Consider the following 55549-nt stretch of genomic DNA (forward strand, 5'->3'; position numbering starts at 1 on the left):
AAGGGCGCGGCTCGCGGCGTCTGGTGCCGTGCATCGCAAGGCGGAGGATCGCCCGCCTACTGGACGTAAGCGGGCGTTCCGACAACGCGGCGAGGTGCGGTGCCAGGCGCCGCGAGCCAGGCGGGACTTTTAAAACACGCCCTAGCGGCCGTGGCGGCCTGTCGCCGTACGCGCGGTGCGGCGGCGGGCGGCTGCGAACAGCGCGGCCGCGCCGACGGCCAGGGCGGCGGCCCCGGCGATCGCGATCGTCGGGGTGGCGCTGCTGCCGCCCGTCTCCGCGAGGTTCTCCTTGGCCGGGGCCGGCGAGGAGGGGCCGGCCGCGAGCGGGACGGCGGCGGCATCCGTCGCGCTGTTCGTCTTCGGGTCGTTGTCGCCGTGGCCGCTGTGCTCCACCGTGGACTTGCCGGCGCCGTCGGAGATCTGCTGGTCGGTCGGGGCCGAGGGCTTGTCCGCCGGCTTGTCGCCCGGCTTGTCGCCCGGCCTGTCGCTGGGCTTGCCGGTCGGCTTGGCGCCCGTCCCGGTGGTCGGAGCGGTACCGGTACCGGTACCGGAGCCGCCGCCGTTGCCGCCGCCCGCGCCCCCGTTGTCCTTGCCGAAGACCACGTCCGAGCAGGTGTAGAAGGCCTCCGGGCTGTCGGAGCGCTGCCAGATGCTGTAGATCAGGTGGCGGCCCGACTTGTTCGGGACGGTCCCGGAGAAGACGTAGTCGCCGTTCTGCATGCCCGGGTCGGTGACCTTCGCGAACGGCGCGGGCTCCAGGTCGGACCAGGCCAGGGGCTTGGTCGGGTCGTAGCCGTCCTTCGTCACGTACAGCTCGAAGGAACCCTTGTGCGGGGCCGTGCCCTTGTAGCGGAAGGTGTGCGCGCCGGCGGCCATCGGGCTGGCCGGCCAGTCGGCACGGGCCAGGTCCAGCCCCCGGTACTTGTCGTTGCCGGCCGAGCAGAGCCGGCCGTTCGGGATCAACGACCGGTGGTTGCCGGCCGCGTTGGCGATGTTCACCGCGTTCCAGTCGTAGAACGGCTGCGTCCCGGCGGCCGCCACCGCCGCCTTGCACGCCGCCGACTTCGGGGACTCCGGTCCCTCGGCGTAGCACGCGGCCACCCGGCTGACCGGGTCCGTCATCGATCCGTGGGCGACCGCGGGAGCCGCCGCGTACGCGGCCAGCGCGAGCGGGGCCAGCCCGGCGGCGGCGATACGGGTCAGTGTGACGGCGGTGCGGCGGCGTGCGGGCATGGGTGATCTCCTTCGGGCACAAGGCAGGGGCGTGCCGGCGGAATCGGGCCCCGCGGTGCGCCGCCCCCCGGCGGCGCCACGACGGGCCCTTCCTGTCCTGGCCCGGCCAAGCTAGCCGCCCCGACCACGGGTTTTGCCACGTCGGGCCCACCGGAGCGGATCCTTAGGGTCCCCTTAAGCCAGGGACAAGAGCCGCCTCAGGAAGTGGGCTCGGCAGGGCGTCACCGGCCGGTGTCGGTCGTCAGGAGGTTCCTCACCTGTGCGGCCGTCCAGTTGCCGGCGGCGCCGGGGCAGGCCGCCAGGTAGTCGGCGATGTCCTGCTCCTCCCAAGGGCCGGACTCCAGGAGGCCGCCGGCCAGGTAGCGCAGGTATGCGCCCGACGGGTTGAGCACCTCGACGTCCTGAAGGCTCCACGGCGCGGTGAAGGTCAGCATGGGGATGCCCTCGATCGTGCCCGGGCAGATCAGGGTCTCGTACCGACCCGGGCCCAGCTCGTCACGACCGTCCCGTAGGGCCGCCGTCAGGTCCAGGTCCGCGCCCGGCTCCTCGTACATCTCCTGTGCGGCGATGTCGGACATCTGGCCGACCGTCACCAGGTGCGCCCGTCCGCGCATGCGCCCGGGGGCCGTGGGGTCGTAGAAGGCCCGGCCCCCCGTCCACACCGGGGACTCCGTGGCGAAGTACAGGCGGCCTTCCAGCTCGACCGCGATCGAGCGCTCGGGCGCCCTGTGGTCCCGGCAGCCGGGGTACGTGCGCGCCGCACCCGGCGGGGTCCCGCCGGCGATGTACGTGGCGAGGCGGTCCATGTGCATGTTGGACCCGTAGGAGGCGTACCAGACCCTCTCGGGCATGGGGGCCGCCTCGGCGAGCGGGGTGGCGGTGTGGACGGGCATGCTCGGTTCCTCGGGGATCGGGGATGAGGGCTGCGCGGCTGGGTGGCTGGGGCGAGGGGGATTGCGCCGGCCCGCCGGGGATCCGGAATATCCCCTGTCATATGCCTATCGGGCCACTGAGGCCCGTGCGTATGGTGTGGCCCCGGACCATCCCGGGCCCGGCGCCCTCCCGGCTCCCCACGGGAGGGCCGCCGCGCGCCCCGCGCCCCGCGTCCCGCGTTCCCGGGCTACGAGAGGAGCGCGGAAAGGCCGGCCGCGGACCGGGCCTGGTCGTCCAGCGCGTCGAGGGCCCGTACGGCCTGGGCCGCGGCCTCCGGGTCGCTCGCCGCGAGCCCGCTCTCGGCGAACTCGTCCTCGTCCAGCCGCAGCACGGAGCTCCCGTCCGCCGAGACCCACAGGTCGAGGTCCAGGTCCTCCACGAGGATCTCCCCGCTCTGCACCAGCGCCGGCCGCGTGACGTCGCAGTACCAGCCCTTGAGGACACCGCCCGCGGTCCACACCTCCTTGACCGCGTACCAGCGGGTCCGCCAGAAGTGCTCGACGAACACGTCGCCCGGCTCGAAGCGCACGAAGCCGAAGTCCCGAACGCCCTCCGCCGCCCATGGGGCGCGCACGGAGATCCGGTCGCCGTCGTCGGCGACCTGTGCCGCCGGGTAGCGGATCTTGGTCCGTCCGGCCTTGGTCAGGACGACGGTCAGCTGTGCGGTCACGGGGTCTCCAGTTTCTTCGTGTAGCGCGTCTCGGTCGCGCAGATCTCGTAGCCGAACCACTCGTTGACGGCGAGCATCGGGCCGTTGCCCGCGTCGTTGCCGGTGAAGGCCTCGGTGTACCCGGCCGCGCGGGCCCGGTGCAGGGAGGCCGTCTTGGCGAGCTTGGCCAGCCCCCGGCCGCGGAAGGCGCGCAGGGTGCCGGTCATCGCCGAGGCGTAGCGGGTCCCGCCGTCGGTCTGCGCCGCGGTGAAGGAGGCCACGACGCCGTCGACCAGGGCGACGGTGGTCAGCTCCTTGTCGAGGGACGGGCTGTTCCAGATGTGCGCGAGCCAGTCCTCGTAGTCGTCGAGCTCCGCCGTGAGATCGCCCGGTTCGTCGGCGGTCGTCTCGGCGTCGGCCTCGAACAGCGGCCGCGGGTCGGCGGCGAAGGCTGAACCGGGGCGCAGCTCGACCCCGGCCGGAAGGTCCCGCGGGAGCTCGGGCAGCGTGGCCGCCGCCAGGTCCAGGCGCAGGAAGTGCGCCGACCGGCCGGGGCGGTATCCGTGCCGCTCGGCGAAGGCGCGAGGGGCGGGCTCGTCGAGCACCCAGGCGTACACGTCCACCGCGCCCCGCGCGGCGAGGTGCTGTTCGGCGGTGCGCAGCAGGAGGGCGCCGGCGCCGAGGCCGCGGTGGGCGGGATCGACGTAGGCGTTGACGTACGACTGGCCGGGCTCGGGGCTGTCGTGCACGATGCCGACCTGGGCGGTGCCGATGACCCGGCCGTCCGCGGTCTCGGCGACGAGGATCCGGTGGTGCTTCGCCGGGTGGGCGCAGGAGAGCTCGAAGGCCACCCCCTCCGCAGTGGTGATCATGAACGGCAGGGCGGCGCGGCGTACCCGTACGACGGACTCCGCGTCCGAGTGGTCGCCGGGGCGGAGGTCGCGGATCGATACGGTCATGTGGCAGACGCTACGTGCGCCTTCGCGGCGTGCGCCTCCCAATTAACCGCCGATGGTGGACAATCACCCGCGTGACCTCGACAAACCTGAAGATCACCATCGACGGCTCGGCCGGGTCGGCCGCCCCGTACGAACAGCTGCGCGCGCAGATCGCCGACCGGGCCCGGTCGGGGAAGCTCCCGGCGGGCTTCAAGCTGCCGACGGTACGGGGCCTCGCGGAGGAGCTGGGGCTGGCCGCCAACACGGTCGCGAAGGCCTACCGGGCGCTGGAGGCGGACGCGGTGATCGAGACGCGGGGCCGGAACGGGACCTTCATCGCGGCCGCCGGGGACGCGGTGTCCCGCGAGGCGGCGTCCGCCGCGCAGGCGTACGCGGACCGGGTCCGCCGCCTCGGCCTGACGCAGGCCGAAGCCCTCGCCGCGGCCACGGACGCCCTCCGGGCGCGGTACGCCGCCACGTAGCCTCCGCTGGTCAGGCCGTGTGACCCCAGGCCCCGCGCGGGCCGGTCCGGGCGTAACCCCGGCCTCGACGGCGTGTGAGGCACGGGCCCCGGAGCGCGGTACGCCGGCCCCCCCGGCCGGTCGCCGGGGCGCTGCCCCGGGCCCCCACGCCTCGAACGCCGGAGAGGCTGGAAAACGAGCCTTGCCGGCGATTGAGGCGCGGCCGGGCCGTTGAACCGCCCACCGAGCCGGAGGCTGGAGGTACAGCCCCGCTTCCGAGCTGTGCGGCCGGGCCGTTGAACCGCCCACCGCGCCGGAGGCTAGAGGTACAGCCCCGCCTCCGAGCTGTGCGGCTGTGGCGGCAGGATCGCCGCCGGGCCCGTGCCGCGGCGCAGGGCGAACAGCTCCGCCAGGCTGGCCCCCTCGCGGGAGACGCCCTCGTCCGTGCCCAGCCAGTCCACCGCCTCCCGGTGGGTCAGCCGGCCGACCTCGATGCGGGCCAGGCAGCGCCCCGGGCGGACCACCGCCGGGTGGAGCCGTTCCAGGTCCTCGTTGGTGGTGACCCCCACCAGGACGTTGCGGCCCTGCCCCAGCAGTCCGTCCGTCAGGTTCAGCAGGCGGGACAGCGCCTGCCCGGCGGTGTGGCGGGCCTCGCCCCGGATCAGCTCGTCGCAGTCCTCCAGCAGCAGCAGCCGCCAGCGGCCCTTCGCCGTGCCCTCGTCCTCGCCGATCGCGATGTCCATCAGGTAGCCCACGTCGTTGAACAGCCGTTCCGGGTCCAGGACGCAGTCCACCTGGCACCAGTCGCGCCAGGACCGGGCCAGCGTGCGCAGCGCCGAGGTCTTGCCCGTGCCGGGCGGCCCGTGCAGCAGGAGCAGCCGGCCCGCGATGTCGTCCGGCGTCACCTTCATCAGCCGGTCCATCGCCCCGGCCACCGGCGCGGTGTAGTTGGGCCGTACCTCCGCCCAGGTCCCGGCCGCGATCTGGCGGGTCGTCCGGTACGGGCCGCGGCGCGGGGAGACGTACCAGAAGCCCATCGTGACGTTCTCGGGCTGCGGTTCGGGCTCGTCCTGGACGCCTTCCGTGGCCTTGCCGAGCACACCGGCGGCGAGTTCGTCGCTGACCGCCGTCACGGTGACGTCCGCGCCCCGGCTCCAGCGTGAGACGAGCATGGTCCAGCCCTCGCCCTCGGCGAGGGTGGCGCTGCGGTCGCTGTCGCGCGCCGAGCGCAACACCGTGGCCTCCGGCGGCAGGAGAGTGGCCTCCGCCTTGACCCGCTCGATCGACACGCTGTGCGAGTACGGCTGCTCGCCGGACGCGAACCGGCCGAGGAAGAGCGCGTCGACGACGTCCGACGGTGAGTCGCTGTCGTCGACGTTGAGCCGGATCGGCAGCGCGTCATGCGGGTTGGCTGACATGGCGCCCATGATCCGGCACACGGTGCCCTCGTGCACCCGTGTTTCGCTGGATCGGGTGCCCAAGTTCCCTCTTCAAACGCATTCGGAGTGAAGGTTCGGGCTTCAACTCTGCCCTGAACATTCTTGGCATGGACACTTCCAGCGAACCTCGGCTGCTTGTACCACGGACTCAGGAGTAACCCCCACAAGGAGCCGCACACATGAGCATGAAACTGTCGCGCTTCGCTGCCCTGACCTCCTCCCTCTTACTCGCCGCAGGCGCCACCCTGTTCGGCGCGGGCCAGGCGGCCGCCACCGCCCGGGCCGACTTCGGCTACGTCGCCCTCGGCGACTCGTACTCCTCCGGCGTCGGCGCCGGCAACTACGACGGCGCGAGCGGCAACTGCAAGCGCACCACCCGCGCCTACCCGGCCCTGTGGGCCGCCGCCCATTCCCCCCAGACCTTCTCCTTCACCGCCTGCTCGGGCGCTCGCACGGGCGATGTCCTCGCGGGCCAGCTCGCCCCGCTCAACTCCGGCACCGACCTGGTCAGCATCACCATCGGCGGCAACGACGCCGGATTCTCCGACGTCATGACGACCTGCGTCCTGCAGTCCGAATCCACCTGCGTCAACCGCGTGAACCAGGCCAAGGCCTACGTGGACTCCACCCTCCCCGGCCAGCTCGACCAGGTCTACAACGCCATCGACAGCCGTTCGCCCGGCGCGCACGTCGTCGTCCTCGGCTACCCCCGCTTCTACAAGCTGAACGGCACCTGCACCACCGGCCTGACCGAGGGCGAGCGGGCCGCCATCAACGGGGCCGCCGACTACCTCAACGCCGCCATCGCCAAACGCGCCGCCAACCACGGCTTCACCTTCGCCTCGGTCGCCGGAGCCTTCACGGGTCACGAGATCTGCTCCGGCAACGCGTGGCTGCACAGCGTCAACTGGCTGAACATCGGCGAGTCGTACCACCCGACCGCGGCCGGACAGTCCGGCGGCTACCTGCCGGTCTTCACGAACGCCGCCTGATCGGCCCGGTACTCCTGGTCCGCGCGGTTCTCCCCGTCCGCGCGGCCCGGCTGATCCGCCCGCTCCGGCTGATCCATCCGGTCCGGCTGATCCATCCGGTCCGTCCGGTCCATCGGGTCCATCGGGTCCGTCCGGTCCGTCCTGACGGTCCGATCGGGCGCGCCGGTCCCGGGAGCCGCCGGAGCGCTTGCCGTCGGCGAGGCCGGTGACGGACTCGGCCCGGGGGAGGGGGCCCCGCTCGTCGGGGTCTCCTTCCGGCACGTCACCGAGGTGGCCACCCACTGGGTGGTCACCTCGGCCGGTCCCCGCACCTCCAGCCGGACTGCGTCCTCGAAGACCCCGTCCGGTTCGTGCGTGAGCTCCGTGTGCTCCAGCCGCCGGCTCCTCGGACCGCCCTCCTCGTACGTGACGGAGCGCCAGTCGGGGCCGGACGTCCGCCCGCTCCGCGTGGCCCAGCGGTACTCCAGCACGACCGGGGTGCGCTCCACCTCGACGGTGGCCGTGAAGGCGGGCGCGTCCGCGGCGGGCGGCGGGCAGCTGCCGGTGTAGGAGGAGCGCACCGTGTCCACGTACACCGAGACGTGCTGCCCCGGTGTGGCCGGAGCGGACGCCGACACCGACGCCGAGGCCGGCGGAGCCGTCGAAGGGGTCGTCGTGACGGTCCGGGCGGTGGTCGCCGAGCCGGTCGGTGCGCCGCCGTTCCCGCCGCCCTTCCCGCCCGTGTTCTCGCGGTCCTTGAGCAGCAGCCACCCCACCGCTACCAGGGCCAGCAGCATCAGCACGATCCCGGCCGTCAGCACCAGCCCGGCCCGGCTCTCGCGCGCCCCCGGCCCGGACAGGGCCGGTGGCGGCGGCGTCCCGTACGGCGCCGCATGCGCCGCGTACGGCGCCGGGTGCGGCTCGCCCGCCCCGTGCCCGTGGTGCGCTGCGTGCCCGTGGTGCGCCGCCGTGGTCGTCGGCGAGTCCGGCCCCGACACCGGCCCGCCGGGGGCCCGTACGGTCCCGCCCGCGCCCACCACGCGCAGCATCCGGGCCGCCTCCGCCGCGTCCAGCCGCTCGGCCGGGTCCTTGCGCAGCAGCCCCTCCAGTACGGGCTCCAGCGCCCCGGCCCGGCGCGGCGGCGGCAACTCCGCGTCCACCACGGCCCGCAGGGTGTCCAGCGCGGTGGCCTGCCGGAAGGGCGAGACCCCCTCGACGGCGGCATAGAGCATGACCCCGAGCGCCCACAGGTCCGATGCGGGTCCCGGATCGCGTCCCAACGCCCGCTCCGGCGCCAGGAATTCGGGGGAGCCGACCACCTCGCCCGTCATGGTGATCGCCGAGGAGCCCTCCAGGGTCGCGATCCCGAAGTCGCCGAGCACCACCCGGCCGTCGTTGGCGATCAGGACGTTGCCCGGCTTCACGTCCCGGTGCAGCACCCCCGAGTCGTGGGCGGAGCGCAGCGCGGCGAGCACCTGTTCCCCGATGTGCGCGGCCCGCTGAGGGGTCATCGGCCCCTCGGCCTCCAGTGCGTCCGCCAGCGAGAGCCCGCGCACCAGCTCCATCACGATCCAGGGGCGTCCGCCCTCGGAGGCCACGTCGTAGACGGTGACCACCCCGCGGTGCGAGACCCGGGCCGCGGCCCAGGCCTCCCGTTCCAGCCGCCGGTACAGCCGCTCCAGTTCGGCGGGTTCCAGTCCGGCCGGCGCCCGTACCTCCTTGACGGCGACCTCGCGGGCGAGTACCTCGTCGCGGGCCCGCCACACGATGCCCATCCCGCCGCGGCCGATCGGTTCGAGCAGCCGGTAGCGGCCCGAGATGACACGATCGGAGTTCGATTGGTCACTCACGCGCGCCCCCGAGTGTGCTCCCGTGCGCCCGGGTGTCATCGGGCGATCACTCCAAGTTAGCGCAGTGTGGGCCAAGTGGCCCCTGTCGTGACGGGACTGGCGCAGGGGCCTTTCGCAGCGTGACGTCTGTGCGGAGAGTAATCGGCGACTCCGCTGAGTAATCGTCAACTCCCCGTCGCCACAGGGGTAATTCACACCACCGGGATACCCGGGGGCGACGCGGGGGCGATAGGGTTAACCTGCCCGGGCCGGGTGCCCTCGTACGGGTGGGGAGAGAACATGGAACAGATAGCAATGCGCAGCAGGCCGCCTCGCGTGCCTGCCATCACCTGCGGCAGCAGTGCGACCAGCTCGCGCCTCGACCGCCACCTCTCTGTGCTGGGCGGTCCCGCCGTCCCGCACCGGGAGACCGCCGAGGCGACGCTGCTGATGCGCGAGCTCACCTCCCGCGACCACACGCACCGCCTGCGGAGCCGGAGCGCGCGCGTCTCGCTCTTCGCGCCGCTGCGCCGTCTGCGTCGCACGCTCTTCGGCAGCCGCCGCTCGTAACCTTCCCCGTACCGCAGCCGTCGGCCCTCGGCCTCCGGCTCCCCGGCCCTACCCGATCACACCGTCCCGGCGCAGTTCCGAGATCTGTGCGTCCGCCATCCCCAGGGCGCGCAGCAGGGACTCGGTGTGCTCGCCCAGCGCGGGCACCGCACCCATGTGCGGTGCCGCGCCGCCCGGCAGTCCGATCGGCGGCAGCAAGGCCCGCAGCGGACCGGCCGGTGAATCCACCTCCCGCCAGCGGTCCCGGGCCGCGAGTTGCGGATGCCCGGCCAGCTGGGCCACCGAATTCAGCCGCGCGCACGCGATGCCCGCCGCCTCCAGCCGCCCGATCGCCTCGTCCGCGCCGAGCCGGCCCAGCGCCTCCGCCACCACCGCGTCGGTCTTCTCCCGGTTCCCGGTGCGCGCCGCGTTCGTCGCGTACGCCGGATCCTCGGCCAACTCGGGCCGTTCCAGTACCTGTTGCGCCAGGCGCCGCCACTCGCGGTCGTTCTGCACCGACAGCAGCACCCGGTCCCCGTCCGCCGTCGCGTAGGCGTCGTAGGGCGCGATCACCGCGTGCGCGAGGCCGGTACGCGCGGGCTGTTCCCCGCCGTGCATCGTGTGGTGCAGTGGATGGCCCATCCACTCGGCGAGCGCGTCCAGCATGGACACCTCCACCCGGCCCCCGCGCCCGGTGACCCCGCGGCGCAGCAGAGCGGCCAGGACCCCCGAGAAGGCGTACATGGCCGCCGCGATGTCCGCCGCCGGAATGCCCGCCTTGACCGGCCGCTCCGGGGTGCCGGTCACCGAGACCAGGCCCGCCTCGCACTGCACGAGCATGTCGTAGGCGCGCTTGTGGGCGTACGGGCCCTCGGCGCCGTAGCCGGAGACGTCCACGGCGACCAGCCGGGGGTACCGCGCGCACAGGGCGGCCGAGTCGAGCCCCAGCCGGGCCGCCGCCCCCTGCGCGAGGTTTTGCACGAAGACGTCGGCCCCGGCCAGCAGTCCGTGCAGGACCTCCCGGCCGCGCGGGTCCTTCAGGTCGAGCGCGATCGACTTCTTGCCCCGGTTGGCCCACACGAAGTGCGAGGCGAGGCCGTGCGCGGCCGTGTCGTAGGCACGGGCGAAGTCGCCGCCGTCGGGACGTTCGACCTTGATCACCCTGGCGCCCAGGTCGGCGAGCTGGCGGGTGGCGAAGGGGGCCGAGACGGCCTGTTCGACGGCGACGACGGTGATGCCGTCCAGGGGGAGTGGTTCGGTAGCCATGGGCCCTGCCTACCGGGTCGGCGGGCCGCTGTCACCACGCCGGCGGCGATGCGCGCCATTGATCACATATGACGGCCACTACCGGGCGCCGTGGGCGAACCGGCGCGTGGCCAGTGGTACGAACAGCGCGAGCAGCAGCCCCGACCACAGCAGCGCCCCGGCCACGGGGTGCGCCGCGGGCCAGGCGGCGCCGGCCGCGGCCTCGCCCCCGGCGTTCCCGCACAGCTCGCGCACGGCAGTGGCGACGGCGCTGATCGGGTTCCACTCGGCGACCGCCCGCAGCCACCCGGGCAGCCCCGCGGTCGGCAGGTACGCGCTGGAGAGCATCGGCAGGACGAAGGTGGCGCTGCCGAGCTGGCCGGCCGCCTCCTCGCTGCTGCTCAGCAGGCCGAGGTACGTGCCCACCCACGCGGTGGCGAAGCGGAACAGCAGCAGCACGCCCAGCGCCCCCAGCGCGCCGGGCAGGCCGTTCTCGATGCGCCAGCCCATCAGCAGCCCCACCAGCATCAGCGGCACCATCGACGCGCCGGTGGTCAGCAGATCGGCGGCCGTCTGCCCGAGCGGTACGGCGGTGCGGCTCATCGGCAGGGTCCGGAAACGGTCCATCACCCCGCGGTGGGCGTCCTGCGCGGCCGTGAACATGCCGGTCATCAGGCCGTTCGCGGCGGTGGCGGCCAGCAGCCCGGGGACCAGGAACTCCCGGTACTCCGTGCCCGGCATGGCGAGCGCGCTGCCGAAGACGTAGCCGAAGAACAGCAGCATGGTGATCGGCATGGTCTGGGTGAGGACCAGCAGCGCCGGGGCGTGCCGGGCCTTCTGGAGCTGGCGGGTGAGGACGGCTCCGCCGTCTGACAGCAGGGTGCTCATGCGGCGTACTCCTGATCGTCGGCGCTGGTACCGGCGTCGGCGTCGGCATCGGCGTTGATGCCGGCATTGATGTCGGCGTTGGCGTTGGCGTCGGCGTTGACGGAACGGGCCTGGGTGAGGCGCAGGAACACCTCGTCGAGGGTGGGCGGGCGCAGGGTCGCGTCCGTGACCGGGACCCCGGCGGTGTCGAGTTCCCGGATGATCCGCGGCAGGGTGAGGGCGCCGTCGAGGACGGTGACGCCGACGGTCAGCCGCTCCTCGTCGAGCACGGGCCGACCGCCGGTGAGCTGGTCGAGTACCGCGGCGGCGCGGGCGAGCGCCCCGCGCTGCGCGACGGTGACCTCGGCGCGGGCGCCGATCCTGGCCTTCAGCCGGTCCGGAGTGCCGGTGGCGGCGACCCGGCCGCGGTCGACGACCACGATCTCGCCGGCCAGCCGGTCGGCCTCCTCCAGGTACTGGGTGGTGAGCAGCACCGTGGTGCCCTCCTCGGAGAGCCGGCGCACCGCCGTCCAGATCTGCTCGCGGGCCGCCGGGTCAAGGCCCGTGGTGGGCTCGTCGAGGAACAGCACCCGGGGGCGGGTGACCAGGCCGGCGGCCAGGTCCAGGCGCCGCTTCATACCGCCGGACCAGGTGCCGGTCACCCGGTCGGCGGCCTCGCCGAGCCCGAAGCGCTCCAGCAGCTCGTCCGCGCGGGCCCGGCCCGCGGAGCCGCGCAGTCCGGCCAGCCGGGCGAAGAGCCGGAGGTTCTCACGGCCGGTCAGATCCCCGTCGACGGAGGCGTACTGGCCGGTGACGCCGATGGCGCGGCGGACGGCCGCGGGATCTCGGGTGACGTCGTGACCGGCGACGAGGGCGCGGCCGCCGGTGGGTGCGGTGAGGGTGGTGAGGATCCGGACGGCGGTGGTCTTTCCCGCGCCGTTGGGGCCGAGGAGGCCGCAGACCGTGCCCTCGGGGACGGCGAGGTCGAGGCCGCGCAGGGCGTGGACCTCCCCGTAGCTCTTCTCCAGACCCTCACTAAGTACAGCGTACGTAGTCGTCATGCGTGCCACCGTACCTCACTACGTACGGCGTACGTAACTAAGATGGTGGGGAGACGACGAGGTGATCTGAGCCATGACAGCCGGCGGGCGACCCGCTGAACCCGAAGTGATCTGGTCCCGCCCCCAGCGGGCCGGCCGCGGCCCCAGGCCCGCGCACAGCCGCGAGTCCATCGCGTCCGAGGCGGTGCGCATCGCCGACGAGGAGGGGATCGAGGCCGTCTCCATGCGCCGCGTGGCGGCCGGGATCGGCGCGGGGACGATGTCCCTCTACAACTACGTGCCGCGCAAGGAGGACCTGTACGAGCTGATGGTCGACGCGGCCAGCGGGGAGTACGAGTTCCCCGCGCCGACCGGCGACTGGCGGGCCGACCTGCTCGCGCTGGCCCGCCGGACGCGCGCGCTGATGCACCGCCATCCCTGGCTGCCGCGCCTGTTGAGCCCCGTCTACGGCTTCGGTCCCAACGCCCTGCGCTACCTGGAGTACAGCCTGGACTGCCTGGCTCCGCTCGACGTGCCGGACGGCGAGAAGCTGGAGCTCGTCGCCGCCGTCAACGGGACCGTCGCGACCTACGTGGCCAGCGAGCTGGCGCTGGCCGAACGGGCCCGGTCGCTGCCCTGGGGCGAGGCGGAGGAGCAGCGCGTACGGACGGCCTGGCTCGGCTCCCGGCTGGCCACCGGGGAGTATCCGCGGCTGGCGGCGGCCCTCGGTGGCGGCGGCCCGGTCCCGGGCGCCGGGCTCGACATGGACCAGGTCTTCGACCGTACGGTGTCCCGGCTGCTGGGGGCCTGGGGAGCCTAGGGGGCGTCGTGTCGCCCCTCCCTGGATCCTCAGAGGAGGGCGAACTGCCCGCCCGGGCCCTCCTCCTGGTGGTCCAGCACCGAAGCCGGGCGCCGGGCCCAGGCCGGCGGCGGCAGCACCCCGGCCGCCCGCAACGCCTCCGCCGACAGCGCCGGCCCGGGCTCGAACGCGGCCCGCTCCGGGGCCAGTTCGGCCAGCAGCGCCAACGTGGTCACCAGCGCGAGCAGCTCCGAGGTCCAGCTCTGCGGCCACTCGGCAGGCCCCAGCGCGGCCAGGCCGTCGGCGTCCGGACCCCGGTGTGCGGTGCGGGCGGCGAACCAGGCCGGGAGCACCCGCACGCCCTGCGCCTCGTACGCCCAGGCCCCGGCCGGCACGGGGGAGACCGTCCCGCTCCCGAGGCTCAGCGTCTCGCTCTCCGCGTCGTACGCGAGCTCCCGCGGCCAGCCCGCGACCGCCGAGCGCACGTACGGGCGGCGCCCGCCGGGCAGCCGCGGCGGCTCACCGCCGCGCGCGCCGCGCAGCTGCACGCTCAGCAGCCGGTGCCCCAGCTCCAGCCCGGCCCGCCAGTGCTCGGAGCCGGCGGAGAGCGGGACCTCGTACCCGCGCGGGCCCGGGCGGCCCGCCGCGAGGATCCAGCACAGGACGTCCTCGGCGGTGACCCGGCCGCCGTGGCGCGCACCGAGCAGGGACAGCAGGCCGGGTGCGAGATTCGGCTCGGCGCCGCCCGGGCGCCGGTGCAGGGGGCGGATCCGGCCGAGGCGGCCGACCGGGAGGTGCGCGGTGACCAGCGGATCGGGGGTTTCGACGAGGAACAGCTGGTGCTCGTCCCGCACCCGCCAGAGCTCGGGGCGGGCCGCGTCGATGAGCCGCTGGTCGGGCAGCAGCCACTGCTCGTCGAAGGGGTCGCGGAGCACCCGTACGGGGTCGGGGCAGGGGCCCGGGGCGTCGGCGAAACGGGCCGTGGCCGCCGAGCGCTGCCCCGGCAGGGCGGCCGCCCCGGCGTCTGGCCTGCGGCTGCGGCTCGGGCGGAACAGCCGCTCCCGCTCGGCGCCTTCGGAGCCGGTCAGGGCGGCCCAGCGGGCGCGCAGGGCCGCCGGATCGGGTGCGGCCACCCAGTCCCGGCCCAGGCGCAGGCCGCCCACGGACCAGGGCATCAGGTCCTCGATCAGCGGTACGTCTTCGCTCACGCCGCCGATGGTAGCGACGGGATCCGATGGCCGGGCTACGTCCAGGCCGAAGAGCTAGGCTCCTTATGTACGCATACGTACGGTATCGACCGGGGAGGCGGTCATGAGCCAGTACGACGAATACACGACCCCGTCACAGGCCGAGGGCGAGCGCCTCGACGAGGACATGGACGAGGTCCAGCGCAAGCAACGGCACCCCCAGACGATGCGGACCACGCCGTCCCAGGCGGAGGGCGAACGCACCAGGGAGGACGACGAGAAGTAGTCGCGGCCAGTCGCAGGGGCGCCGAAGGGCGCCGAAGGGCGCTGGAGGACGTCAGCGGACGGCAGCGGCCGTCAGCGGTCGTCAGAGGGGGCGTCGCAGGAGCGGCGTCAGTGCGCGTCAACCGTCACGGTGAAGGAGAACCGGTCGCCCCGGTAGCGGATCCGGGCCACGTCCACCACCCGGCCGTCCTCGTCGTACGTGACGCCCGTGTAGTGCAGGATCGGGCTCAGCAACGGCACCTGGAGCAGCTCGGCCGTCTCCGGGTCGGCCAGCCGGGCCTCCACCGTGTCCGTGATCCGGCTGATGCGGACCCCCACGATGTCCCGCAGGACCTTCGTCATCGGCCAGCGTTCGAGATCGGCGAGATCCACCGCCTCGGCGAACTCCGGCAGGACGGCGTTCTCCGCCCAGTTCGTCGGCTCGCCGCTCTCCCGGTCGTGGCGCAGGCGGCGGTACGTGACCACCTCGGCCGTGTCCGGGAAGTGCTCCAGCAGCTCCCCGGACACGGCCGTGCGGCCGCGCCCGAGGATCGTCGTGCGGTCGCCCGACTGCTGCGCCACGATCGCGTCGACCGAGCCCAGCAGCCGGACCGGGGTGCTGCGCAGCGCGCCCGGCTCGATGAAGGTGCCGCGCCGCCGGTGCCGGCTGATCAGGCCCTCGCCCTCCAGCTCCTTGAGCGCCTGCCGCATGGTCAGCACGCTCACCCCGTAGTGTCCGGCCAGCTGCTCCTCGGTGGGCAGGCGCAGCGAGGCGTCCGGGGTGCGCCCCAGTATCGAGGCGCGCAGTGACTGCGACACCTGGTACCAGAGCGGCAGCTTCCGGTTCAGTACCAGCGAGTCGGGGGCGAAGGCGGTCACGGGTGGATCTCCGAAGGCTGGACAGGGGTGGCGTGCGGCGCATGCAGGGTGCGGGTACCGCGCATGCAGCGTATGCAGTGCAGGTCAGGCGCGGAAGTGGCGCTGCAGACCCTGCCACACGTCGTCGTAGCCGCGCTGGAGGTGATCGGCGCCGGCCGCCTGCGGGGTGGCGGTGATCGGCCAGCGGGTCTCGAACATGAAGGCCAGGCCGTCGTCGATCTTCTGCGGCTTCAGCTCGGCCGCACTCGCCCGCTCGAAGGTCTCGTGGTCGGGTCCGTGCGCGGACATCATGTTGTGGAGCGAGCCGCCGCCCGGGACGAAGCCCTCGGCCTTGGCGTCGTAGGCCCCCTCGATGAGGCCCATGTACTCGCTCATCACGTTGCGGTGGAAGTAGGGCGGACGGAAGGTGTCCTCGCCGACCAGCCAGCGCGGGGCGAAGACCACGAAGTCCACGCCCGCCAGCCCCGGGGTGTCGGAGGGCGAGGTCAGGACCGTGAAGATCGACGGGTCGGGGTGGTCGTAGCTGATCGAACCCAGGACGTTGAAGCGGCGCATGTCGTACACGTACGGGACGTGGCTGCCGTGCCAGGCGACCACGTCGAGCGGCGAGTGGTCGTAGGTGGCGGACCAGAGGTTGCCGCAGAACTTGTTGATCACCTCGGTCGGGCGCTCGCTGTCCTCGTACGCGGCGACGGGGGCCTGGAAGTCCCGCGCGGCGGCGAGGCCGTTGGCGCCGATCGGGCCCAGGTTCGGCAGCTCGAAGGGCTGGCCGTAGTTCTCGCAGATGTAACCGCGGGCGTCGGCGTCGAGCAGCTCGACGCGGAAGCGGACGCCGCGGGGGATGAGGGCCATGTCGCCCGGGCGGGCGGCGAGCAGGCCCAGCTCGGTGCGCAGGAGCAGTCCGCCGCGCTCGGGGACGATCAGCAGCTCGCCGTCGGAGTCGCTGAACACCCGGTCGGTCATGTCGGCGTTGGCGGCGTAGAGGTGGATGGCCATGCCGGCGCGCTGGGCGGCGTCGCCGTTGCCGCCGAGGGTCCACAGGCCGGAGAGGAAGTCGGTGCCGGGGACCGGGGCGGGCAGCGGGTTCCAGCGGAGCCGGTTCGGGTCCGCCACGGACTCGGTGAAGGGTGCGGAACGCAGGGCCCCGTTGTCGATCCGGGTGAAGGGCGGGTGCGCGGCCGAGGGGCGGATCCGGTAGAGCCAGGAGCGCCGGTTGTGGGTGCGGGGCTCGGTGAAGGCGCTGCCGCTGAGCTGCTCGGCGTAGAGGCCGAGGGGTGCGCGCTGGGGCGAGTTCCGGCCGATCGGCAGTGCGCCGGGGACGGCCTCCGAGCTGTGCTCGTTGCCGAAGCCGGTGAGGTACTCCAGTGCCTCTGCCGTCTTCCTGGCCTGCTCGCTCATGTGCTGCTCCCGCTCCGTCGAAGGAATCCTATGGTCGACAGTAGGATTCCGCGGCTCGCACGTCAACGGCGGATCCGCGCCCGGTCCGGAGATCGGCGGGAAAGGCCGGAAATGGGGGAGGGGGCGACGGGCGTGCGGACGGAGCTGCCGGAACACGGATTCGGTCGAGGGGGATCCCAAAAGATGAACATTGCTCTACTCTCACGCGCATGTCGTGGACCCGCAGGTTCCCTGCCGTGCCGGCGGCGCTCCTCGCCGCCCTTCTCGCCCTTCTGTCCCTCCTCGTCGCGGCGCCCGCCGCCAGCGCGCACGAGGAGCGCCCGATCACCCTCCCGGACGGCTCCGGATCGGTACCCGAGTACCGCACGGCCGAGCCCGACCTGATCGTCTGCAAAACCGACCGGCCCGCCTTCGAGCGCCGGATATCTGCCTTCCCCGACGACCTCAGGCAGCGCAACCTCGCCCTGTACGAGCGGTGCGAGAAGAGCGGCTACCGACACCTGCAGGAGGCCGTCGACGCCGTCGACCGGCCCGGGATGAACATCGCGATCCTCCCCGGCCTGTACGAGGAGGAGCCCTCGCTCCCCACGCCGACAGGGGAGTGCGCCGCGCTCAAGGCCCCCCAGTCCTCGCTCGGGTACCAGATCCTGTCCTACGAGCAGCAGGTGCAGTGCCGGCACAACCAGAACCTCGTCGCCATCCTCGGCAAGACGAACCTGCAGATCGAGGGCACGGGCGCGTCACGGCTCGACGTGGTCGTCGACGCCAAGTACCAGAAGCTGAACGCCATCCGCGCGGACAAGTCCAACGGCATCTACTTCCGCAACTTCACCGCCCAGCGCACCACCTTCAACTCGCTGTACGTGCTCGCGGGCGACGGCTTCGTCATCGACGACGTGCTGACCCGCTGGAACGACGAGTACGGCTTTCTGACCTTCGCCAGCGACCACGGGCTCTACAAGAACTGCGAGTCGTACGGGAACGGCGACTCCGGCATCTACCCGGGCAGCGCCTCGAACATCAACGACGGCCGCGGCTACGAGGTCCCCCGGTACTCCATAGAGATCACCGGCTGCCGCAGCCACCACAACATGGTCGGCTACTCCGGCACCGCGGGCGACTCGGTGTGGGTGCACGACAACGAGTTCGACCAGAACATGGGCGGCGCCTCGATGGACAGCGCCTTCCCCGGCCACCCCGGACTCCCGCAGAACCACGCCAAGTTCGAACGGAACCTGATCCACGACAACAACCAGGACTACTACGGGTTCGTCGCCGACGGCACCTGCGCCAAACCGCCGATCGAACGCGGCTACGAGCGGGGCGTGGTCTGCCCGCAGATCTCCATGCCGCCGGGCACCGGCATCATCACCGCGGGCGGCAACTGGAACCTCTACGAGAACAACTGGGTGTACGGGCACCGGCGCGCGGGCTTCTTCCTCAGCGCGGTCCCCGCCTTCATCCGAGGTGAGGAAGCGTGGTCGAAGCAGACCGACACCTCCCACCACAACCGGTACGCCGGGAACGTCATGGGCAAGGACAAGTCCGGCGCCGCCCGCCCCAACGGCACGGACGTGTGGTGGGACGGCCAGGGGCGCGCCAACTGCTGGCAGGACGGACCCGACGGCTCCACCCCCGGCGCGGTTCCGCAGTGCGGTGACCGCCGGGGCGAGGTCTCGGGGGCGTCCGCCCGCCTGGTCGGCGAACCGGTCAAGCTGGCCCAACTCCTCGTCTGCGCGGACTACAACGTCCAGGCGCGCAAACTCCCGTCCGGCTGCGACTGGTACGGCGCGCGCGGACTGGAGCGGGTGGAGACCCAGCTCGCGCTGGCCGTGGCCGCGGTGCTGCTGCTCGTCGGCGGCGTCCTGTGGTGGCGCCGCCTGCGCGGCTCCCGGCTGGGCACGGCCGCAACGCTGGCCGGGCTGGCGGGTCTGGTCCTGGACGTGGCGGGCTCCACCATGCCCCTGACCGCCACCTTCGTCCCGGCACTCGCCCTCCTCCTGCTCGGCCTGTGGTGGACGGGCGCCGGCCTGGTCCTGCGCCCCGCCCGCCCCTGGCTGGCCCGCCTGACCCTGCTGCTGGCCGGGCTCACCCTGCTGGACGCCTTCGACAAGGCCGTCCTGATGATCCCCTGGACCCCCCTGAGCCCCGCCTGGGTACGGGCCCTGGTCGCCGTGATCTGGGTCCTGTGGGCGGTGGTGGCCTCGGCCCGCCCGGGCACCGCGGCCCGCCCGTCCGGCCCGGGCGGCGACCCCGCGGGCGACCGCGCCCCGGTCCCCTCCGACCCCGCCCCGGCGCTGAGCGCGGCCGCCCCCGAGCCCCCGGCGACCCCGGACCCCGCGCCGTGACCCCCGCCCACGCCGCCCCGACCACAGGAGGCCAGCGGTGACCGACCGGCCCGACGACGACAACCGGTGCGACGCCTGCGGTACGCCGCCCCGCGCGGCCCGCAGGCTCCGCCGGACCGCCCGCGCCGCGGCCCTGCTCGCCCTCGCCCTGCTCCTCGCGGGCGGCGCGGCGACGGGCTGCGGCGGGCGGGCCACCACCCACCACAAGCCCGGCACCAGCCACGAGCAGGCCTCCGGAGGCGTGGGCACCCTGCTCACGGCCACCGACGGCACCGGCCACCGGCTCCGCGAGGTCCCGGCCCAGGGCGCGCCGGAGGTCCAGCTGACCGTCCGCCCGGACTCGGAGGACGGCTGGAACCTCCAACTGGCGGTGACGAACTACCGCTTCACCCCGGACAGCACCGGCGGCGCCGCCCTCCCGGGCGCGGGCCACGCCCACCTGGAGCTCGACGGACGCAAGCTGGCCCGGCTGTACGGCCCCTGGTTCCACCTGCCCGCGGCGCAGGTCCCCGAGGGCACGCACACCCTGACCGTCCGCCTCTACGCGGACGACCACACCGCCTGGGCGGTCTCGGGCAAACCGGTCGAGGGCACGGCCCAGCTCACCGCCACCGCCCCGGGCCAGCCGGGCGGACACAGCCACGGGGACACCCCGCCGCCGAGCCAGACCCCGGCGCCGGAGCAGGCCGACCGCACGGTCACCATCACCGTCCGGGACGGCAAGGTCAGCCCGGCCCCCGCCCGCACCGAGCTGCGGCGCGGAGAGCGCGTGGCCCTGCGCGTCACGAGCGACCGCGCGGACACCCTGCACGTCCACGGCTACGACAAGGAACTCGCCCTGCCGGCAGGCCAGGAGGCCACCCTGATCCTGACGGCCGACCGCACGGGCCTCTTCGAGGTCGAGACCCACGAGTCCAGCCTCGTCCTGACCCAACTCCTCGTCCGATGACCCCACCCCGCCCCGAACCCAGCCCTCTGGCCAGAGTCGAGCTCGGGCCGACGCCACGGCCCGCAGCCAAGCCGACACCGGGCCCCGCGCCCGTGCCGGGTCCTGTGCCCGTGCCGGGTCCTGTGCCCGTGCCGGGTCCTGTGCCCGCACCGAGCCCTGCGCCCGCACAGGGTCCTGCGGCTGGGCCTGGACCCGTACTGGGCCCTGGACCTGTACCAGGACCCGCGCACGGGCCCGCGACCCGGGCCGCCCGGCCCGGCGTCCCGCCCGCGTTCCCGAGCGGCGTCCGGTCCCGGCCGTCCGGACCCGGGCCGGAGTCCGGGCGGCCGGGCCGTGCCGCCGACGGGACGTCGCCCCGGGCGGAGAGACGGTGAGCCCGCTCGGGCCGGATCTCGCCCCGGGCGCCGGCGAGGGGGGCCACAGCCAGGGCGTGGTCCTTCACCCGGCCGATCCGCTCACCTCGCTCGCGCACGGGATCGGGTCCCAGCACGATCTGCCGATCTCTCCTTTCTATGCGTTCGCCGGTGCCTTCGCCGCGCTGTTCGTCTCCTTTCTCGCGCTCGGCCTGCTCTGGTCCACCTCCCGCTTCCGCGGAGCGCGCTCGGGCCTCGCCCTGCCCGCCGCCCTCCAGCGGGTGGCCGACGCGCACACCACCCGAACCGCCCTGCGCGCACTGGGGCTCGCCGCCACGGCGGCCGTTCTGCTCCACCTCCTCCTCGGTCCCGACGACCCCGCGCACAACCCCGCTCCCGGCGCCGTCTACGTCCTCCTCTGGGTCGGACTCGTGCCCGCCTCCCTCCTCCTCGGCCCCGTCTGGCGCCTGCTCAACCCGCTCCGCACCCTGCACCGCCTGCTCTCCCGGGCCCTGCCCGTCCGCGGCCCCGGCCGCCCCCTCCCCGCCCGGCTCGGTCAGTGGCCCGCCGCCGCCGGACTGTTCGGCTTCACCTGGCTCGAACTCGTCGCTCCTGATCCCGCATCCACCACCACCCTCCTGATCGCCATCACCGCCTACGCCACCGCTCAACTCCTGCTCGCCGCCCGCTTCGGCGAGCGCTGGTTCGACGACGGCGACGCCTTCGAGGCGTACTCCGCCCTCTTCGCCCGGCTCGCCCCCCTCGGCCGTCGCAGCGACGGCCGCCTCGTTCTCCGTAACCCCTTCCACGGACTCGACGCGACACCCGAGCGGCCCGGACTCGTCGCCACCGTCTGCGTCCTGCTCGGCTCCACCGCCTACGACGGCTTCTCCGACAACCCCTCGTGGATCAACGCCATACAGACCTCCCCCCTCGGCCGCATCCCCACGGCCACACTCGGACTGCTCGGTTCCATCGCCCTCGTCGCCGCCCTCTACTGCCTCTGCGCCGCCGCCACCCGCCTCGTCAGCGGCCCGCACCCCGGCCCGCTGACCGCCTTCGCGCACTCACTCGTACCGATCGCGCTCGGCTATCTCATCGCCCACTACTTCTCCCTCCTGGTAGTCGAAGGACCACGCACAGTAAGAATGGCACTCGGCACTGACAACGCCCCCGAACCCGTGCCCCCGCTGGGTCCCGGCGGCCTCGCGGCCCTTCAGGTCATCGCCGTCGTCACCGGTCACGTCCTCGGTGTCGTCGCTGCCCACGACCGGTCCGTGCGACTCTTCCCGCCCGCGAAGGCGGTGGCCGGGCAACTGCCGCTGCTGGTGCTGATGATCACTTACACCGTCGGAGGGCTCAGTCTTCTGCTGAACTGATCCCCCCACAGAACCGAGAAGCGAGGAGCGGCATGATGGACCCCGTGCCTCCCGCCCACTCCCTGCGCCGAACGCCGATCCAGCAGCGCAGCGCCGACCGGCTCGCCCGGATCCTCGACGCCTGCGCCGAGCTGCTGGACGAGACCGGGTACGAGAACCTCAGCACCCGCGCCGTGGCCCTGCGCGCCGGCGTGCCGATCGGTTCCGTCTACCGCTTCTTCGGCAACAAGCGGGCCATGGCCATCGCCCTCGCCCACCGCAACCTGGACCGCTATGTCGACGGCATCACGGACCGGCTCGCCGACCTCCCGGCCACCCACTGGCGCCCCGTCGTGGACGCGGTACTGGACGAGTACCTGGCCATGAAGCGCAGCGTTCCCGGCTTCGCGCTCGTCGACTTCGGTGTTCCCGCGCCTCCGGCCGAGGGGCCGGAGGCGGATCCCAACCATCAGGTCGCCGACCGGCTGACGGAACTGCTCTCCGCGCATCTCGCCCTGACCCCGGACGCCACCCTGGAGCGGGCCGTCCTCGTCGCCGTCGAGGCCACCGACGCGCTGATACAACTCGCCTTCCGTGCCGACCCGGCCGGGGATCCCGGCATCGTCGCCGAGACCCGAGCGATGATGCACGCGTACCTGGCCCGCGTGCTGGACTGACCCCTTCCGGCCCCGGCCCCGGCCCCGTCCGGCCCCGGCCCCGTCCGGCCCCGGCCCCTGCTCCGGCGCCGCCGCCGTTGCCCCCGTCCGGCCCGGGAGAGGTGTCGGCCGTCACCCGTATCCACCCGGTCCCGCACACCCCTCCCCTCCATGCGTACCGGTCGGTATGCTCGATGCACTCCGCGTGCCCGTGCCCGTGCCGCAGACCGCCGCCCTGGAGGGCCCATGTCCCGCACCGCCCTGCGTATCTGCCCCCTCTGCGAAGCCACCTGCGGCCTCACCCTGACCCTCGCGGACGGCGCGGTCACCGGAGCCCGCGGTGACCGCGAGGACGTCTTCAGCCGCGGCTTCATCTGCCCCAAGGGGGCTGCGTTCGGAGCGCTCGACTCCGACCCCGACCGCTTGCGAAGTCCCCTCGTCCGCCGCGACGGCCACTTGCGCGAGGCCACCTGGGAGGAGGCCTTCGAGGCCATCGCGGCCGCCGTCCCCGCCCTGGTCCAGGAGTACGGGGCCCAGTCGGTCGGGGTCGTACTCGGCAACCCGAACGTCCACACCATGGCCGGCGCCCTCTACCCGCCCCTGCTGCTCAAGAGCCTCGGCACCCGCAACCTCTTCACCGCCAGCACCCTCGACCAGATGCCCAAGCACGTGTCCAGCGGGCTGCTCTTCGGCGACCCCTTCGCCATCCCGGTCCCCGACCTCGACCGGACCGACTTCCTGCTGCTCCTGGGCGCGAACCCGGTCGAGTCCAACGGCTCCCTGTGCACCGCCCCCGACTTCCCGGGCCGGCTCAAGGCCCTGCGCGCCCGCGGCGGCACCCTGGTCGTCGTCGACCCGCGCCGTACGCGCACCGCCGCGCTCGCCGACCGCCACCTCGCGCCGCGCCCGGGCAGCGACGCGCTGCTGCTCGCCGCCCTCGCGCACACCCTGATCGAGGAGAAGCTCGCCGACCCCGGAACGCTGGAGGAATACTGCGACGGCATCGGGGAACTCGGCGCCGCGCTCGGGAGTTTCACTCCTGAGGCGGTCGCACCCGCATGCGACCTCACCGCTGCCGAGATCCGCTCGCTCGCCCGCGAGCTCGCGGCCGCACCCACCGCCGCCGTCTACGCCCGGATCGGCAGCTGCACCGTCGAGTTCGGCACGCTCGCGAGCTGGCTGGTCGACGTACTGAACATCCTCACCGGCAATCTCGACAGGCCGGGCGGAGCCCTCTTCCCGCTCTCCGCGACCGCCCCCGCAGGCCGCCCCGCGGGACCGGGCAAGGGATTCGCCCTCGGCCGCTGGTCGAGCCGGGTCGCGGGCCATCCCGAGGTCAAGGGCGAGCTGCCCATGGCCGCCCTCGCGGAGGAGATCGAGACCCCGGGTGACGGGCGGATCCGGGTCCTGCTGGCCATCGCCGCCAATCCGGTCCTGTCCGCACCCGACGGCGATCGGTTGGACCGGGCGCTGGCCGGGCTGGACTTCATGGTCTCGGTCGACCCCTACCTGAACGAGACCTCACGCCACGCCCACGTCGTCCTGCCACCGCCGCCGCCCTCACAGAGCGCGCATTTCGACTTCGCGTTCAACGGGTTCGCCGTGCGCAACCAGGCCCGCTATTCGCCCGCCGCCCTCCCGCCGGCGGACGGGCGCATGGACGAGTGCGAGATCCACGCGCGCCTGATCCTCGCGGTCTCCGGGCTGCACGGAGCGCCGCCGGGGGCCGTCGACGAGCGCGTCATCGCCGACAGCCTGGCCCGAGCCGTCACCGATCCCCACTCACCGCTCCACGGCGGCGACCCGCAGGAGCTGGCTCTCCGGCTGACCGGCCGCACCGGCCCCGAGCGGCGCCTCGACCTGATGCTGCGCACCGGCCCGTACGACCTGACGCTCGACGATCTGCGGCAGGCGCCGCACGGCATCGACCTCGGCCCGCTGCAGCCCCGGCTCCCGGGCGTGTTGAAGACCCGCAGCGGCAGGATCGAGCTGCTCTCGGACCCGGTCGCGGCCGAGCTCCCCAGGCTGCGCGCGGCGCTCGCCGACCGCCCCGCCGCCCTGGTGCTCGTGGGCCGCCGCCATCTGCGGTCCAACAACAGCTGGTTGCACAACGTCCCGGCCCTCACCGGAGGTTCCAACCGCTGCACACTTCAGGTCCATCCGCAGGACGCGGACCGGCTCGGCCTCGCCGACGGCGGGCAGGCCAGGATCACCGCCGACGGCGGGAGCCTGGAGGTTCCCGTCGAGGTCACCGACGCCATCCGTAGCGGCGTGGTGAGCCTTCCGCACGGCTGGGGCCACGACCGGCCCGGCTCGCGGCTGTCGGTGGCCGCCGCGACGCCGGGCGTGAACGTCAACCAGCTGCTCGACGGCACCCGCATCGACCGGCTGTCCGGCACGGCGGTGCTCAACGGCTTCCCCGTCGAGCTCACACCACTGCCCTGAGCTGGGGTTTTGCTCGTATTGCTCACGCGCAGACGTCTTGTTGGCGTACGGAGGGGGCACCTACCTTCCCCACATGCTGACCTTCCTCGGCTTCGCCATGATCGCGACATTCCTGGTCCTGATCATGATGAAGAAAATGTCGCCCATCGCGGCGCTCGTCCTCATCCCCGCACTCTTCTGCGTGTTCGCAGGGAAGGGCGCGCACCTCGGCGACTACGTCATCGAAGGCGTCGGCAAGCTCGCCCCGACCGCCGCCATGCTGATGTTCGCCATCGTCTACTTCGGCGTGATGATCGACGTCGGCCTCTTCGACCCGATCGTCCGCGGCATCCTGCGCTTCTGCAAGGCGGACCCGATGCGGGTGGTGGTCGGCACCGCCGTCCTCGCCGCGATCGTGTCGCTCGACGGCGACGGATCGACCACCTTCATGATCACGGTCTCGGCCATGTACCCCCTCTACAAGCGGCTCGGCCTGAGCCTGGTGGTGATGACGGGCGTCGCGGCCACGGCCAACGGCGTCATGAACACCCTGCCCTGGGGCGGTCCGACCGCGCGCGCCGCCACCGCCCTCAAGCTCGACGCCGCCGACATCTTCGTCCCGATGATTCCGGCGCTCGCGGTGGGCCTGCTGTTCGTGTTCGTCCTCGCGTACGTCCTCGGTGTGAAGGAGCGCCGCCGGGTCGGCACGCTGGTGCTGCCCGGCCAGGCGGCGCCGGAGGCCGCCGAGGCGGAGCTGGTCCCGGCCGCGCCCGGCATGGCCGCCGCGCCCGGCACGGCCGCCGCGGCCGTCGCCGAGACGACGTCCACGTTCGTCGAAGGGTCCGCCGGAGCCACCGCGTCCGCGGGTTCCGCGGCCTCCTCCACGGGTCCGGCCGCCGTCGCCCCGCACGGGAACGGTTCTGCCCCCGCTCCCGAGGACGGATTCCAGGGCCTGGACCCGGACCGCCCCACCCTGCGGCCCCGTCTCTACTGGTTCAACGCCGGCCTCACCGTGGCCCTTCTCACCGCCATGATCATGGAGCTGCTGCCCATCCCGGTGCTGTTCCTGCTCGGCGCCGCCCTCGCCCTCACCGTCAACTTCCCGCACATGCCCGACCAGAAGGCCCGGATCGCCGCCCACGCCGACAACGTCCTCAACGTCGCCGGCATGGTCTTCGCCGCCGCCGTCTTCACCGGAGTCCTCACCGGCACCGGCATGGTCAAGCACATGGCCGACTGGCTCGTCGGCGCCATCCCCGAGGGCATGGGCCCGCACATGGCACTGGTCACCGGCCTGCTCAGCCTGCCGCTCACCTACTTCATGTCCAACGACGGCTTCTACTTCGGTGTCCTGCCCGTCCTGGCCGAGGCCGGCGCCGCCCACGGGGTCTCCCCGCTGGAGATCGCCCGTGCCTCCCTCGTCGGTCAGGCCCTGCACATGTCGAGCCCACTGGTTCCGGCCGTCTACGTCCTCGTCGGCATGGCCAAGGTGGAGTTCGGCGACCACACCCGATTCACCGTGAAATGGGCGGCCCTGACCTCACTCGTGGTCCTCGCGGCAGGGATGCTTTTCGGCATCATCTGAAATTCGGTGCCCCCTGGCCGGTAAAAACTACCGACGCTAGTTTGTAGGGTGTTCGCGAGGTCGGATCTACGCGCTCGTGCGTGCTCGGGAGGAATGCCATGAAGGCCCACGACGGGATGTACATCGACGGCGCGTGGCGGCCCGCCGTCGGCAGCGATCTGATCGAGGTCGTGAACCCGGCCGACGGCCAGGTCATCGCCCAGGTCCCGGCCGGCACCGAAGAGGATGTGGACGCGGCCGTACGCGCGGCCCGCGCGGCCCTCCCCGGCTGGGCGGCCACGGCCCCGGCCGAGCGGGCCGCCCTGATCGGCGCGCTCCGCGACGCACTGCTGGCCCGCACGGGCGAGCTGGCCGAGACCATCACCGCCGAGCTCGGGTCCCCGCTCGGTTTCTCGAAGGCGGTCCACGTCGGAGCGCCGATCGCCGTGGCCACCTCTTATGCCGAACTCGCCTCCTCGTACGCCTTCGAGGAGCGGGTCGGGAACTCCATCGTGCTGCTGGAGCCGATCGGTGTGGTCGCGGCCATCACGCCCTGGAACTATCCGCTGCACCAGGTCGTTGCAAAGGTGGCGCCCGCTCTCGCCGCCGGCTGCACCCTCGTCCTCAAGCCGGCCGAGGACACCCCGCTGACCGCACAGCTCTTCGCCGAAGCCGTGCACGAGGTGGGCATCCCAGCCGGAGTCTTCAACCTGGTGACCGGTACCGGTCCGGTCGCCGGCCAGGCCCTCGCCGCGCACGAGGGAGTCGACCTCGTCTCCTTCACCGGCTCGACCGCGGTCGGCAAGCAGATCGGCGCCACGGCCGGGGCCGCCGTCAAGCGGGTCGCGCTCGAACTGGGCGGCAAATCGGCCAATGTCATCCTGCCCGGGGCCGACCTGGTCAAGGCTGTCGCGGCAGGCGTCGGGCACGTCATGAACAACAGCGGCCAGAGCTGCAACGCGCTCACCCGGATGCTCGTCCACCGGGACCACTACGAGGAGGCCGTCTCGCTCGCGGCCGCCGCCGTCGCCGACTACCCCACCGGCGACCCCCGCGAGGCCGGTGTCCGCGTCGGCCCGGTCGTCAACGCCAAGCAGCACGAGCGCGTCCGCGGCTTCATCACCAAGGGCCTGGAGGAAGGCGCGCGCCTCGTCGCCGGCGGGCCCGACGCGCCGCTGGAGCAGGGGTACTTCGTGGCGCCGACGGTGTTCGCCGACGTCACGCCCGACATGACCATCGCCCAGGAGGAGATCTTCGGCCCGGTGCTGTCGATCCTCCGCTACGAGGACGAGGAGGAGGCTCTCAATATCGCCAACGGCACCGTCTACGGCCTGGGCGGCGCCGTCTGGGCCGCCGACGACGCGACGGCCGTGGCCTTTGCGCGCCGGATGGACACCGGGCAGGTGGACATCAACGGCGGCCGCTTCAACGTGCTCGCGCCCTTCGGCGGCTACAAGCAGTCGGGTGTCGGCCGTGAGCTGGGCGCGCACGGCCTGGCGGAGTACCTCCAGACCAAGTCCCTGCAGTTCTGATCCCCCCGTCCGACCCGTCCGACCCGTCCGACCCGCCGTACCCGCCCGACCTGCCGCACCCGCCCCGCACCGGAAAGACGAGATGACGACCATGGTCCGCGCCGCTGTCCTGCCCGCCGCCGGAGCTCCGCTGGAGATACGGGACATCGTGCTGCCGGATCCCGGCCCCGGGCAGGTCCGGGTGCGGCTCGCCGCCGCCGGCGTGTGCCACTCCGACCTCTCCCTCAGCAACGGCACCATGCGGGTTCCCGTGCCCGCCGTCCTCGGCCACGAGGGCGCGGGCACGGTCCTCGCGGTGGGGGAGGGCGTCACCCACGTCGCCCCCGGTGACGGCGTGGTGCTCAACTGGGCCCCGTCCTGCGGAGAGTGCCACCACTGCACGATCGGTGAGGTCTGGCTCTGCGCCACGGCGCTCACCGGGGTCGGGGCCGTCTACGCGCATGACGCGCAGGGCACCCCACTGCACCCCGGGCTGAATGTGGCAGCCTTCGCCGAGGAGACCCTCGTCGCGGCCAACTGCGTGCTGCCCGCCCCCGCCGGGATCCCGCTCGCCGAGGCCGCCCTCCTCGGCTGCGCCGTCCTCACCGGCTACGGGGCCGTCCACCACAGCGCCCAGGTCCGCCCGGGCGAGTCGGTGGCCGTCTTCGGGGCCGGCGGGGTCGGCCTGGTGGCCCTTCAGGCCGCCCGGATCGCGCAGGCCGGCCCGGTCATCGCCGTCGACGTGTCCCCGGCCAAGGAGGAACTGGCCCGTGCGGCCGGAGCCACCGAGTTCGTGCTGGCCTCCGACACCACCGCCCAGCAGATCCGTGCGCTGACCGGCGGTCAGGGCGCCGATGTCGCCGTCGAGTGTGTCGGCCGGGCCGAGACCATCCGGGGCGCCTGGGAGTCGACCCGGCGCGGCGGCCGCACCACGGTCGTCGGCATCGGCGGCAAGGAGCAGCGGGTCACCTTCCACTCCATGGAGATCTTCCACTTCGCCCGCACCCTCACCGGCTGCGTCTACGGCAACAGCGACCCGGCCCGCGACCTCTCGGTGATCGCCGAGCACGTCCGCGCGGGCCGCCTCGACCTCGGCGCCCTGGTCACCGACCGCATCAGCCTCGATGGCATTCCGGCCGCCTTCGACGCCATGCTGGCGGGCAAGGGCGGCCGCTCCCTCATCGTCTTCTAGCGCTGTGACCGGAAAGGTTCACCGGGCCACGACGCCCGGTACGGCGCCTCATCCCCCAGACTCCGTCGGGGGGACCCCAGGTTGTCGGACCGCGCAAGTACGTCCACTACGAGCCGCGGCCCTCCGCCTTGCGATGTTTCCCCTAGGTCCTGCGGGCCTGGGGAGACCCCATGCACCGGACGACGCAACCCGGCAAGCCTTCCCGGCCACAGCACTAGTAGGCCGGTCCGACACCTCCTCGCCCCGCGGGTCGTCGAGCAGCACGAGGGCCCGGAGCGCCTCGATCTGGATCTCGACCGACGGATCGGCGCGGGCGAGGAGCTCGGCGAAGGAGTCCGTATCCCGTAGGCGGCCTTCGGAAGGCACGGGATCGCTGTGTGACCCGTGTGACCCGTGTGACCCATGTGGACCTGCGGCGCGTCGCCGTCCGGGACCCGGCTGAGCTCCGCCGGCGCCCGGTGCCCCGTCCGGTGGCGCAACTCGTTCTCGGCGCCGCTCTCGCGTCAGTGACGGGCCAGTTCCAGGGCGGTCCGCCCGCCGGGGCCGGTGGGCCACAGCGGCGCCGACGAGGACACCAGGAGCCCGGTGACCGCGCAGGCCCCGGCGTCGACCGCCCGCACCCGTGCGCGGCCGCGCACCGCGTCGTCGGCCCGCACCGCCGTGACCAGGTAGGTGTGCTCCTGCGTCACGCCGTTTCCCTCAACGCCTCGTACTGGAGGGCCAGTCCGTCCAGCAGCGCGGCCAGGCCCGTCTCGAAGGCGCCCTCGTCCACCTCGCGCCCGCGCTCCGCCAGCAGGTGGGCCTGGCCCAGGTGCGGGTAGTCCGCCGGGTCGTAGGCCGTGCGGTCGTCCACGAACCCCCCGGCGAAGGAGGCCACCGCCGAGCCCAGGATGAAGTACCGCATCAGCGCGCCGATCCGGGTCGCCTGCGCCGCCGGCCAGCCCGCCGCCGTCATCGCCCCGAACACCGCGTCCGCCAGCCGCAGCCCGGCCGGCCGGCGGCCCGGCCCGCGCGCCAGTACCGGCACGATGTTCGGGTGGTCCGCCAAGGCGTCCCGGTACGAGTGCGCCCACGCGTGCAGAGCCGCCCGCCAGTCCTGGCCGCCGTCGAACATCGACAGGTCCACCCGCGCGCTCACCGCGTCCGCCACCGCGTCCAGGATCTCGTCCTTGGTGCGGAAATGGTTGTAGAGCGAGGGCCCGCTGACCCCGAGCGCGGCCGCCAGCCGCCGCGTCGACACCGCCTCCAGCCCCTCCGCGTCCACCAGGGCGCCGGCCGCCTCGATGATGCGGTCCCGGCTGAGGAGGGGCTTGCGCGGTCTGGCCATGCGCCACATAGTAGGGCCTGCCCGCCATAAACTACCGGTGCTAGTTAAAGGCGCCGATCCCGCCCCGGAGGTGCCCGGTGAATCTGGAGCTGAGCGAGGAGCAGACCGCCGTCCGCAGGCTCGCCCGCGAGTTCACCGAGCGCGAGGTCGTCCCGTACGCCGCCGCGTGGGACCGCGCCGAGAGCGTGGACCGGGCCATCGTGAAGAAGCTGGGCGCGCTCGGTTTCCTCGGCCTGACCGTCCCCGAGGAGTATGGCGGCTCCGGCGGTGACCACCTCGCCTACGTGTTCGTCACCGAGGAACTCGGACGCGGCGACTCCGCCGTGCGCGGGATCGTCTCCGTCTCCCTCGGCCTGGTCGCCAAGACCATCGCTGCCTGGGGCACCGAGGAGCAGAAGCGCGCCTGGCTGCCCCGCCTGTGCTCCGGCGACGCGCTCGGCTGCTTCGGCCTGACCGAGCCCGGCACCGGCTCCGACGCAGGCAGCCTCACCGCCCGCGCCGTGCGCACGGGTGACGCGTACGTCCTCGACGGCAGCAAGATGTTCATCACCAACGGCACCTGGGCCGACGTGGTGCTGCTCTTCGCCCGCACCGGCGACGAGCCCGGCCACCGCGGGGTCTCCGCCTTCCTCGTCCCCACCGACACCCCGGGCCTGACCCGCCGCGAGATCCACGGCAAACTCGGCCTGCGCGGCCAGGCCACCGCCGAACTCGTCCTCGACGGCGTGCGCGTGCCCGCCGCCGCGATGCTCGGCCCCGAGGGCAAGGGCTTCTCGGTCGCCATGTCCGCCCTCGCCAAGGGCCGGATGTCGGTCGCCGCCGGCTGCGTCGGCATCGCGCAGGCGGCCCTGGACGCGGCCGTCTCGTACGCGGCCCAGCGCGAGCAGTTCGGCCGGCCCATAGCCCACCACCAGCTGGTGCAGGAGCTCATCGCCGACATCTCGGTCGACGTGGACGCCGCCCGCCTGCTGACCTGGCGGGTGGCCGACCTCATCGACCGAGGACAGCCCTTCGCCACCGAGTCCTCCACCGCCAAGCTCTTCGCCTCCGAGGCCGCCGTGCGCGCCGCGAGCAACGCCCTCCAGGTGCACGGCGGGTACGGCTACATCGACGAGTACCCGGCGGGCAAACTGCTGCGCGACGCCCGCGTGATGACCCTGTACGAGGGCACGAGCCAGATCCAGAAGCTGCTCATCGGCCGTGCCCGCACCGGGGTTTCCGCCTTCTGAGTACCCGTATGAGTACGCGTGCGGATGTGCTCTCCCGCCGTCCGCCCGATGCTCGACCCATGAACGAGACACCGGTCAAGCAGCAGAGCACGGGGGCGTACTACGGCCAGGCCGTCGCCTCCTTCGGCATCGCCATCGGCGCCGTGGCCGTGGGGATCTACAACCTGGAGGCGAACGGCTGGGTCCGGGCCTTCCTCGGCATCGCGGTCCTCTACCTCACCACCTCGGCCTTCACCCTCGCCAAGGTGATCCGCGACCGCCAGGAGGTCACGCAGATCGTCAGCCGGGTGGATCAGGCCAGGATGGAGAAGATCATGGCCGAGTACGACCCCTTCGCGCCGAAATAGCCGGCCCGCCGGGCCCGGCCGGCCCGACATCGCTAAGCGCTTGCTCACCCTCCGGTAGGGTGTTCACTTCCACACGGTGAAGGGTGAGTGAGCGATGGGCAGCGCGGAGGAAACGGTCGACGGCTACCGGCCGTGGTCCGAGGTCACCCCCGACGCCGCTCGGCGGCTGCTCGTCGCCGCCGTCGACGCCTTCGCCGAGCGCGGGTACCACGCCACCACCACACGTGACATCGCGGGCCGTGCCGGTATGAGCCCGGCCGCGCTCTACATCCACTACAAGACCAAGGAAGAGCTGCTCCAGAGGATCAGCCGGATCGGCCACGACAAGGCGCTGGAGATCCTGACCACCGCCGCCGACGGCCCCGGCAGCGCCGCCGACCGGCTCGATGCCGCCGTGCGGTCCTTCGTGCGCTGGCACGCGGCGCACCACACCACCGCGCGCGTGGTCCAGTACGAGCTCGACGCTCTCGCTCCGGAGCACCGCTCCGAGATCGTGGCGCTGCGCCGACAGAGCGACGCGGCCGTGCGCCGCATCATCGCCGACGGGGTGGCCGCGGGGGAGTTCGACGTCCCCGACGTGCCGGGCACCACCCTCGCCGTGCTGTCGCTGTGCATCGACGTGGCCCGCTGGTTCAACACGGCCGGGCAGCGTACGCCCGACGAGGTCGGCGGGCTCTACGCCGACCTCGTGCTCCGCATGGTCGCCGCGCGGCCGGGCCCTCAGAAGTAGTAGCGCGACACCGACTCCGCCACGCACACCGGCTTGTCGCCGCCCTCGCGCTCGACCGTGACGGTGGCCGTGACCTGTACGCCGCCGCCCGCCTCCGCGACCTCCGTGATCACGGCGACGGCGCGCAGCCGTGAGCCGACCGGCACGGGTGCCGGGAAACGGACCTTGTTCGTCCCGTAGTTGAGACCCATCCGCATGCCCTCGACCCGCATGATCTGCGGTACCAGGCTGGGCAGCAGCGACAGCGTCAGATAGCCGTGCGCGATGGTGGAACCGAAGGGTCCGCCCGCCGCGCGCTCCGGGTCCACGTGGATCCACTGGTGATCGCCGGTGGCGTCCGCGAAGAGGTCGATCCGCTTCTGGTCCACCTCCAGCCACTCGCTGGGGCCGAGCGGTTCGCCGATCCCGGCGTGCAGCTCCTCGGCGGACGTGAAGACCCTCGGCTCGGCCATGCCCTGTTCCTGTCTCTCGCGGACGACTGACGGACGAATAAGCGCTTGCTCAGCATGCTGGGGGGCGTATGCGTATGTCAACGGACCTCCGGCTACGCTCGACCGGGTGCCGCAGATTCCCGAGAAAATCCACGAGCTCACCGTCGGTCAGCTGTCCGCCCGTAGCGGCGCGGCCGTCTCGGCGCTCCACTTCTACGAGGCCAAGGGCCTGATCAGCAGCCGCCGCACCTCCGGCAACCAGCGCCGCTACACGCGTGACGCGCTGCGCCGGGTGGCCTTCGTACGCGCCGCCCAGCGCGTGGGCATCCCGCTGGCCAGCATCCGCGAGGCGCTCGCCCAGCTCCCTGAGGAGCGCACCCCCAACCGCGAGGACTGGGCCCGTCTCTCCGAGGCCTGGCGCGCCGAACTCGACGAACGCATCACCCGGCTCGGCCGCCTGCGCGACCACCTGACGGACTGCATCGGCTGCGGCTGCCTGTCGATGGAGACCTGCGCGCTGTCCAACCCGGACGACGCCTTCGGCGAGCGGCTCACCGGCTCGCGGCTGTAGCCGCCGCCCGGGCCACCACGTCCCGGGCCACCACGTCCCGCGCCACCACGTCCCGCGCCACCACTTCCCGGGCCGCCGTGACCAGTTCGGCATTCGACCGGGCCGGCCGCCCGTCGGGCAGATGTGTCACATCGCCTACGCCGGTCCGCACGCCGGTACCGCACCGCGCGGCCAGCCGCAGTACCGGCCAGGCGGCCGCGTCCCGCCCGTACAGCAGCACCGGTACCGGCGGCAGCGCGCGCAGCCCCGCGACCAGGGCCGGATCGGCCGCCGCCAGCTCGGCCGAGAGCCGGACCCGCCCGGGCTCACGCACCGGCCAGGCCAGGAACGCGGCCAGCGGCTCCGGCCCGGCCGCACCGCCCAGCGGCACCACCGCGTCCACCGCGACCCCCCGCGCCAGCAGGGCCTGCGCCAGCTCCGCGGCACCCGGCTGCCCGAAGCGCACCACTGCCCGGTCCGGCAGCACCGTCCACGAAGCCACCCGCTCCAGCCGCCCCACGGGCTCGGGCTCGGCCGCGATCGACACCGGCACCGACAGCGCTACGCCGACCCCCGTACGCCGCAGCACCTCCAGCACCGGTCCGATCACCCGCGGCGAGAGGCTCTCCCGCCCGCACGGCGTCCGCGGATGCACCAGCACCTCCCCGGCCCCGGCGCCGACGGCCGCGAGCGCCGATTCCGCCAGCGCCTGCGGCGACATCGGCACGGCCGGGCCGTCCGCGGCGCTCCGCGAGCCGTTCAACGACACCGGAACCGGCGTCGGCACCGGCGGTCTCACGCGGCTCCCACCGAGGGGGTGTCCACCAGGGCCGGTCTGGGCACCACGATCCCGCAGCCCGCGCACACCGGCCCGTCCCAGGCCAGCGCCCCCGCCCAGGGGCCGACCGGAGCCACCTCCGGCCAGTGCAGCTCGGTGTCCCCGCACACCGGACACGCGGTCCCCGGACCCGACTCCAGTGCCCGCACCAGCCTGCGCAGCACCTCGCCCAGCGCCCCCTCCGGCCGAACCCCGGGATCCGCGCACCGCACCACCGCGTCCCCGCTCCCGCCCCAGGCCCACTCCGGCCGGCGCAGCCCGTGGTGCTTCTCCCGCCGGCGTCGCTCCGCGAACTGCCGCTCGTACTCCAGCCAGACCGCCCGCGCGTCCTCCAGCTCCTCCAGGGCGGCGACCAGCCGCAGCGGATCGGCCCCCCGGTCCTCCGGGGCGATCCCGTGCCGGTCGCACAGGTGCCACCACGTGGCCCGGTGCCCGTACGGAGCGAACCGCTCCAGGCAGCGGCGCAGTGAATGGCGCCGCAAGGCCCGGTCATTGCGCGCGTCGCGCACCTGGTAGGCCAGACTCCGGAATCCCGCCATCACACCATCACCTCCGCCGATGTGCCCAACATGCCCGGCCGGAGGCAGGCGCATGCGGGGGCGGTCGAGGCGTGCGGGTGGCACATGGCCAGAACTCAGCGCCCCATGCGCCCCGCAGTCACCACCACCCGGGCCAGTTCCTCGTGGCAGATATCGCTGTGCGCCCCCGACGGGGCGCCACCGCGCCGCACCACGGAGCCCGCGTCCACGCTGACGCAACCGGCCGTGGGCACCCCCTCGCGCAGGGCGGTGTCGAGGCTCAGCCGGGGCGCGCCCGGGACCGCCTGGACCCCGTCGTGTCCGATGGCGCCCCACCGCTCGTCGAAACCCAGCAGTCCGGCCGAATCCCCTGCCATCCGGGAGGCCAGCGGGTAGAAGACCTTGAGGGCCGAGTCGTGCGCGGAATGGCAGGCGACCACCGGCCCGTCGACCCGGTGCTGGAGCCCGCGCAGGGCACCGCCGTTGCCCTTGTCGTGCGGCAGCCGGTCGGCGAACGCGTAGTGGGAGAAGGCTCCCTGGAGCAGGGTCACGGATTTCACGTACCGCGCGCGGTCCGGCACCGCGCGCAAGGAGAAGGAGACGACGCGCGCCCCGAAGCTGTGCCCGATCAGATGGAACCGCAGGGCGGGGCGGGCGGCCGCCAGCTGGGCCAGTACGGGGCCGAGGCCCCGTTCGCCGACCACGCCCGCCCGCTTCTTCATCTTGTAGTACGTCGCCTGCCGCAGCAGTTCCTTGGCGCCGCCCCACAGCCCGCGCAGCCCGCCGCCGACCGTGAGCCCCGGACCGTCGGGGCCCGCCGAGGCAGGTGCCCCCGGCGTGCCCGGCGCGCCCGCCCTGACCAGAGCGACGGAAAGGGCCCGGCACACCTCCAGCACATCGTCCGTGAAGATCGCGGGAACCGCCGGCGCGACCGCCGCGGGCACCGCGTCCACCCCCGCCAACTCGCGTACCAGGGCGCCGAACTCGATGAAGGCGGCCGCCGAATCCGGCTGCTCCTCCAGCAGTTCCGCCACCCGGTCCAGCTCCGCCCGCCGCTCCGGCCAGAACTCCCCGAGCGCCCGGCGGGTGAGCGGGTCCAGTGCGCTGCCGAGGCCCGGTTCCGCGAGGACGCCCGGCGCGTCGAAGTCCGGTATCGGCTCGTCGGAGAAGCGCATCGCGGGCCATACGACACCCACGTATCCCAGGCGCACCCCCGACCCCACCAGCGCCTCGAAGGGCGCGAAGAAACGGTCGTAGAGGCGCGTCGCCGTGGACCGGTCGCTGTTCCAGCCGTGCGCGAAGACCAGCAGGTCGGTCGCCTCCATCCGGGACACCGCCCCCTGCGTGCCCCGGTCCACGTCCCCCTCGGAGTCGAAGGTCAGCTCCGCGTACGGCCGCACCCCGACCCCGCTTCCGCTCCCGACCCCGATCCCGAATCCGCCACCGATGTCCGCCATGACGTCCCCCTCCACGCCGTGCCTCCGGGTGCAGTCAGCATCCTGCTGCGGAGCCCGCCCGGCCAGCCCTCCGGCGCGGTCGGATCACGGATACAGCAGGTACCCCTCGCGCACCGCCCCGAAGCGCGCCAGCCCCGCCGCCCAGTCACCCGCGACCTCGTCCACGTCCGCCCCGGCGTCCACCAGCGTCCGCACCCGGTCCGAGCCGGTCAGCCGGTCGATCCAGTGGTCCGCGCGCCAGCCGAAGCCGCTCCACACCCGCCGCGCCGTGATCAGCAGGCCGATCCCGGCCCGTACCGGGTCGAAGGCCTCCCGGTCGTGCACGATCAGCCGGACCCCGCCGCACACCTTCCCCACGTGCTTGGAGAAGGTCGGCGTGAAGTACGCCTCCCGGAACCACACCCCGGGCAGCCCCAGCGCGTTCGCCGCCTCCGCCCACCGCCGGTCGATCCCCTCCGCACCGACCACCTCGAAGGGCGTGGTCGTCCCGCGCCCCTCGGAGAGGTTCGTCCCCTCGAACAGGCACGTGCCGGCGTACGCGAGGGCCGTGTCCGGGGTCGGCATGTTCGGGCTCGGCGGCACCCAGGGCAGCCCGGTCTCCGCGAAGAACGACTCCCGCCGCCACCCGGACATCGCCACCGTCCGGAGCCTGACCGGGTGGTCCGTCAGGAACTCGCCGTTGAAGAGCCGGGCCAGTTCGGCCGCCGTCATCCCGTGCGCGAGGGCGATCGGCTCCCGGCCGACGAAGCTCGCGTACGGCCGCTCCAGCACGGGCCCCGCGGCCCGCCGGCCGCCCACCGGATTGGGCCGGTCCAGCACCACGACCGCCTTGCCGGCGAGCGCGGCCGCGCGCATGCAGTCGTAAAGGGTCCAGATGTAGGTGTAGAAGCGCGCCCCGACGTCCTGGATGTCGAAGACGACGGTGTCGATCCCCGCCGCCGTGAACACGTCCGCGAGCTTCTGCCCGCTCTTGTCGTACGTGTCGTACACCGGCAGCCCCGTCGCCGGATCCCGGGAGGCCCCCTCCGAGTCGCCCGCCTGCGCCGTTCCGCGGAAGCCGTGCTCGGGCCCGAACACCGCCACCAGGTCGACCCGTTCGTCCGCGTGCAGTACGTCGACCAGGTGCCGGGCGTCTGCGGTGATCCCGGTGGGATTGGTGACCACCCCGACCTTCTGCCCGGCCAGTGCGGCGTACCCGTCCGCGGCGAGCCGCTCGAAGCCGGTACGCACCCGGCCGGCTGCCACCGTGGCCCCGGCCGCCCCGGCCGCCCCGGCCGCCCCGGCCGCCCCGGCCGCCCCGCCCGCGCCGGACCCGGCGGCTCCGCCTGCCCCGGCGGGCCCGTCGGCCCCGGCGGACCGGAGCGGCCCCGCCGCTCCCAGGGCGCCCGCCGATCCGATGGCCCCCGCCAGCCCCAGCACCCCGCGTCGCGACAGCGTCATCCCGCCACGCTAGGGGCCGCGCCCCTTTCCTCCTGACATACCGACCGGTTAGTCTGCCCGCGATCCGGCATCCGGCCGCACGAGAGGTGGACCCCGTGAGCGCGTACCAGGACCAGCGAGTCGTCGTCACCGGCGCGGGCGGCGGCATCGGCGCCGCCCTCGCCCACCGCTTCGCGGCCGAGGGCGCCACGGTGGTGGTCAACGACCTCGACCCGGCCAAGGCCGCCGCGGTCGCGGCCGCCATCGGCGCGCAGGCGATCCCGGTTCCGGGCGACGCCTCGGCGATCGTGGCCGAGGCCCGCGAGGCCCTCGGCGGCACGGTCGACGTCTACTGCGCCAACGCCGGGCTCGCCTCGGGCGGCGACGCCTTCGCCGACGAGGCCGTCTGGGAAGCGGCCTGGGACACCAACGTCATGGCCCACGTCCGCGCCGCCAGAGCGCTGCTGCCGGACTGGCTGGAGCGGGAGAGCGGCCGCTTCGTCTCCACCGTCTCGGCCGCCGGGCTCCTGACCATGATCGGAGCGGCCCCGTACAGTGTCACCAAGCATGGTGCGCTCGCCTTCGCCGAATGGCTCTCGCTGACCTACCGCCACCGCGGGGTCCAGGTCCACGCCATCTGCCCGCAAGGGGTGCGCACCGACATGCTGACCGCCGCGGGCTCGGCGGGCGAACTCGTGCTCGCGCCGACCGCGATCGAGCCGGAAGCGGTCGCGGACGCGTTGTTCGACGGCATGGAGAAGGGCCGGTTCTTGATCCTCCCGCACCCCGAGGTCGCCGATTTCTACGCCGCCCGCGCCACCGAGCCGGACCGCTGGCTGAGCGGCATGAACCACCTCCAGCAGAAATGGGAGACCCGGTGACCTCCGCCCGGTACGCCTCCGACGCCTCCCGGTACGCCTCCCGGTACGCCGCCAAGCCGTGGCTCGGGCTGCTCGCCGCGGCCCAGCGGGCGCCCGTCGCACCGCCGCCCACCGTGCTGCACGCCTTCCGCGAGGCCGTCGCCCGGGCCCCCGAACGCACCGCCCTGGCCTACTTCGACGGCCGGATCGGCTACGCGGAGGCCGACGCGCTCTCCGACTCCGTCGCCGGCCACCTCGCGGCGCGCGGCATCCGCCGCGGGGACCGGGTCGCCGTCATGCTGCAGAACACCCCGCACTTCGTGCTCGCCGTCCTCGCGGCATGGAAGGCCGGGGCCGTCGTCGTCCCGCTCAACCCCATGTACAAGTCCGGCGAGGTCGGGCACATCCTCCGCGACTCCGGGGCCGCCGCACTGGTCTGCGACGGCGGCGCGTGGACGGCGTACCTGCGCGAGGCCGCGCGGGACAGCGCCGTGCGGACCGTGCTGACCGCTTCGGACCCGGACTTCCAGACGCGCGACGACCCGCGCGTCTTCGGCCCGGCGCCGGACCGGAACACGGCCCCCGCCCGGCCGTTCGTGCCCGCCCGGCCGTTCGTGCCCGCCCGGCCGTTCGTGCCCGCCCAGGCGGACGCGCCGGACACACCGAAAGCGCCCGGCGCGGTGCCCGGCAGGAACCATCCGGCCGGCCCGGAGGCCGCATGCCCCGCCGCCTCCGCCCTCAGCACCGCCGACCTCCTCACCGTGGCCCGCGGCAGGCGACCCGCGCCGGCCGACCCGTCCCTCACCGCCGCCGACACCGCCCTCATCAGCTACACCTCCGGCACCAGCGGCACCCCCAAGGGCGCGATGAACCCGCACGGCGCGCTCACCTACAACGCCGTCCGGCAGGTGACCTCCCACCCCCTCCCCGAGGGCGCCACCTACTTCGCCCTCGCGCCCCTCTTCCACATCACCGGCATGGTCTGCGAGCTCGCCGCCTGCCTCGTCAACGCCGGCACCCTGGTCCTCGCCCACCGCTTCGACGCCGGCGCCGTCCTCGACGCCTTCCTCGAACACCGCCCGGCCTACACCGTCGGCCCGGCCACCGCCTTCATGGCCCTCGCCGCCCACCCCGGGGTCACCCCGGACCACTTCGCCTCGTTCCAGGTGATCTCCTCGGGCGGCGCACCGCTCCCGCCCGCGCTCGTGGAGCGCCTGCGCACCGCCTTCGGCTTCTACCTCCGCAACGGCTACGGCCTCACCGAGTGCACCGCCCCGTGCGCCAGCGTGCCCGTGCACCTCGAAGCCCCCGTCGACCCCGCCTCCGGCACCCTCTCCGTGGGCCTGCCCGGCGCCGACACCGTGGTCCGCATCCTCGACGAGCAGGGCGCCGAGGTCCCCTTCGGCGAGACCGGCGAGATAGCCGTCCGCGGCCCCCAGGTGGTGCCCGGCTACTGGGGCCTGCCCGCGGAGTCCGCCAAGGCCTTCCCGGACGGCGAACTGCGCACCGGCGACGTCGGATTCATGGACCCCGACGGCTGGCTCTACGTCGTCGACCGCAAGAAGGACATGATCAACGCCTCCGGCTTCAAGGTCTGGCCGCGGGAGGTCGAGGACGTGCTCTACACCCACCCCGCCGTCCGTGAGGCCGCCGTGGTCGGCGTCCCCGACGCGTACCGCGGGGAGAGCGTGAAGGCGTACGTGAGCCTGCGTCCCGGCACCTCGGTGGAGCCGGCGGAGCTCGCCGCCTACTGCGCCGAGCGCATCGCCGCGTACAAATACCCGCGCCAGGTCGAGATCCTGCCTGTCCTTCCGAAGACGACCAGTGGCAAGATCCTGCGACGGGAACTGCGCGATCGCGGCTGAAAACAGTCGGACGGTCGTACAGCTGGTCGCCGTGACCAGGCAGGAACGAGGAAGGGAAGGTCAGCGCCATGGCGGCACGGACCACGGAACCCGCAGGCACGCACGAGGCCCCGGTACCGCAGCGGCTGCTGGCCGTCGCCACCCGGCTGTTCGCCGAGCGCGGCTACGACCGCACCTCGGTCCAGGAGATCGTCGAGGCGGCCGGTGTCACGAAGGGCGCGCTCTACCACTACTTCGGGTCCAAGGACGATCTGCTGCACGAGGTGTACGCGCGGATGCTGCGGCTCCAGCAGCAGCGCCTGGACGCGGTGGCCGATTCCGACGCACCCGTCGAGGAGCGGCTGCGCACCGCGGCCGCCGACGTGGTCGTCACGACCATCGAGAACCTCGACGACGCGATGATCTTCTTCCGGTCGATGCACCAGCTCAGCCCGGAGAAGTCCAAGCAGGTGAGGGCCGAGCGCCGGCGCTACCACGAGCGCTTCCGGGCGCTGGTCGAGGAGGGCCAGCGTACGGGTGTGTTCTCCAGCGCCACCCCCGCCGACCTGGTGGTGGACTACCACTTCGGCTCCGTCCACCACCTGTCCACCTGGTACCGGGCGGACGGCCCGCTCACGCCGCAGCAGGTCGCCGATCACCTCGCCGACCTGCTGCTGCGCGCGCTGCGTCCGTAGGACCCGGCAGTCCGTCGGGGAGCCGTCGGGGAGCCGTCGGGCGCCGCCCCGGCGGACAGGGACGGCCGGACCGGCGCGAACGGGGCCCCCGCCTCGTACGGATCCCCCGGGTCCGTACGAGGAGAGGGCCCCTGGAGCTTCGGGACGCCTAGCGGGCCACCGCTACGGGGCGACCTTCAGCAGCTTGTTCGCCGTGCCCGCGGACGGGTTGGTGACCGCCCCGGACGTGGCCGCCCCGGTCAGTGCCGCGGCTGCCTGCGCCGGAGTCGCGGTCGGGTGCCCCGCCAGGTAGACCGCCGCGGCGCCGGCCGCGTGCGGGGCCGCCATGGACGTGCCCGAGATGGTCTTCGTCCCCGTGTCGCTGTCGTTCCAGGTGGACGTGATGTCCGAGCCCGGCGCGTACAGGTCCACCACGGAGCCGAAGTTCGAGAACGAGGACTGCTCGTCGTCGATCGTGCTCGACGCCACCGTGATCGCCTCCGTGACCCGGGACGGCGAGCCCTGGCCGGCGTCGGCCGACTCGTTGCCCGCCGCCACGGTGAAGGTGACACCCGCGGCGACGGCCCGGCGCACCGCCTCGTCGAGGGCCTCGTCGGCGCCGCCGCCCAGGCTCATGTTGGCCACCGAGGGCCCCGAGTGGTTCTTCGTGACCCAGTCGATCCCGGCGACCACCTGCTCGGTGGTGCCGGAGCCGTTGTCGTCCAGCACCCGCACCGCGACCACCTTCGCCTTCTTGGCGACGCCGTGCGCGGTCCCCGCGATGGTGCCGGCCACGTGCGTGCCGTGGCCGTTGCCGTCGTCGGCGCTGTCGTCGTTGTCCACCGCGTCGAACCCGGACGTCGCACGGCCGCCGAAGTCCTTGTGGGTGGTGCGCACGCCGGTGTCGATGACGTACGCCGTCACGCCCTCGCCGCCGCTGTCGGGGTAGGTGTACTTCTTGTCGCCCGCCTGCGCGGTCTGGTCGATGCGGTCCAGCCCCCATGAGGGCGGGTTGGTCTGGGTGGCGTTGATGGTGAACTTCTTGTTCTGCACGACCTTGCCGACGGCCGGGTCCGCGGCGAGCCGCTTCGCCTCGGTCTCGCTGAGGCCCGAGGCCGAGAAACCGTTGACCCCGGAGCCGTATGAGCGCTTCAGCTCGCCACCGTACTTCCGGGCGAGCTGTTCCTTGTTCGCGGATGCGTCGAGTATGACGACGTAGCTTCCGCTGATCGCGCCGGGCGCGCCGAGGCCGTACACCGTGCCTTCGGGCGGTGTCGCCGCTCCCGCGAGGGGGGTGGCGAGCAGGGCCACGGCAGCCGCCGTGGCGGCTCCCGTGCCGACCGCCGCGTACCGGAAGCCGCGCGAGCGCTTATGAGTTGCCATCTGGAGGGTTCTCCTCGTGTTGACGTTGGGGGCGTCAGACCTTCTGGAGAACCCTGTTCCGATTGACAGGCGCAAATCAAGAACGCTTTGGGGTTACGGGGTTGTTCAACAAGGTTTCTTAAAGGGTCCCCCGCATCGCCTTCACCTCGCACACGAGTTCACATGAACTCCCGCACGATTCCCACACGTTCACGGGCGACCGGCCGCGTACCGCTTCAACTCCCGCCGCGCCAACGACCGCTGGTGCACCTCGTCCGGCCCGTCGGCCAGCCGCAGGGTCCGCGCCGCCGCCCACAGCTCGGCCAGCGGGAAGTCCTGGCTCACCCCGCCCGCGCCGTGCAGCTGCACCGCGTCGTCCAGGATCCGCACGACCGCCCGCGGGGTCGCGATCTTGATGGCCTGGATCTCGGCGTGCGCGCCCCGGTTGCCGACCGTGTCCATCAGCCAGGCCGTCTTCAGCACCAGCAGCCGCAGCTGCTCCACCGTCACCCGGGCGTCGGCGATCCAGTTCTGTACGACGCCCTGGGCGGCCAGCGGCTTGCCGAAGGCGGTACGTTCCACCGCGCGCCGGCACATCAGCTCGATGGCCCGCTCCGCCATCCCGATCAGCCGCATGCAGTGGTGGATGCGGCCCGGGCCGAGCCGGGCCTGGGCGATGGCGAAGCCGGAGCCCTCCTCGCCGATCAGGCTCGCCGCCGGGACCCGGGCCCCGTCGAAGACCACCTCGGCGTGGCCGCCGTGGTCGTGGTCCTCGTACCCGTACACCGTCATGGCCCGGCGCACCTCGACCCCCGGGGTGTCGCGCGGCACCAGGACCATCGACTGCTGCCGGCGCGGATCGGCGCCGTCCGGGTCGGTCTTGCCCATCACGATGAAGATCTCGCAGTCCGGGTTCATCGCCCCGGAGATGAACCACTTGCGGCCGGTGACCACGTACTCGTCACCGTCGCGCTCGATGCGGGTCTCGATGTTCGTCGCGTCCGAGGAGGCCACCTCGGGCTCGGTCATCGCGAACGCGGAGCGGATCTCGCCGGTCAGCAGGGGCTCCAGCCACCGCTTCTTGTGCTCCTCGTTCCCGAACTGGGCGAGCAGCTCCATGTTCCCGGTGTCCGGGGCCGCGCAGTTGGTGGCCATCGGCGCCAGGTGCGGGCTGCGGCCGGTGATCTCGGCGAGCGGCGCGTACTGGAGGTTGGTCAGCCCCGCGCCGTGCTCGGCGCTGGGGAGGAAGAGGTTCCACAGGCCCTGGCGGCGCGCCTCGGCCTTCAGTTCACCGAAGACGGCCGGGGTGTCCCAGGGCGAGGCCAGCCGTGCGCGCTGCTCGGCGGCGACGGGCTCCGCCGGGTAGACGTACTCCTCCATGAACGCGAGCAGCCGCTCGCGGAGTTCCTCGGTCCGGGTGTCGAATGCGAAATCCATGGGTGAGTGCCTCAGCCTTCCTGGCGGTCCTGGCGGTCCTGGCGGTCCTGGAGAGTGGTCAGTCCGTGCTCGATGAAGACCGGGACCAGCTCGCCGATCCGGTCGAAACCCGCCCCGACGGTCTGCCCCAGCGTGTAGCGGTAGTGGATGCCCTCAAGGATCACGGCGAGCTTGAACCAGGCGAAGGCCGTGTACCAGGCGATGGCCCCGGTGTCCCGGCCCGAGCGGGCGGCGTACCGCTCGACGATCTCGGCCGGCGTCGGATGGCCCGGCGCCCCGCTCGTCGTACTGACCGGCGATCCGGTCAGGCCCAGGTCCGAGCTGTACATCACCAGCAGCCCGAGGTCGGTCAGCGGATCCCCGAGCGTGGACATCTCCCAGTCCAGTACCGCCCGGATGGAGTCGGTGCCGGACGGGGATCCGCCGATCAGGACGTTGTCGAGCCGGAAGTCCCCGTGCACCACGGTCGGGGCGGGGGAGTCGGGCAGCGTCCGGCCGAGCGCGCCGTGCAGCTCGTCGATCCCGGCGAGCTCCCGGCCCCGGGAGGCCGCGAGCTGCTTGCCCCAGCGGCGCAGCTGCCGGTCCAGGAAGCCCTCGGGCCGGCCGAAGTCGCCCAGGCCCACCGCTTCCGGGTCCACCGCGTGCAGGTCGACGAGGGTGTCCACCAGGCCCAGCACCGCCCGCCGGGTCCGCTCCGGGCCGATCGCGGCGAGCTGCTCGGCCGTCCGGTACGGGACTCCGTCCACGAACTCCATGACGTAGAACGGCGCCCCGAGCACGGCCTCGTCCTCGCACAGGAGCAGCGGCTCGGGCACCGGCACGGCCGTGCCGTGCAGCGCCTCGATGACCCGGTGCTCGCGCCGCATGTCGTGCGCGGTGGCCAGGACGTGACCCAGCGGCGGCCGGCGGACCACCCAGCGGGCGGTCCCGTCGGTGATCTCGTAGGTGAGATTCGACCGGCCGCCCTCGATGAGCCGGCCGCGCAGCGCCCCGGCCACGAGTCCCGGCCGGGCCCGGTCGAGATGACCGCGCAGCCGCTCCAGATCCAGGCCGCGCGGGTCGGCCGGGGCTGAGGTCATGGTGCGCACCTCCATGCGATTCGACGGGACGAGAGGAAGAACGACGGTGCGTCGGAGCACCGTCGCGAGCCATCATGCCGACCAGTCGGTATGTCGTCCAGGGTCCAGGCGGAAAGAAAACTCTCCGCCCGGCGAGATCCGGCAGGCTTCGGCCAGATCCGGTGGTCTCCGGCGACGTCAGGCGTGGCAGAGGATCGGTGTTCCGCCGTTCATCACGGTCATGTCCGTCAGGACCGCGAGGATGTCCAGCGGCGCGCCCTCCGGCCGGCCGGCCAGCTCCGCGTACGCCCGGTGCACGTTCGCCACCAGGCGCTCGCTCTCCCGCCAGGATCCGAACTCGCCGAGATCGGCCTGCCGGGCCACCTCCAGCGGGGACAGTCCCTTCGCCCGGCCCTCCCGGGCGAGCTCGGCCACGTACCGCAGGTAGCGCTCGGTGGAGTCGTACGCCGAGGGGTCGGTCAGGGGTCCGTGGCCCGGTACGACGGTCTCCGCGTCCAGCGAACGCAGCAGCTCCAGTGCCCGCAGCGAGCCGGCGAGGGAGCCCATCGCCAGGAAGGGCGTCCCCCCGGCGAAGACCAGGTCGCCGGTGAACACCACCCGCTGCCCGGGCAGCCACACGACCGAGTCCCCGGTGGTGTGCGCGACGCCCGGGTGGATGACCCGCACCTCCGTCGCGCCGATGTGCAGGGTCGCCCGGTCGCTGTAGGTGAGGTCGGGCGGCACGATGTCGATCGCGCCGAAGTCCGTGGCGGGCCAGATCAGCTCCAGCTGGTGCCCGGCCGCGAGCTGCTCGGACCGTGCGTTGTCGTGCCCGAGGATCAGCGCCTCGGGGGCGAAGACGCCGTTTCCGTACGTGTGGTCGCCGTGGTGGTGGGTGTTGACCACGGTGCGGGGGAGCGGCACCCCGGCCGCCACGACCGCGGCGCGCAGGGCCAGGGCCCGCCGCTCGGTGGCGGCCGTGTCCACGAGCAGGGTCCGGCCCCCGTCGGTCACGAATCCGGCGTTGTTGAGGCACCAGCCGCCGTCCGGCTGGACGTAGGCGTACACCCCCGGTGCCGGCTGGACGAGGTACGGCTCTTCGACGGACATCTGCGCTCTCCCCGGGTCGCTTCGACGAACGGTCGGCATCCTGCCAGCCGTTGCCGCGCCGGGGGAGGGCGGGTACCGCTCCCGGCCGGACCTTCAGCCGGTGGCCCGGCCGGTGATCCGGCCGGTGATCCGGTCAAGTGGTCAGGTCGGAGGTCAGGTCAGTGGTCGTCGTAGTGTCCGTCGTGCTCCGCGTGCCGGTGCCCGTCGTGCAGGTAGTCCACGTGATCGCCGTGCCGGACCGTCTCGTGCCCGCAGTCCACACCGTGCGCGTGCGCGTGGGCGTCGTGCGTGGTGTGCCCGCTGGGCTCGCACTCGTCCCAGTGCCCCGAGTGCTCCCGGTGCAGATGGCCGTCGTGCGCGTAGTCGACGTGGTCGCCGTGCGCGACCGCCTGGTGCCCGCAGTCCGTGCCGTGCGTGTGCTGGTGCGTGGGGTGTTCGTGGTGCAGGGTCGTCATGGCGCCGAGGTTAGTGCGGATTGCCGGGTATCGCCCGTTGTGTCGCAGTGGCGCGGCGAAGCGCGATCATCACACCGGCCGACGGCTCAGAGGATCACCGTCATCGCGAAGACCGCCAGCGCCACCGTGCACGCCACCACCGCCAGGGCCGCCCGCGGCGCGAGCTCCCGCGGCCGGCCGGCCGCCAGCGTCCGGATCCGCCGGTGGGCCACCCACAGGAACGCCAGCCAGATCAGCGCGATGGCCGCCGCTCCGCCCACCTCCACCGGCGCGCCCGTCCCGCGCAACGCCTGCCGCAGCGCCAGTACCGCCACCACCGAGGAGGCCAGCGTCGTCCGCCGCCACGCGAGCCGGGTCCGCTCGGGCTGCAGCCCGGCATCGCGGTCCGTGCCCGAGGTGCTCACCGCCCCGTCGTCCAGCCCAGCAGCACGACCACCACCATCGTCACCGCCACCAGCCCCACGCCCAGGCTCAGCAGCACCGGGAAGCGCGACAGCGGCAGATCCTCGCCCCGCCGCATCGCCCGCTCGCACCGCACCCAGTGGTTCACCGCCCGCAGCGCACACGCCGCGCCCACCGCGAGCAGCGTGAAGGCCATCCCGACCCGCACCCCCCAGCGCAGGTCCGGCAGGAACTGGTCGACGGCGAAGCCGCCGCCCACCAAGGCCAGCGAGGTCCGGATCCAGGCGAGGAAGGTCCGTTCGTTGGCCAGCGAGAAGCGGTAGTCCGGGGTCTCGCCCTCGTCCCTCAGCCGCGAGGGTGCGAACCAGAGGCGCACGTCCTTGACGAAGTCGATCACCCGATAAATCTACAAGCGGGATTCCGGATGCGCGCGCAGCCGCCGGTACGCCTCCAGCCCGTCCGGCACCCAGGCCCACTCCCCGCCGTCCACCCGCCGGTCCAGCTCCTCCTGGGTGAGGTACGTGTGCCAGTCGACCTCCGAGACCTGCGGGGCCACGGGCAGCTCGCACCGCACCTCGTGCACGTACGACCACCAGGCCCCGCCCGGACCCTCGTACAGGAACTTGAACAGCGGCGTCGGCTGTGCCAGCCCCCGCACCCCCAGCTCCTCCTCGGCCTCGCGCAGCGCGGCCTGCGCGTAGCTCTCGCCGGCGCCCAGCACCCCGCCCACGAACATGTCGTAGTGCGAGGGGAAGACCAGTTTCGAGGCGGTCCGCCGGTGTACGAAGATCCGCCCCTCGGCGTCCCTGGCCTGCACGAACACACAACGGTGGAGCAGCCCCCGGGCGTACACCTCGCCCCGCGGGGCCTGTCCGACGACCCGGTCGTCCCGGTCCACCACGTCCAGCACTTCGTCAGCGGCACTCATACAGGTCATCCAATCACCGCTGTTGACTGGTTACCGCTCCGTAGCCAAGGATCTGCCCCACCATCGACGGAGGACGGGTAACCGCATGACGTACGACGCAGACGTGATCGTGATCGGAGCCGGGCTCGCGGGGCTCGTGGCCACCGCCGAGCTCGTCGACGCGGGCCGCAAGGTCATCCTGCTCGACCAGGAGCCGGAGCGGTCGATCGGCGGACAGGCGCATTGGTCCTTCGGCGGACTCTTCTTCGTGGACTCGCCCGAACAGCGCCGGATGCGGATCAAGGACAGCCACGCGCTCGCCCTCCAGGACTGGCTGGGCACCGCCGGATTCGACCGCGACGAGGACGCCTGGCCGCGCCGCTGGGCCGAGGCCTACGTGGACTTCGCGGCCGGCGAGAAGCGCTCCTGGCTGCACGCCCAGGGCGTCCGCTTCTTCCCGGTGGTCGGCTGGGCGGAGCGCGGCGGCTACGACGCCAACGGCCACGGGAATTCCGTACCCCGCTTCCACATCACCTGGGGCACCGGCCCCGGCCTGGTGGAGCCCTTCGAGCGGCGGGTGCGGGCCGGAGTGGCCCGCGGCCTGGTCCGGTTCGCGTTCCGCCACCGGGTCACCGGGCTCTCCGCCACGGCCGGCGCGGTGGACACCGTGACGGGCGAGATCCTGGAACCCTCCGACGCCGTACGCGGCACCGCCAGCAGCCGCGAGACCACCGGCACGTTCACCCTGCGGGCCCAGGCCGTGATCGTCACCAGCGGCGGCATCGGCGGCAACCACGACCTCGTCCGCGCGCAGTGGCCCGCCCGGCTCGGCACCCCGCCGCAGCGGATGCTCTCCGGGGTTCCCGCGCACGTCGACGGTCTGATGCTCGGCATCGCGGAGCGGGCGGGGGCCAGTCACATCAACAAGGACCGGATGTGGCACTACACGGAGGGCATCCAGAACTGGGACCCGATCTGGGCCCGGCACGGCATCCGCATCCTGCCCGGCCCCTCCCCGCTGTGGCTGGACGCGACGGGCAAGCGGCTGCCCGTGCCGCTCTTCCCGGGCTTCGACACCCTCGGCACCCTCGACCACATCATGAAGACCGGCCACGACCACACCTGGTTCGTGCTGAACGAGCGCATCATCGGCAAGGAGTTCGCCCTCTCCGGCTCCGAGCAGAACCCGGACCTGACCGGCAAGTCGATCCGCGACGTCTTCACCCGCGCGCGCCAGGCCGTACCCGCCCCGGTCCGGGCCTTCATGGACAACGGCGCCGACTTCGTCGTCGAGCGGGACCTGTCCGCCCTGGTCCGCGGGATGAACGCGGTCACCAAGGAGGACCTCCTCGACGAGGCCACCGTCCGGGGCGAGATCGTGGCCCGCGACCGGGAGATCGCCAACCCCTTCACCAAGGACCTGCAGGTCACCGCCATCCACGGCGCCCGCAGATATCTCGGCGACAAGCTGATCCGCACGGCCGCCCCGCACCGGATCCTGGACCCCAAGGCCGGGCCGCTGATCGCGGTACGGCTGTCGATCCTGACCCGCAAGTCACTGGGCGGCCTGGAGACCGACCTCTCCTCACGCGTCCTGACCGCGTCCGGCGAACCGCTGCCGGGCGTCTACGCGGCGGGCGAGGCGGCCGGATTCGGCGGTGGCGGGGTGCACGGGTACCGGGCCCTGGAGGGCACCTTCCTCGGCGGGTGCATCTTCTCGGGCCGGGCGGCGGGCCGCGCCGCGGCCCGGGCCGTCGGCTGACGCCCCCCGTCGGCGAGGCCTGACGCCCCCCGTCGGCGAGGCCTGACGCCTGCCGTCGGCGAGGTCCGACGGCGCCCGACCGCGGGACCTGACGGCGCCCGTCAGGTCCCGCCCGCGCAGGCTGACGGGCCCGGTCAGACCAGCCGTTCGGTGACCCGGAACCGCTCCGCGATGACGAGGGTGTCGTCGCCGACCGTGAACCCCGGGTCACCGATCACCGCGCGCACCGGCTCGCTGTGCCAGAACTCCTCATGTGCCGTACGCCATTCGGCCACCGACGTGTACCCCTCGCCCTCGTCGAGCGCGTGCGGCAGCCCGATGTCCCCGAGCCGCAGCACCTCCACGGCGGTCACCTCCACCACCGCCACCCCGCGCTCCGCGGAATCCACCAGCAGGGACCGGGCACCGGGCTGCGGCAGCGGCTCGTCCTCGGCCTCGTACTCCGCGAGCAGGCCGGTGGTGCTGGTCTTCGCCCCGCTCAGTACGGCCGCGACCAGCTGGTCGCGCAGCGGACCGGGGAACCCCAGCAGATACGGGGGAAGATCGTCGTAGGTGGTCATGCGGCCACCCTAGGAGATGACGCGGACACCCACAGATCCGGCCAGTCCGCCTCAACTCGTACCACCCCCAGAGCAGTTGAAACCCGCCACGGAGTGGACTGGACCTTGACGCGGAGCTGGGCGTACCGCTTTGCTGTGCGTGATCACCGACGCGCTCACCGTCGCGATCCCCCGAACCACCCGGCCGAAGCCCTCGCGTGCGCCTTGCGCGGGTATCCGGCCATCGCACCCCCTCGTCCGCCCGCGTCCTGGAGGGAAACCCGCGGATGTCCCCGCCTCCGCCGCCCCTCGGCCGCGCCCGCAAGCGGGAGGCCCAGCTCTTCGACCCGGCCCTGTGCGACGCCGAACTCGTCGACGTACGCTCCCAGTTCACCCAGGGCCGGTGGACCCGGGCCCGTTCCCTCCTCGTCGGAACCGGCGACGACTGGGACCGCCGCGGCCACCGCGTCGTCGTCCTCGCGCAGACCCCGGCGGCCTCCGCCTGGGCCCGTGAGTGGCTGCTCGCCGAACCGGAGAGCGCCGACGCCGCCACCCTGCTCGCCTGCGCCGCCGTCTTCACCGCCCTGCGCCAGAAGGGCACCCCGGCCGCGGCCGAGGAGGCCTGCCGCCGGGCCGCCGCCCTGCACCCGGCGGACCCGACGCCCTGGCTCGGGCTGCTCCTCCTCTCCCGCGCCTTCGGCAGCGAGGAGGAGTTCAGCCGCCACTTCGACCAGGTCCGGGCCCGCCACCGCGAGCACCACCACGCCCATCACCTGATGGTCGCCAGACTGGCCGAACGCACCCTCGGCTCCGGCCAGGACCCGCTCCACGAGGTCTACGACTTCGCTTCCTGGGCCGCCGAGGAGTCCCCGGCCGACTCCCCGCTCGCCGTGCTCCCCGTCGTCGCGCACGCCGAGCGGTACCGGGTGCTGGCCGCCACGCACGGGCACTCGCCCGAGTCGGCCGCCGCCCACTGGGCGGGCCGCCGCGCCCGCCAGGTGCTGCGCTCCGCCTTCGACTGGTGGCTGGAGTGGGAGCGCGAGGACCACCCCCGCAACCGCGTCGACCTCAACTTCCTCGCCCACGCCAAACTCTGCGAGGGCCGCCCCGCCGAGGCCGCCGCCCTCTTCCACCGCATCGGCAGCCATGCCACCCGCGCCCCCTGGTCCTATCCGGACCGGGACCCGCAGAAGGCCTTCCTCGCCGCCCGCGGCGTCGCACTCGGCACCGCCTGACCACACCTGACCACACCTGACCGCACGGCCCGCCCGCACCGCCCGCGGACGCCCCGAAGACGCCCCCAAGCACCCATCCCCCGAGCACCACGCCCCCGAAAGGACGCCGCCATGCCGACGGGCAGATCCTCCACGCTCCAAGACCCGGCCGAGATCCGTACGTACAAGGGTCAGGACCGGGCCCTGCGCGCCGACCGCCTCGGCACCGCAGGACTGCTCCTGTCCGTGCTCGCCGCCAGCGCGCCCCTGATGGTCGTCGCCGGTGTCATGCCCACGACCTTCGGGGTCATGGGCATCGTCGGCCAGCCCCTGCTCTTCGTCATCCTCGGCGCCGTCCTCGCGCTCTTCAGCGTCGGCTACGCCGAGATGAGCCGCCACGTCCACAACGCCGGCGCCTTCTACGCGTACATCGCCCGCGGCCTCGGCCCCACCGCCGGCGCGGGCGCCTCCCTCGTCGCCCTCGTCGCGTACAGCGCCATGCAGGTCGGCGTCTTCGGCATCCTCGGCTTCGAGATATCCGGCCTGTTCGCCACCTACCTGGACACCGAACTCTCCTGGTGGATACCGGCCCTGCTGGCCGTCGCCGTCACCGGCGCGCTCGGCTGGCTCAAGATCGACCTCAATGCGAAGGTCCTCGGGGTCCTCCTCCTCGTCGAGTGCGTCCTCGTCGTCGTCTTCGACATCGCCGCCATCGGCAAGCCGGGCGCCGAAGGCCTCTCGCTCCACGCCTTCAACCCCGAGACCCTGGGCGGAGCCGGCTTCGGCACCGCGCTCTGCTTCTGCATCGCCGCCTTCGTCGGCTTCGAGCAGTCCCCGGTCTACGCCGAGGAGACCAGCAAGCCGCACATCGTCGTCTCCCGCGTGATGTTCCTCGCCGTCGGCTTCGTCGCCCTCTTCTTCGCCGTCAGCGCCTGGGCCCTCACCGTCGCCACGGGCCCCTCCGAGATCGTCAAGACCTCCGCCGAGGCCGGCCCCACCCTGCTCTTCCAGCTCACCGAGAGCCGCCTCGGCACCACCTTCACCGACGTCCTGCACGTCCTCTTCGTGACCGGCATGTTCGCGGCCATGCTCAGCTTCCACAACGTGGTCGCCCGCTACGCCTTCGCCATGGGCCGCGAGGGCCTGCTCCCGGCCACCTTCGGCCGCACCAACGCCGGCACCGGCGCCCCCGCCACCGGCTCCCTGCTGCAGACCGGCATCGCCGCCCTCGTCGTGATCGCCTTCGCGCTCACCGAGGACAAGGCCCCCGCCGACCCCGCCCTCGCCGTGCAGCCGCCCGACCCCACCACCCCCGTACTGCACCTGTTCACCTGGATGGGCAGCGTCGGCGCCCTCGGCGTGACCCTGCTCATGGCCGCCGCCTCCTTCGCCGTCATCGCCTTCTTCGTCCGCCGCGGCACCGCCGGCGCCCAGGTCTGGCGCCTCGTCGCAGCCGGCACCGCCGGCCTCGCCCTGCTCGCCATAGCCGTCTACACCGTCAAGGACTTCGGCGTCCTGGTCGGCGCCGAGAAGGGCTCCGCGCTCAGCTGGGCGCTGCCCGGCATCATCGGCGCCGCCGTCGTGATCGGCCTGGTCTACGGAGCCGTGCTGCGCCGCAGCCGCCCCGAAGTACACGCCCGTATCGGCCTCGGGAACGAGGCCTTCCGCCTCGACCAGGCGGCGGAGGGCACCCCGGGCGACTGACCTCGCATCCTCGCTTTCCAGCCTCTACGAAGCCCCCGACACCCGTTTCCATGGTCGTCGGGGGCTTCGGCGTGCAGGGGGTGCTTTTGGAGGGGAGTGGAGCCTCATGGTCTCCTGTTGCGACCAAACCACCCGGATCGCAGCACAGGGGACACCACCCAGCTCCCCTGCGCGGCGGTCAGGGCCTGCCTTGTCCCACCCACGAAGGCGAAGTCCCACATGAGTGACCTGAGTGACCGCACCTTGACCGAGGCACCCGCCCCGGCGCCGACCCGCCATGTCGACGCCGGTGACGAGGGCTACAGCAAGGACCTCAAGTCCCGCCACATCAACATGATCGCGATCGGCGGGGCCATCGGCACCGGCCTCTTCCTCGGCGCGGGCGGCCGCCTCGCCGGCGCCGGCCCCTCCCTGGCGATCGCCTACGCGGTGTGCGGAATCTTCGCCTTCTTCGTCGTCCGGGCGCTCGGCGAGCTCGTCCTCTACCGCCCCTCCTCCGGCGCCTTCGTCTCCTACGCCCGTGAGTTCATGGGGGAGAAGGGCGCCTACACGGCAGGCTGGCTGTACTTCCTGAACTGGTCCACGACCACCGTCGCCGACATCACGGCCGCCGCGACCTACGCCCACTTCTGGTCGCTGTTCACCGACGTCCCCCAGTGGGTCCTCGCCTTCATCGCCCTCGCCATCGTGCTCACCGCCAACCTGATCTCGGTGAAGTACTTCGGCGAGATGGAGTTCTGGTTCTCGCTCGTCAAGGTCGCCGCGCTCGTCGTCTTCCTGATCGTCGGCATCTGGCTCGTCGCCACCAGCCACGACATCGGCGGCAGCACCCCGGGCCTCGCCAACATCACCGACAACGGCGGGCTCTTCCCCTCCGGCGTCCTCCCGATGCTCCTGGTGATCCAGGGCGTCGTCTTCGCGTACGCCTCCGTCGAACTCTGCGGAGTCGCCGCCGGCGAGACCGAGAACCCCGAGAAGATCATGCCGAAGGCGATCAACTCGATCATGTGGCGCGTGGGCCTCTTCTACGTCGGCTCGGTCGTCCTCCTGGCCCTCCTGCTGCCCTACACCGCGTACAGCTCCGACCAGAGCCCCTTCGTCACCGTCTTCGACAAGCTCGGCGTCCCCGGCGCCGCGGGCATCATGAACCTCGTCGTCCTGACGGCGGCCCTCTCCAGCCTGAACTCCGGCCTCTACTCCACCGGCCGCATCCTGCGCTCGATGTCCCTGTCGGGCTCCGCACCGAAGTTCACCGGCGTCATGAACAAGGGCAAGGTCCCCTACGGCGGCGTCCTGTTCACCGCCGCGTTCGGCCTCGCGGGCGTCGGGCTGAACGCCTTGATGCCGAAGGACGCCTTCGAGCTCGTCCTGAACTTCGCCTCGCTGGGCATCCTCGGCACCTGGGCGATGGTCATGATCTGCTCGCTGTTCTTCTGGCGCCGTTCCCGGCAGGGCCTCGTGGAGCGCCCCTCGTACCGCCTGCCCTGGGCCCCGTACACGCAGATCGTCACCCTGGTCTTCCTGCTCGCCGTGCTGGTGCTGATGTGGTGCGACGGCGGCGTCGGCCGCACCACGGTCCTGTTCGTCCCGGTCATCGGCGCCGCCCTGGTCGGCGGCTGGTACCTGGTCCGCGGCCGCGTGGCCGAACTCGCCGCCACCCGCCGCTGATCCCGCTCCGCCGAAGCCGCCGCACCGGACCCGTCCGGTGCGGCGGCTTCGACGGTCGTCCTGCTCGACACCCCCTAAGGCCCTGGCCGCCGCCGCCCGGCGGTACGGGCGGCCAGGACCGTCACGTCGTCCTCCGCGTCGGTGACCCGCAGCGCCTCCAGCACGGTGTCGATGACCTCGTTCAGGGCCCCGTCCACCAGCAGCGGAATGCCGGTCAGCCGTCGCAGCGAGGCGTCGATGTCCTCGCCCCGGCGCTCGACCAGGCCGTCGGTGAACATCATCAGGACGCAACCCGGCCTGAGGACGAAGGACGCGGCCTCGTACCGGCCGTAGCCCGTGCCCAGCGGCGGGCCCACCGGGACCGGCGCCAGGAACGGACCCTGCCCGCGGCCGATGACCATGGCGGGCAGGTGCCCGGCGCTCGCGTGGACGCAGGTCCCGGCCGCATGGTCGACCAGGACGAGCAGACAGGTCGCGACCCGGTCCAGACCGCCGGCGAAGACCACATGGTCCGCCTCGCACAGGATGTCCGCCGGCGGATGCCCGGACGCGGCCAGCGCGCGGATGAGGGAGCGGTAGTGGCTCATGGCGACCGCCGCCTCGACCCCGTGGCCCATCACGTCGCCCATCACCAGCAGGGTCCGGCCGCCGGGCAGCGCCAGGCAGTCGAA

The 55549-nt window shown here is 73.1% G+C and carries 53 protein-coding genes (1 of these 53 cut by a window edge); 24 read left to right on the forward strand and 29 right to left on the reverse strand.

The features are described 5' to 3' along the window. Nucleotides 1-141 precede the first annotated feature (141 nt). From ACFY0D_RS32810 to ACFY0D_RS32825, 4 genes are all read right to left on the reverse strand, one after another. Nucleotides 142-1233: a lytic polysaccharide monooxygenase gene (locus ACFY0D_RS32810; RefSeq protein ID WP_390801596.1), complete on the reverse strand. Its 1092-nt coding sequence runs from the start codon at nt 1231-1233 to the stop codon at nt 142-144. A gap of 221 nt (nt 1234-1454) precedes the next feature. Continuing rightward, entirely contained in the window at nt 1455-2126 is a 672-nt protein-coding gene (locus tag ACFY0D_RS32815; protein ID WP_390801597.1) for a histone deacetylase, read from the reverse strand. Between the two features lie 227 nt (nt 2127-2353). Next, complete coding sequence (locus tag ACFY0D_RS32820) at nt 2354-2836, reverse strand: DUF402 domain-containing protein (RefSeq protein WP_301372122.1); 483 nt, start codon at nt 2834-2836, stop codon at nt 2354-2356. Beyond that, nucleotides 2833-3774 carry a GNAT family N-acetyltransferase gene (locus ACFY0D_RS32825; protein WP_390801598.1) on the reverse strand — a complete coding sequence of 314 codons (942 nt, stop codon included), beginning with the start codon at nt 3772-3774 and terminating at the stop codon, nt 2833-2835. Before ACFY0D_RS32825 ends, ACFY0D_RS32820 begins: the two co-directional genes overlap by 4 nt. A gap of 71 nt (nt 3775-3845) precedes the next feature. On the opposite strand from ACFY0D_RS32825, the gene ACFY0D_RS32830 reads away from it, so the two are divergent. Further along, nucleotides 3846-4235 (forward strand): GntR family transcriptional regulator, encoded by a 390-nt coding sequence (locus ACFY0D_RS32830; protein WP_390801599.1) that lies wholly within the window; start codon nt 3846-3848, stop codon nt 4233-4235. Between the two features lie 299 nt (nt 4236-4534). On the opposite strand, the gene ACFY0D_RS32835 is transcribed toward ACFY0D_RS32830, so the two are convergent. Beyond that, nucleotides 4535-5632 (reverse strand): DUF5925 domain-containing protein, encoded by a 1098-nt coding sequence (locus tag ACFY0D_RS32835; protein ID WP_301372125.1) that lies wholly within the window; start codon nt 5630-5632, stop codon nt 4535-4537. A gap of 206 nt (nt 5633-5838) precedes the next feature. On the opposite strand from ACFY0D_RS32835, the gene ACFY0D_RS32840 reads away from it, so the two are divergent. Further along, a complete protein-coding gene (locus ACFY0D_RS32840; RefSeq protein ID WP_390801667.1) occupies nt 5839-6645 on the forward strand; it encodes an SGNH/GDSL hydrolase family protein in 807 nt (268 codons plus the stop codon). Here the strand turns inward: ACFY0D_RS32840 and ACFY0D_RS32845 are convergent. Continuing rightward, on the reverse strand, nt 6615-8474 hold the full coding sequence (locus ACFY0D_RS32845; RefSeq protein WP_390801600.1) for a serine/threonine-protein kinase: 1860 nt from the start codon (nt 8472-8474) through the stop codon (nt 6615-6617). The two genes, ACFY0D_RS32840 and ACFY0D_RS32845, sit on opposite strands and share 31 nt — an antisense overlap. Before the next feature lie 279 nt (nt 8475-8753). On the opposite strand from ACFY0D_RS32845, the gene ACFY0D_RS32850 reads away from it, so the two are divergent. Beyond that, nucleotides 8754-9023, forward strand: a complete 270-nt coding sequence (locus ACFY0D_RS32850; protein WP_030723188.1) for a hypothetical protein — start codon at nt 8754-8756, stop codon at nt 9021-9023. A 48-nt stretch (nt 9024-9071) separates the two neighbouring features. On the opposite strand, the gene ACFY0D_RS32855 is transcribed toward ACFY0D_RS32850, so the two are convergent. The 3 genes from ACFY0D_RS32855 to ACFY0D_RS32865 all read right to left on the reverse strand — a co-directional run bounded on the left by ACFY0D_RS32855 (nt 9072) and on the right by ACFY0D_RS32865 (nt 12175). Beyond that, complete coding sequence (locus ACFY0D_RS32855; RefSeq protein WP_390801601.1) at nt 9072-10268, reverse strand: CaiB/BaiF CoA transferase family protein; 1197 nt, start codon at nt 10266-10268, stop codon at nt 9072-9074. A 78-nt stretch (nt 10269-10346) separates the two neighbouring features. Next, a complete protein-coding gene (locus ACFY0D_RS32860; protein ID WP_390801602.1) occupies nt 10347-11135 on the reverse strand; it encodes an ABC transporter permease in 789 nt (262 codons plus the stop codon). Then, entirely contained in the window at nt 11132-12175 is a 1044-nt protein-coding gene (locus tag ACFY0D_RS32865) for an ATP-binding cassette domain-containing protein (protein WP_390801603.1), read from the reverse strand. Before ACFY0D_RS32865 ends, ACFY0D_RS32860 begins: the two co-directional genes overlap by 4 nt. Before the next feature lie 73 nt (nt 12176-12248). On the opposite strand from ACFY0D_RS32865, the gene ACFY0D_RS32870 reads away from it, so the two are divergent. Next, on the forward strand, nt 12249-12974 hold the full coding sequence (locus tag ACFY0D_RS32870) for a TetR/AcrR family transcriptional regulator (protein ID WP_390801604.1): 726 nt from the start codon (nt 12249-12251) through the stop codon (nt 12972-12974). 29 nt (nt 12975-13003) lie between these two features. Here the strand turns inward: ACFY0D_RS32870 and ACFY0D_RS32875 are convergent, their stop codons facing one another. After that, entirely contained in the window at nt 13004-14128 is a 1125-nt protein-coding gene (locus tag ACFY0D_RS32875; protein ID WP_390801668.1) for a type ISP restriction/modification enzyme, read from the reverse strand. A 136-nt stretch (nt 14129-14264) separates the two neighbouring features. On the opposite strand from ACFY0D_RS32875, the gene ACFY0D_RS32880 reads away from it, so the two are divergent. After that, nucleotides 14265-14426 carry a hypothetical protein gene (locus ACFY0D_RS32880; protein WP_266598284.1) on the forward strand — a complete coding sequence of 54 codons (162 nt, stop codon included), beginning with the start codon at nt 14265-14267 and terminating at the stop codon, nt 14424-14426. 107 nt (nt 14427-14533) lie between these two features. Here ACFY0D_RS32880 and ACFY0D_RS32885 read toward each other — a convergent pair whose 3' ends face one another. Both ACFY0D_RS32885 and hmgA read right to left on the reverse strand, forming a co-directional pair. Then, nucleotides 14534-15283, reverse strand: coding sequence for a GntR family transcriptional regulator (locus ACFY0D_RS32885; RefSeq protein WP_390801605.1), 750 nt, complete (start codon nt 15281-15283; stop codon nt 14534-14536). An 84-nt stretch (nt 15284-15367) separates the two neighbouring features. Beyond that, nucleotides 15368-16681 (reverse strand): homogentisate 1,2-dioxygenase, encoded by a 1314-nt coding sequence (gene hmgA / locus ACFY0D_RS32890; RefSeq protein ID WP_390801606.1) that lies wholly within the window; start codon nt 16679-16681, stop codon nt 15368-15370. A gap of 209 nt (nt 16682-16890) precedes the next feature. On the opposite strand from hmgA, the gene ACFY0D_RS32895 reads away from it, so the two are divergent. The 8 genes from ACFY0D_RS32895 to ACFY0D_RS32930 all read left to right on the forward strand — a co-directional run bounded on the left by ACFY0D_RS32895 (nt 16891) and on the right by ACFY0D_RS32930 (nt 29036). Then, nucleotides 16891-19029: a right-handed parallel beta-helix repeat-containing protein gene (locus ACFY0D_RS32895; RefSeq protein WP_390801607.1), complete on the forward strand. Its 2139-nt coding sequence runs from the start codon at nt 16891-16893 to the stop codon at nt 19027-19029. A 133-nt stretch (nt 19030-19162) separates the two neighbouring features. After that, nucleotides 19163-19978 (forward strand): hypothetical protein, encoded by an 816-nt coding sequence (locus ACFY0D_RS32900; RefSeq protein ID WP_390801669.1) that lies wholly within the window; start codon nt 19163-19165, stop codon nt 19976-19978. Between the two features lie 430 nt (nt 19979-20408). Beyond that, nucleotides 20409-21710, forward strand: a complete 1302-nt coding sequence (locus ACFY0D_RS32905) for a hypothetical protein (RefSeq protein WP_390801670.1) — start codon at nt 20409-20411, stop codon at nt 21708-21710. Nucleotides 21711-21745: 35 nt separating this feature from the next. Continuing rightward, a complete protein-coding gene (locus tag ACFY0D_RS32910; protein ID WP_390801608.1) occupies nt 21746-22366 on the forward strand; it encodes a TetR family transcriptional regulator in 621 nt (206 codons plus the stop codon). A gap of 225 nt (nt 22367-22591) precedes the next feature. Then, nucleotides 22592-24790, forward strand: a complete 2199-nt coding sequence (locus tag ACFY0D_RS32915) for a molybdopterin oxidoreductase family protein (protein ID WP_390801609.1) — start codon at nt 22592-22594, stop codon at nt 24788-24790. A gap of 73 nt (nt 24791-24863) precedes the next feature. Continuing rightward, on the forward strand, nt 24864-26354 hold the full coding sequence (locus tag ACFY0D_RS32920) for a CitMHS family transporter (RefSeq protein ID WP_390801610.1): 1491 nt from the start codon (nt 24864-24866) through the stop codon (nt 26352-26354). A gap of 98 nt (nt 26355-26452) precedes the next feature. Continuing rightward, nucleotides 26453-27865, forward strand: a complete 1413-nt coding sequence (locus ACFY0D_RS32925; RefSeq protein WP_390801611.1) for an aldehyde dehydrogenase family protein — start codon at nt 26453-26455, stop codon at nt 27863-27865. A 91-nt stretch (nt 27866-27956) separates the two neighbouring features. Next, entirely contained in the window at nt 27957-29036 is a 1080-nt protein-coding gene (locus ACFY0D_RS32930) for a Zn-dependent alcohol dehydrogenase (protein WP_390801671.1), read from the forward strand. Nucleotides 29037-29539: 503 nt separating this feature from the next. On the opposite strand, the gene ACFY0D_RS32935 is transcribed toward ACFY0D_RS32930, so the two are convergent. Next, nucleotides 29540-29725 carry a hypothetical protein gene (locus tag ACFY0D_RS32935; RefSeq protein WP_390801612.1) on the reverse strand — a complete coding sequence of 62 codons (186 nt, stop codon included), beginning with the start codon at nt 29723-29725 and terminating at the stop codon, nt 29540-29542. Further along, nucleotides 29722-30372, reverse strand: a complete 651-nt coding sequence (locus ACFY0D_RS32940; protein WP_390801613.1) for a TetR/AcrR family transcriptional regulator — start codon at nt 30370-30372, stop codon at nt 29722-29724. The genes ACFY0D_RS32935 and ACFY0D_RS32940 overlap by 4 nt, the downstream gene beginning before the upstream one ends. A gap of 68 nt (nt 30373-30440) precedes the next feature. On the opposite strand from ACFY0D_RS32940, the gene ACFY0D_RS32945 reads away from it, so the two are divergent. From ACFY0D_RS32945 to ACFY0D_RS32955, 3 genes are all read left to right on the forward strand, one after another. Next, entirely contained in the window at nt 30441-31592 is a 1152-nt protein-coding gene (locus ACFY0D_RS32945) for an acyl-CoA dehydrogenase family protein (RefSeq protein ID WP_390801614.1), read from the forward strand. Between the two features lie 59 nt (nt 31593-31651). After that, nucleotides 31652-31939, forward strand: coding sequence for a YiaA/YiaB family inner membrane protein (locus tag ACFY0D_RS32950; protein WP_030011866.1), 288 nt, complete (start codon nt 31652-31654; stop codon nt 31937-31939). A 94-nt stretch (nt 31940-32033) separates the two neighbouring features. Beyond that, nucleotides 32034-32669: a TetR/AcrR family transcriptional regulator gene (locus tag ACFY0D_RS32955; protein ID WP_382538274.1), complete on the forward strand. Its 636-nt coding sequence runs from the start codon at nt 32034-32036 to the stop codon at nt 32667-32669. Here ACFY0D_RS32955 and ACFY0D_RS32960 read toward each other — a convergent pair. Next, nucleotides 32660-33121: a MaoC family dehydratase gene (locus ACFY0D_RS32960; protein ID WP_266598305.1), complete on the reverse strand. Its 462-nt coding sequence runs from the start codon at nt 33119-33121 to the stop codon at nt 32660-32662. The genes ACFY0D_RS32955 and ACFY0D_RS32960 overlap by 10 nt on opposite strands. 106 nt (nt 33122-33227) lie before the next feature. Between ACFY0D_RS32960 and soxR the strand changes: the two genes are divergently transcribed. After that, nucleotides 33228-33671: a redox-sensitive transcriptional activator SoxR gene (gene soxR, locus ACFY0D_RS32965; protein WP_301372142.1), complete on the forward strand. Its 444-nt coding sequence runs from the start codon at nt 33228-33230 to the stop codon at nt 33669-33671. Here soxR and ACFY0D_RS32970 read toward each other — a convergent pair. The 4 genes from ACFY0D_RS32970 to ACFY0D_RS32985 form a co-directional block, all read right to left on the reverse strand. After that, nucleotides 33652-34419: a 3-keto-5-aminohexanoate cleavage protein gene (locus ACFY0D_RS32970; protein ID WP_390801615.1), complete on the reverse strand. Its 768-nt coding sequence runs from the start codon at nt 34417-34419 to the stop codon at nt 33652-33654. The genes soxR and ACFY0D_RS32970 overlap by 20 nt on opposite strands. Nucleotides 34420-34445: 26 nt before the next feature. After that, nucleotides 34446-35027, reverse strand: a complete 582-nt coding sequence (locus tag ACFY0D_RS32975) for a hypothetical protein (RefSeq protein ID WP_351160781.1) — start codon at nt 35025-35027, stop codon at nt 34446-34448. 95 nt (nt 35028-35122) lie between these two features. Next, nucleotides 35123-36463, reverse strand: coding sequence for a serine-threonine protein kinase (locus ACFY0D_RS32980; RefSeq protein WP_390801616.1), 1341 nt, complete (start codon nt 36461-36463; stop codon nt 35123-35125). Between the two features lie 84 nt (nt 36464-36547). Then, a complete protein-coding gene (locus tag ACFY0D_RS32985) occupies nt 36548-37903 on the reverse strand; it encodes an exo-beta-N-acetylmuramidase NamZ domain-containing protein (RefSeq protein WP_390801617.1) in 1356 nt (451 codons plus the stop codon). A 95-nt stretch (nt 37904-37998) separates the two neighbouring features. Between ACFY0D_RS32985 and ACFY0D_RS32990 the strand changes: the two genes are divergently transcribed. The 3 genes from ACFY0D_RS32990 (at nt 37999) to ACFY0D_RS33000 (ending at nt 41281) form a co-directional block, all read left to right on the forward strand. Further along, nucleotides 37999-38763, forward strand: a complete 765-nt coding sequence (locus tag ACFY0D_RS32990) for an SDR family oxidoreductase (RefSeq protein WP_390801618.1) — start codon at nt 37999-38001, stop codon at nt 38761-38763. Continuing rightward, the gene (locus ACFY0D_RS32995; protein ID WP_390801619.1) at nt 38748-40607 is read left to right on the forward strand and encodes an AMP-binding protein; all 1860 of its coding nucleotides are present in this window, start codon (nt 38748-38750) and stop codon (nt 40605-40607) included. Before ACFY0D_RS32990 ends, ACFY0D_RS32995 begins: the two co-directional genes overlap by 16 nt. Nucleotides 40608-40675: 68 nt before the next feature. Next, the gene (locus ACFY0D_RS33000) at nt 40676-41281 is read left to right on the forward strand and encodes a TetR/AcrR family transcriptional regulator (protein ID WP_030010409.1); all 606 of its coding nucleotides are present in this window, start codon (nt 40676-40678) and stop codon (nt 41279-41281) included. A 162-nt stretch (nt 41282-41443) separates the two neighbouring features. Here the strand turns inward: ACFY0D_RS33000 and ACFY0D_RS33005 are convergent, their stop codons facing one another. The 8 genes from ACFY0D_RS33005 to ACFY0D_RS33040 form a co-directional block, all read right to left on the reverse strand. Continuing rightward, nucleotides 41444-42643 carry a S8 family serine peptidase gene (locus ACFY0D_RS33005; RefSeq protein WP_390801620.1) on the reverse strand — a complete coding sequence of 400 codons (1200 nt, stop codon included), beginning with the start codon at nt 42641-42643 and terminating at the stop codon, nt 41444-41446. 189 nt (nt 42644-42832) lie between these two features. Then, nucleotides 42833-44059, reverse strand: coding sequence for an acyl-CoA dehydrogenase family protein (locus tag ACFY0D_RS33010; protein WP_390801621.1), 1227 nt, complete (start codon nt 44057-44059; stop codon nt 42833-42835). Between the two features lie 11 nt (nt 44060-44070). Continuing rightward, on the reverse strand, nt 44071-45138 hold the full coding sequence (locus ACFY0D_RS33015) for a phosphotransferase family protein (protein WP_390801622.1): 1068 nt from the start codon (nt 45136-45138) through the stop codon (nt 44071-44073). A 177-nt stretch (nt 45139-45315) separates the two neighbouring features. Continuing rightward, on the reverse strand, nt 45316-46227 hold the full coding sequence (locus ACFY0D_RS33020; protein ID WP_390801623.1) for an MBL fold metallo-hydrolase: 912 nt from the start codon (nt 46225-46227) through the stop codon (nt 45316-45318). Nucleotides 46228-46385: 158 nt separating this feature from the next. Beyond that, complete coding sequence (locus tag ACFY0D_RS33025) at nt 46386-46682, reverse strand: hypothetical protein (protein WP_390801624.1); 297 nt, start codon at nt 46680-46682, stop codon at nt 46386-46388. Nucleotides 46683-46768: 86 nt separating this feature from the next. Beyond that, a complete protein-coding gene (locus ACFY0D_RS33030) occupies nt 46769-47086 on the reverse strand; it encodes a DUF202 domain-containing protein (protein ID WP_390801625.1) in 318 nt (105 codons plus the stop codon). Continuing rightward, nucleotides 47083-47481, reverse strand: coding sequence for a YidH family protein (locus tag ACFY0D_RS33035; RefSeq protein WP_030012404.1), 399 nt, complete (start codon nt 47479-47481; stop codon nt 47083-47085). Before ACFY0D_RS33035 ends, ACFY0D_RS33030 begins: the two co-directional genes overlap by 4 nt. Before the next feature lie 9 nt (nt 47482-47490). Continuing rightward, on the reverse strand, nt 47491-48012 hold the full coding sequence (locus ACFY0D_RS33040; RefSeq protein ID WP_351158294.1) for an NUDIX domain-containing protein: 522 nt from the start codon (nt 48010-48012) through the stop codon (nt 47491-47493). An 85-nt stretch (nt 48013-48097) separates the two neighbouring features. Here ACFY0D_RS33040 and ACFY0D_RS33045 point away from each other — a divergent pair, with 85 nt between their 5' ends. Next, nucleotides 48098-49753, forward strand: a complete 1656-nt coding sequence (locus tag ACFY0D_RS33045) for an FAD-binding dehydrogenase (RefSeq protein WP_390801626.1) — start codon at nt 48098-48100, stop codon at nt 49751-49753. Between the two features lie 134 nt (nt 49754-49887). On the opposite strand, the gene ACFY0D_RS33050 is transcribed toward ACFY0D_RS33045, so the two are convergent. Further along, complete coding sequence (locus ACFY0D_RS33050) at nt 49888-50313, reverse strand: ASCH domain-containing protein (RefSeq protein WP_390801627.1); 426 nt, start codon at nt 50311-50313, stop codon at nt 49888-49890. A 266-nt stretch (nt 50314-50579) separates the two neighbouring features. Between ACFY0D_RS33050 and ACFY0D_RS33055 the strand changes: the two genes are divergently transcribed. From ACFY0D_RS33055 to ACFY0D_RS33065, 3 genes are all read left to right on the forward strand, one after another. Further along, on the forward strand, nt 50580-51527 hold the full coding sequence (locus ACFY0D_RS33055; RefSeq protein ID WP_390801628.1) for a hypothetical protein: 948 nt from the start codon (nt 50580-50582) through the stop codon (nt 51525-51527). Nucleotides 51528-51638: 111 nt separating this feature from the next. Continuing rightward, nucleotides 51639-53210 (forward strand): APC family permease, encoded by a 1572-nt coding sequence (locus tag ACFY0D_RS33060; protein WP_390801629.1) that lies wholly within the window; start codon nt 51639-51641, stop codon nt 53208-53210. 228 nt (nt 53211-53438) lie between these two features. After that, nucleotides 53439-54878 carry an amino acid permease gene (locus ACFY0D_RS33065; protein WP_390801672.1) on the forward strand — a complete coding sequence of 480 codons (1440 nt, stop codon included), beginning with the start codon at nt 53439-53441 and terminating at the stop codon, nt 54876-54878. A gap of 74 nt (nt 54879-54952) precedes the next feature. On the opposite strand, the gene ACFY0D_RS33070 is transcribed toward ACFY0D_RS33065, so the two are convergent. Beyond that, nucleotides 54953-55549, reverse strand: partial view of a SpoIIE family protein phosphatase gene (locus tag ACFY0D_RS33070; protein WP_390801673.1) — the final stretch only. It continues 1179 nt past the right edge of the window; the window shows 597 of its 1776 coding nt (coding positions 1180-1776); the start codon falls outside the window, past its right edge; the stop codon is at nt 54953-54955.

This window comes from Streptomyces sp. NPDC001502, from assembly GCF_042894785.1.
Lineage (GTDB): Bacteria > Actinomycetota > Actinomycetes > Streptomycetales > Streptomycetaceae > Streptomyces > Streptomyces kutzneri.

Bases quoted from the DNA above. Each gene is read 5' to 3' on its own strand.
- ACFY0D_RS32810 (WP_390801596.1), bottom strand. From the start codon at position 1,233: ATGCCCGCACGCCGCCGCACCGCCGTCACACTGACCCGTATCGCCGCC.
- ACFY0D_RS32815 (WP_390801597.1), bottom strand. From the start codon at position 2,126: ATGCCCGTCCACACCGCCACCCCGCTCGCCGAGGCGGCCCCCATGCCC.
- ACFY0D_RS32825 (WP_390801598.1), bottom strand. From the start codon at position 3,774: ATGACCGTATCGATCCGCGACCTCCGCCCCGGCGACCACTCGGACGCG.
- ACFY0D_RS32835 (WP_301372125.1), bottom strand. From the start codon at position 5,632: ATGTCAGCCAACCCGCATGACGCGCTGCCGATCCGGCTCAACGTCGAC.
- ACFY0D_RS32840 (WP_390801667.1), top strand. From the start codon at position 5,839: ATGAAACTGTCGCGCTTCGCTGCCCTGACCTCCTCCCTCTTACTCGCC.
- ACFY0D_RS32850 (WP_030723188.1), top strand. From the start codon at position 8,754: ATGGAACAGATAGCAATGCGCAGCAGGCCGCCTCGCGTGCCTGCCATC.
- ACFY0D_RS32855 (WP_390801601.1), bottom strand. From the start codon at position 10,268: ATGGCTACCGAACCACTCCCCCTGGACGGCATCACCGTCGTCGCCGTC.
- ACFY0D_RS32860 (WP_390801602.1), bottom strand. From the start codon at position 11,135: ATGAGCACCCTGCTGTCAGACGGCGGAGCCGTCCTCACCCGCCAGCTC.
- ACFY0D_RS32865 (WP_390801603.1), bottom strand. From the start codon at position 12,175: ATGACGACTACGTACGCTGTACTTAGTGAGGGTCTGGAGAAGAGCTAC.
- ACFY0D_RS32870 (WP_390801604.1), top strand. From the start codon at position 12,249: ATGACAGCCGGCGGGCGACCCGCTGAACCCGAAGTGATCTGGTCCCGC.
- ACFY0D_RS32875 (WP_390801668.1), bottom strand. From the start codon at position 14,128: ATGCCCTGGTCCGTGGGCGGCCTGCGCCTGGGCCGGGACTGGGTGGCC.
- ACFY0D_RS32880 (WP_266598284.1), top strand. From the start codon at position 14,265: ATGAGCCAGTACGACGAATACACGACCCCGTCACAGGCCGAGGGCGAG.
- hmgA (WP_390801606.1), bottom strand. From the start codon at position 16,681: ATGAGCGAGCAGGCCAGGAAGACGGCAGAGGCACTGGAGTACCTCACC.
- ACFY0D_RS32895 (WP_390801607.1), top strand. From the start codon at position 16,891: ATGTCGTGGACCCGCAGGTTCCCTGCCGTGCCGGCGGCGCTCCTCGCC.
- ACFY0D_RS32910 (WP_390801608.1), top strand. From the start codon at position 21,746: ATGGACCCCGTGCCTCCCGCCCACTCCCTGCGCCGAACGCCGATCCAG.
- ACFY0D_RS32915 (WP_390801609.1), top strand. From the start codon at position 22,592: ATGTCCCGCACCGCCCTGCGTATCTGCCCCCTCTGCGAAGCCACCTGC.
- ACFY0D_RS32920 (WP_390801610.1), top strand. From the start codon at position 24,864: ATGCTGACCTTCCTCGGCTTCGCCATGATCGCGACATTCCTGGTCCTG.
- ACFY0D_RS32925 (WP_390801611.1), top strand. From the start codon at position 26,453: ATGAAGGCCCACGACGGGATGTACATCGACGGCGCGTGGCGGCCCGCC.
- ACFY0D_RS32930 (WP_390801671.1), top strand. From the start codon at position 27,957: ATGGTCCGCGCCGCTGTCCTGCCCGCCGCCGGAGCTCCGCTGGAGATA.
- ACFY0D_RS32940 (WP_390801613.1), bottom strand. From the start codon at position 30,372: ATGTGGCGCATGGCCAGACCGCGCAAGCCCCTCCTCAGCCGGGACCGC.
- ACFY0D_RS32950 (WP_030011866.1), top strand. From the start codon at position 31,652: ATGAACGAGACACCGGTCAAGCAGCAGAGCACGGGGGCGTACTACGGC.
- ACFY0D_RS32955 (WP_382538274.1), top strand. From the start codon at position 32,034: ATGGGCAGCGCGGAGGAAACGGTCGACGGCTACCGGCCGTGGTCCGAG.
- ACFY0D_RS32960 (WP_266598305.1), bottom strand. From the start codon at position 33,121: ATGGCCGAGCCGAGGGTCTTCACGTCCGCCGAGGAGCTGCACGCCGGG.
- ACFY0D_RS32975 (WP_351160781.1), bottom strand. From the start codon at position 35,027: ATGGCGGGATTCCGGAGTCTGGCCTACCAGGTGCGCGACGCGCGCAAT.
- ACFY0D_RS32980 (WP_390801616.1), bottom strand. From the start codon at position 36,463: ATGGCGGACATCGGTGGCGGATTCGGGATCGGGGTCGGGAGCGGAAGC.
- ACFY0D_RS32985 (WP_390801617.1), bottom strand. From the start codon at position 37,903: ATGACGCTGTCGCGACGCGGGGTGCTGGGGCTGGCGGGGGCCATCGGA.
- ACFY0D_RS32995 (WP_390801619.1), top strand. From the start codon at position 38,748: ATGGGAGACCCGGTGACCTCCGCCCGGTACGCCTCCGACGCCTCCCGG.
- ACFY0D_RS33000 (WP_030010409.1), top strand. From the start codon at position 40,676: ATGGCGGCACGGACCACGGAACCCGCAGGCACGCACGAGGCCCCGGTA.
- ACFY0D_RS33005 (WP_390801620.1), bottom strand. From the start codon at position 42,643: ATGGCAACTCATAAGCGCTCGCGCGGCTTCCGGTACGCGGCGGTCGGC.
- ACFY0D_RS33010 (WP_390801621.1), bottom strand. From the start codon at position 44,059: ATGGATTTCGCATTCGACACCCGGACCGAGGAACTCCGCGAGCGGCTG.
- ACFY0D_RS33015 (WP_390801622.1), bottom strand. From the start codon at position 45,138: ATGACCTCAGCCCCGGCCGACCCGCGCGGCCTGGATCTGGAGCGGCTG.
- ACFY0D_RS33020 (WP_390801623.1), bottom strand. From the start codon at position 46,227: ATGTCCGTCGAAGAGCCGTACCTCGTCCAGCCGGCACCGGGGGTGTAC.
- ACFY0D_RS33025 (WP_390801624.1), bottom strand. From the start codon at position 46,682: ATGACGACCCTGCACCACGAACACCCCACGCACCAGCACACGCACGGC.
- ACFY0D_RS33040 (WP_351158294.1), bottom strand. From the start codon at position 48,012: ATGAGTGCCGCTGACGAAGTGCTGGACGTGGTGGACCGGGACGACCGG.
- ACFY0D_RS33045 (WP_390801626.1), top strand. From the start codon at position 48,098: ATGACGTACGACGCAGACGTGATCGTGATCGGAGCCGGGCTCGCGGGG.
- ACFY0D_RS33050 (WP_390801627.1), bottom strand. From the start codon at position 50,313: ATGACCACCTACGACGATCTTCCCCCGTATCTGCTGGGGTTCCCCGGT.
- ACFY0D_RS33055 (WP_390801628.1), top strand. From the start codon at position 50,580: ATGTCCCCGCCTCCGCCGCCCCTCGGCCGCGCCCGCAAGCGGGAGGCC.
- ACFY0D_RS33060 (WP_390801629.1), top strand. From the start codon at position 51,639: ATGCCGACGGGCAGATCCTCCACGCTCCAAGACCCGGCCGAGATCCGT.